Source organism: Janthinobacterium sp. JC611 (genome assembly GCF_018682595.1).
GTDB lineage: Bacteria > Pseudomonadota > Gammaproteobacteria > Burkholderiales > Burkholderiaceae_D > Janthinobacterium.
Map to the genome: position 1 here is coordinate 56,892 of NZ_JAFLJN010000004.1, position 51,868 is coordinate 108,759.

Sequence of the window (51,868 nt, forward strand, 5' to 3'; positions counted from 1 at the left end):
GGCCGAATGGGCCTGCCGCATCGGCATGAGCGAGCGCAGCATGACCCGCCAGTCACTGGAGGAAATGGGCATGAGCGTGGGCCGCTGGCGCCGGCAACTGCACGTCATCCTTGCCTTGCAACGGCTGGCGCAGGGGCGCAGCGTGAAAGCCGTGGCGCTGGAGCTCGGCTATGAAAACACCAGCGGCTTTGTCACCATGTTCCGCAAGGCGGTAGGCAAGCCGCCGGCGCGCTACCTGGCGGAACGGGAATCCAGGAGAGTATAAAAGGCGCATAAAAAAAGGCGGCATATGCCGCCTTCGCCCTGCATCGTCGCCGAAAAATCAGCTTTCGCGTGCCAACGCCAGAAATTCCGTGCGCAGCGCCAGGTTCGGCTGCATCTCGCCCAGCATGGCCGAGGTGATGGTTTCTTCCCCCGGCGTGCGGATGCCGCGACTTTCCATGCACAGGTGGCGGCAGCGTACGACCACGCCCACCGATTTCGGTTCCAGCACTTCCATCAGCGCATTGGCGATCTGCATCGTCATGCGTTCCTGCACTTGCAGACGCTTGGAAAAGCAATCGACGAGGCGCGTCAGTTTCGACAGGCCGACGATCTTGCCGTTGGGCACGTAGCCGATGGTGGCCTTGCCGAAAAACGGCGCCAGGTGGTGTTCGCAATGGCTGTAAACGGGGATGCCGCGCACGACGATCAACTCGTTGTACTGTTCCGCGCCATCCTCAAAGGCTTTCAGCAAGTCCACCGGATCCTGGCCATAGCCCGACGTCCAGTGCTTCCACGCCTTGGCCACGCGCGCCGGCGTTTCCAGCAAGCCAGGACGCTGCGGATCTTCGCCAAAGCTGCTGATCAGCCGGCGCCAGTCGTTTTCGGAGAATTCTTCTTGAGACATGCTAAACCACCCTAAAATTTGCAATTGTCGCCAGTATATAGAAAATGCGGCAGGCTGCCTGAGCAGCCGCTGCTTTGCTACTGCGCCGGCGGACGGTGCGCCTGCACCAGCAGGGCCGAAATCGACACGCTGGAACTCGCTTCCGGCCACGCATCGCCAGGACCGAACCAGCGCGCCTCGGCGATCTCGTTCTCGTCCAGGCGGATCTCGCCGTCGAGGTAATCGGCCGTAAACGCGATCATCAGCGAATGGGGAAACGGCCAGGACTGGCTCATGAAATATTGCAAGTTATGCACGCGCAAGCCCACCTCTTCCATCACTTCGCGGTGCACGGCTTCCTCGATCGATTCACCCGCTTCCAGGAAACCGGCAAGCGGACTGAAGCGCTGTGATGGCGAGTGCCTGTGCATGGCCAGCAGCACCTGCTCGCCCTTACGGATGAGCACCATCATGGCGGGCGAAATACGCGGATACGCGAGCATGCCGCAGGCCGCGCAGGTGAAGCAGCGTTCGCCGCGCGTGCGCTGCATCGGCGTGGCGCAGACGCCGCAATGGCGGTGCGTGCGCGCCCACTCGGCCAGCTGCGCGGCGCGGCTGGCCAGGCCCAGGAAGGCGTCGTCGACGGCATTGAAAAGCGAGCGCATGCCGTGCCAGGCCAGGGCGCCGGCAGCGGGCAAGGCGTCGTCATCCATCCAGACGGTCTGGCAATAGCGGCCCTGCCACAAGCCCACGGGCTGGGCGCGGCGCAAGTCGATATCGAGCGCGGCCGCTTCGGCGGCCGTGGGCAGGGACAGTTCCGGCGTACGCAACAGCAGGCGCCCGCGGTGGAAGACAAAGGTAAGCGTCTCGCCGGCGGCCGGGGCCGGTTCAGGCGCATCGATCAGAGGGACGAAGGCATCGGGAGTCTGCAGCATGCTCGGAAGAAATTTGTAAAGGTTGCTCATCATACTCCCGCCGCCGGAGGCTTGCGCGCATAGCAGCGGCCGGGCCGCAAAGCAAGCATTCATGGGCCAGGACCGCGTTTTTTTTCACGGCACCCCGCATCCGTTGCGCAAATGATACTGATAACGATTCTCATTTACGAAATAGCGCCCAGTTATTACAATACCGCCTATTCCGTCTCCATCGCCAGCCACTTGCCCGCGTGCCCAAGCACTGCGGCGCAGAGCCAGCCAGGAACCACTACCCTGACCTTATCGAGAGAGCAAGATGGCAATCAAGAGCCGCAAACACGCCCCAACCCGTTTCAACCAGCACATCGGCGCCGCCCTGGCCGTGATGCTGCTGCCCGTCGCCGCCCAGGCGGCCGACCCGGCCGGTCAAAGCGCGCCCGCATCGCAGCAAACCCTGAACGAAATCAAGGTCGTGGGTTCCAAGGAAAATGATTTCAAAGCCGAAAAAGCCTCGTCGCCGAAATACACGGAAGAGCTCGTCAATACGCCGCAAACCATCGTCGTGATCAAGAAGGAATTGATCGAACAGCAAGGTGCGCTGACCCTGACGGACGCGCTGCGCAACACGCCGGGCGTCGGTACTTTTTTCCTCGGCGAAAACGGCAACACGAACACGGGTGACGCCGTCTACATGCGCGGTTTCGATTCGTCCGGCAGCATCTATGTCGATGGCGTGCGCGACGTGGGTTCCATCTCGCGCGACGTCTTCAACATCGAGCAGATCGACGTGCTGAAAGGCCCGGCGGGCACGGACAGCGGCCGCGGTTCGCCCACCGGTTCGATCAACCTGGTCAGCAAGACGGCCACCCTGGAAAACAGCTTCAATGCGCTGCTGACGGCGGGCAGCGGCAAGCAGAAACGCGCCACGGCCGACTGGAACCGCGTCCTCGACAGCGACTCGGGCACGGCAATGCGCCTGAACCTGATGACGCAGGACAGCGGCAACCCGGCGCGCGATGAAGTCAAGAACAAGCGCTGGGCCTTCGCGCCCACCGTCACCTTCGGCATCGGCAAGCCGACGCGCATCACGGCCAGCTACCTGCACGTGGATCAAAACAACGTGCCCGACGGCGGCGTGCCGACCATCGGCTTGCCAGGCTACAGCACGCCGGACACGATCACCGAGACCAACAAGGTCATCCGCAGCTTCCTGAATAGCGCCGCCAAGGTCGATCCGAAGAATTTCTACGGTTCCACCTCGGACTACGACAAGGTCAAGGCCGACATGGGCACCTTGCGCATCGACCATGATTTCTCGCCCAACGTGCAGATCCAGAACACCACGCGCTACGGCAAGACCCAGCAGGACTATCTGCTGACGGCCTTCATGGGTTCCATGGTCAACCTGAAGACGCCGGTCCCGACCGATCCGTCGACCTGGACCCTGGCGCGCTCGCTGCGCACCGTGAAAGACCAGGAAAATACGATCCTGACCAACCAGACCGTGGTCAGCGCGCAATTCGAGACGGGCGTGCTGAAGCACTCCGTGGTGGCCGGCGCCGAGTTCACCAGCGAAAAACAGACCAACTACAGCTATGTGCCCGCCAGCCTGGGCACCTTGCCGGCAGCGAACCTGTACCACCCGAATCCGCGCGACACCGTCACCGGCCACAAGCCCGTGCGCAGCGGCGCCTTCACCGAAGGCGAAGTCAACACGCAAAGCCTGTATGTGTTCGACACCATCAAGTTCGGCGACAAGTGGCTGTTCAACGGCGGCGTGCGCTTCGACCATTTCAACACCACCTATGACGCCGTTACCCTGCAAGCGGCCGTGACGCCGCCAGCGGTACAGCCATTGCCAGTCGGCACGCGGATTCCTGCCCACCTGACCCTGAGCGACACCCTGGCCAACGGCAAGATCTCGGCCATGTACAAGCCGACGCCGGACAGCAGCGTATATGCCTTGCTGGCCACCTCGAAAGCGCCGCCAGGCACCAATTTTGCCCTGAGCACCGCCGCCAACAGCGCGCAAAACCTGAACTATGACCCGCAGGAAACCATCACCAAGGAAATCGGCACCAAGTGGGACTTCCTGAAGCAAAAACTGTCGCTGTCGGCCGCCGTCTACCAGACCACCGTCAAGAATGAAGTGGAACAGGACCCTGTCGTCTCGACCATTTATTACCAGACCGGCAAGAAGCGCGTGCAAGGCCTGGAATTGGGCGTGGTGGGCGAAATCATGCCGAACTGGCTGGTCAGCGCCGGCTACACGCGCATGAACACCAAGGTCGAGTCGGGCAAGGTCGTCACGGCCAGCGGCATCAATAACCTCAGCTACACGCCAAAACAGGCGTTCACCAGCTGGACTTCGTACACCCTGCCGTTTGGCCTGAAGATCGGCGGCGGCGCGCGTTACGTGGGTGAAATGCTGCGCGGCACCGACGGCGCCGTCGGTACGCCGGCCCGCGTGGATGCCTACTGGGTCTTCGACGCCATGGCGACCTACACGGTCAACAAAAACCTCGACTTGCAGTTGAACGCCTACAACCTGGCCGACAAGACCTATGTGGCGGCCATCAACAAGTCCGGCTTCCGCTACACCCCGGGCCAGCCACGCTCGTTCAGCCTGACGGCGAATATCAAGTTCTAAACACGCATTGCGCCACAGCAAGCCCCTCTTCGGAGGGGCTTTTTTATTGTCCTGATAATCTTGCCTTGTTGGCGCAGCGCCGCCCTGCCGCGACTAGCGTATGAAAAGTCATACAGCGATGCGCTTGCGCGTCCAATATTTCGCGCAAGCACGCCAAATTGCTACATCCTGACAACAAAAAAGCTTCCTTAAATCAACAACTTAAGAAGTTAGCTTCCAAATTCCCATTTCAGGCATATCCTTTGCTATGTACAGGTTTTGCTGCAAATAATCGCTGGCACGCAAGGGCTTGTTTTTGAGAAATATTGACTCCAAGCTTGAGTTGCTCGCTATCAATAATCCGCTCACAGCGGCGTTTCACTGGAGGAGTCAAAATGAAAAAGAAACGGCCATTAACCCTGTACATCCTGATTGCCATGATCCTCGGCATTGCCGTGGGTTATGGATGCAACACCGCCTTCCCTGATGCCAAGCTCAGCGCTCAAATCGCTGGCAATATTTCCATCGTCACCGACGTCTTCCTGCGCCTGATTAAGATGATCATTGCGCTGCTGGTGTTCTCCACCCTGACGGTCGGCATCGCCCACATGGGCGACGGCAAGACGGCGGGCCGCATCGGCCTGAAAGCCATGTGCTGGTTCGTCGTGGCCTCGCTGGTCTCGCTGGCGCTGGGCATGGTGCTGTCGAACCTGATGCAGCTGGGTACCAACCTGGGCTTGCCATTGCCGGACGTACACGCTTCAACCAATTTGAAAACGGCCGCCTTCACCTTGAAAGATTTCTTCACGCACCTGGTGCCGAAGTCGCCGATCGAGGCCATGGCGAACAATGAAATCCTGCAAGTGCTGGTGTTCTCGATCTTCTTCGGCGGCGCACTGGCCGGCCTGGGCGAATCGGGCAAGACCCTGACGGCCGTCGTCGACCAGCTGGCGCAAGTCATGCTGCGCATCACCGGCACCATCATGAACCTGGCCCCGCTGGCCGTGTTCGCCGCGATGGCTTCCGTCATCACCACGCACGGCCTGGGCGTGCTGGTCACGTTTGCCAAGTTCATGGGCGGCTTCTACCTGGGCCTGATGTGCCTGTGGGCCCTGCTGATCGGCGCCGGCTTCGTCGTCATCGGTCCGCGCGTCTTCAAACTGGTCGGCCTGATCCGCGAACCATTCCTGCTGGCATTCTCGACGGCCAGCTCGGAAGCGGCCTATCCAAAACTGCTGACGGCGCTCGACCAGTTCGGCGTGGACCGCAAGATTTCCAGCTTCGTGTTGCCGATGGGCTACTCCTTCAACCTGGACGGCTCGATGATGTACTGCACCTTTGCCGTGCTGTTCATCGCGCAAGCCTACGGTATCGACCTGTCGCTCGGCACCCAGATCACCATGCTGCTGCTGCTGATGCTGACTTCGAAGGGCATGGCCGGCGTGCCGCGCGCCTCGCTGGTGGTGATTGCCGCTACCCTGAACCAGTTCAATATTCCGGAAGCGGGCTTGCTGCTGCTGATGGGCGTCGACCAATTCCTCGACATGGGCCGTTCGGCCACCAACGCGGTCGGCAATGCCGTCGCCACGGCGGTCGTCGCCAAGTGGGAAGGTGGCCTGGCCACCGAGGAAGAAGCCGCGGCGGCGAACGCGGCCAGCCTGAACACGGAAAGCCATTGGGGCGAAGCGGATCACGCTAGCAAAGCCTGATAGCGCCATGGCCCGCCACAAGCGGGCCATTTATTTGTCGTCGATGTTGAGTAACAAGCAGTCAGGTAGTGCGATCAGTAGTCATTCCAACTTATTAGAGAGATTTTCATGAAAAAAGTCCTGTTTACCCTGCTGACCCTCGGCGCAGCCTCCACCGGCGCCATGGCCCAATCGAGCGTGACCATGTATGGCGTGGCTGACGCCGGCCTGGTGTTCGACAAGGATGCGGCTGGAGACCGCCTGAACCGCGTCGCGTCCGGCGTCGCATCCGGTTCGCGCATCGGCTTCAAAGGCAAGGAAGACCTGGGCGGCGGCCTGGCAGCCACCTTCGTGCTGGAAAGCGGTTTCAATATCGACACCGGTACCTCGGGCCAGGGCGGCCGGCTGTTCGGCCGCCAGGCATATGTCGGCCTGACCGGCAACGCCGGCGCCGTCACGCTGGGCCGCCAATATACGCCGTACTATCTGGCCCTGCGCGACGTGGCCGATCCGTTCGTCATCGGCCTGGCTGGCACGGCGTCGAACATCATGGCGACGAATTACCGCATCGATAATATGGTGCAATACAGCACGCCGACCTGGAGCAAGCTGTCGGCCGACCTGGCGTATGGCTTTGGCGAAGTGGCCGGCGACAATGCGAAAAACCGCAGCATGGGCGGCGCCGTCCATTACATCGACGGCCCGCTGAACGTGACCCTGACGCACCACCGCCAGGAAAATTTGGTGGCGAAGCACACGCGCAACACCCTGCTGGCCACGCGCTACGACTTTGGCGTCGTGCAAGGCAACTTCGGCTACGCCGACAACCGCGCCTTCGACGACAGCAAGAGCAACGACATCCTGGTCGGCTTCAGCGCCCCGTTCGGCGCCACCAAGCTGGTCGCGTCGTACATCCGCCACAACGACAAGAGCAATGCCAACCGTGACGCCCAGCAGTGGGCCATCGGCGCCTTCTACGCGCTGTCCAAGCGCAGCGACCTGTACACAGGTTACGGCCACATCAGCAACAAGAACGGCGCTTCCTACAAAGTTGGCAATGCCACCGACGATGGCACCGGCAACAGCGGTTTCAATTTAGGTATGCGCCACACCTTCTAAGGACGTCGGCCAAAATCTACTGCGCGGCGCGCTTTGCGGCCGGCGATGCTCACCGGCTCGGCGCCCCCGTACTAAAGTACGGTTGCGCTTCTCAGCCACAAATCACTGCCGCTCGCTACGATTTTGTCGGACGTCGTGATGTCCGTCAAATAGAAGTGTGAGCCGCCGGATGTATATCCGGCGGCTTTTTCTTTTTACAGAATATTTAAATGCGATACTGTGGGTTCTTGCAAGTTGGCAGCTGATTTTATGAATAGCAGTAACAAACCCTCCCTTTCCTGGCGCCAGCGCCTGTCGCAACGGTCGGGCCGCGAAACGCTGGCCTGGGGCGTGGTGCTGGCCGCCTGTCTGGCCACCGTCTGGCTCGTGTATTTCTGGACTGAACGCATCGCCATCGGCAAGCTGCAAGCCAGCGGTGCGCAGCGCCTCGAGGTGTATGTCAGCAGCCTGGAAAATGCGCTGGAAAAATACGACTTCCTGCCCAAGACGCTGGAGCTGAACCGCGACGTGATCCGCCTGCTGCAGCACCCGGAAGACCCGGTGCTGGTCGATACGGTCAACCACTACCTCGAGCAGATGAATGCGCAGGCGAAATCGTCGACCATTTTCATCAGCAACCTCGACGGCAACACGCGCGCCGCCAGCAACTGGCAAGGACCGGATAGCTTTATTGGCGACAATATCTCCTTCCGCCCCTACGCCCAGGACGCGCTGCGCGGCACGCCGGGCCGCTTCTATGGCGTGGGCACGACGCGGCTCGAACCCGGCTACTTCTTTGCCCACGGCATCTACCAGAACGGCCACATGCTGGGCCTGGCAACGGTGAAGGTGAACCTGGAAACCCTGGAAAAACGCTGGGTGCAAGGCGCCGACAAGGTGATGCTGGCCGACGAGCATGGCGTGATCTTCCTCAGTTCCATGGCGGACTGGAAATACAAGACCCTGGCGCCGCTGTCGCCCGCCATCGTCGAGGAACTCAACCGCACGCGCCAGTATTACTCGAAGCAGCTGGCAGCCATCCCCTTCGTCTCCGACCGCCAGCTGGGCAATGGGGCCCGCGTGATCAGCGTGCGCGAGCAGGAACATGCCGACACGCCACCGAAGATCAGCTCCAGCGTGATGACGCAAATCAAGCTCAAGTCGCCGCAAGGCTGGACCTTTATTTACCTGTCGGACCTGGCGCAAGCCAAGGCCAGCGCGCGCGCGGCGGCCGCCTTTTCCTGCGTGCTGCTGGGCTTTTTCATGCTGCTGTTCTTTTACCTGCGCCAGCGCCGCGCGGCCGTGGCGCAAAAATTGCGCGCCCGCGAAGATCTGCAGCATGCCTACGACAACCTGGAAGCCATGGTCGAGGAGCGCACATCGGAACTCAATGCCATGACGCAAAGCCTGAGCCAGGAAATCGACGTGCGCAGCAAGGCCGAGCAGAAACTGCACATCACGCAGAACGAACTGTTCCAGGCTGGCAAGATGGCCGTGCTGGGGCAGATGTCGGCCAGCATCACGCATGAACTCAACCAGCCGCTGACGGCGCTGCGCACCATGTCCGACAACGCCGTCATCCTGCTCGAACGGGGACGGCTCGACGACGCGCGACGCAACCTGGCGAAGATCTCGCAAATTGCGGCCAGGATGGGGACCATTACAGGTCAATTGAAGATTTTTGCGCGCAAGTCGACCACCAGCCTGACCTCCGTCTCGATCCCCACCGCGATCAGCAACGCCCTGTTCCTCGTCGAACGGCGCCTGCAGGTGGAAAACGTGCGTTTCACCCTGCAATTGCCGCCCGAAGACATCTTCGCCATGTGCGAAAGCAACCGCCTGGAGCAGGTGCTGGTGAACCTGTACGCGAATGCGCTCGACGCCATGAATGGCAGCGACGTGCGCAGCCTGCGCGTGTCCGTCGAATGCACGCCCGAGCACGTGCTGATCCATGTGGCCGACACGGGGCCGGGCCTGTCGACGGAAGTGTGCGAACACCTGTTCGAACCGTTCTTCACGACCAAGCCGCAAGGCCTGGGGCTGGGATTGGGACTGGCCATTTCCGAACAGATCACGCGCCAGTTCGGCGGCGTGCTGCGCGCCGAGAACGCCCCCGGCGGCGGCGCCATCTTCACCATCGAACTACAGATTGCAACGCAGGAGGAAAAACATGTTTGAGGGCTTGAAGGTCTTGCTGGTCGAAGACGATCCCACCGTACGCGAAGGCAGCGAGCAGGCACTGCAGCTGGCCGGCCTGGACGTGCTGGCCTTCCACTCGGCCGAGCTGGCTTATAAACTGCTGACGCCGGATTTTCCCGGCATCGTCGTGAGCGACGTGCGCCTGCCCGGCATGAGCGGCCTGGAATTGCTGCAGGCGGTCAAGACGCTCGACGCCAACCTGCCCGTGATCCTCGTCACGGGCCATGGCGACATCACCATGGCCGTGCACGCCATGCGCACGGGCGCCTACGATTTCATCGAAAAACCGTATTCGTCCGAGCAACTGGTCGACGTGATCCTGCGCGCGCTGGAAACGCGGCGGCTCACGCTGGAAGTGCACAGCCTGCGCCGCCAGCTCGAGGACGGCGGCGGCATCGAGGCGCGCCTGCTGGGCAATTCCGTGGCGATGCGCGACATACGGCGTTTGATACTCGACGTTGCCGACGAACCGGCGGACGTGCTGATCTATGGCGACACGGGCACGGGCAAGGAAATGGTGGCCCGCTGCCTGCACGACTTCAGCCACCGCCGCAAGCACAACTTCGTCGCCGTCAACTGCGGCGCGATTCCCGAAAGCATATTTGAAAGCGAAGTCTTCGGCCACGAACCGGGCGCGTTCACGGGCGCGGCCAAGCGGCAGGTGGGCAAGATCGAGCATGCGGATCAAGGCACTTTTTTCCTCGACGAAATCGAAAGCCTGCCCCTGTCCCTGCAAGTGAAATTGCTGCGCGTGCTGCAGGAACGCTATATCGAGCGGCTCGGTTCGAACGTGCCCACGCCCGTCGACGTGCGCGTCATCGCGGCGGCCAAACTGGACCTGGAAGAGTTATCGCAGCAACAGAAATTCCGCAGCGACCTGTACTACCGCCTGAATCTGATCGTGCTGCATCTGCCGCCGCTGCGCGAACGGCGCGAAGACATTCCCATCCTGTTCGAGCACTTCGTGCTGGCCGCCGCCGCCCGCTACAACCGCGCCGCGCCCGTCGTCTCCAGCGCGCAGATGCGCAACCTGATGGCCCACTCCTGGCCCGGCAACGTGCGCGAGCTGCGCAATATCGCCGATCGCTTCGTGCTGGGCATCGCCGGCGGCGCCTCGAGCTTGCTGGCGGGCGGGCAAGCCAGCCCCCTGTCGCTGGCAGAGCAGGTCAACGGCTTCGAACGCGCCCTGATCGAACAGGAACTGCGCGCTTATTCCGGCAACGTCAGCGAAGTGAGCGCCGTGCTCGGCTTGCCGAAGCAGACCCTGTATCACAAGATGCAGAAGTACAACCTGGTGGCAGAGGAGTTCCGCTAATCAGCCGACCCGGCCCGTGCGCAGCGGCATGACCCAGTCGGGCCGGCCGTTCGCCAGCGCCAGCCGGGCCGCCTTGTCCCAGTCATATGCCACGGCGTGCAACTGCGCCGTCCAGCTGCCGTCGCTGCCCTGTTCGGCGATGGCATAGCGCGCGTGCGGCGTGCCGTTTTCCATCACGTGCGGATAACCATGGTCGTCGTCATACGCTTGCAAGCCCACGCTGCCCGGATTGACGATCAGCCGCCCATCGGGCAGGCGCACCTGGCGCGGCATGTGCGTGTGGCCGCACAGGATCAGGGCCGCGTCCGTCGTCCCGGCCCGTTCGCCCACCTCCTCCGGCGTGGCGGCGCGGCTGCCTTGCGGCGTGACGCTGTCGAGAAAATATGCGAGGTCGCTGTCGGGCGTGCCATGCACGAGCAGCACGTCATGCCGCAGGCGCAAGGTGGCGGGCAGCGCGGCTATCCACGCGAGTTGTTCCGGCAGCAGTTGCGCGCGCGCATAGGCGTCGGACACGCCCATGCGGGCCGGGTCGCCGAACAGCTGGCGCTCGTGGTTGCCGCGGATGGTGGGCAAGTCGAGCGCCATCAGGCGCGCCGCCGTGGCGCTTGGCTGCAGATGGCCCGAGACGATATCGCCCAGGTTGACGGTCACGTCGACGCCGCGCCGGGCGATGTCGGCCAGCACGGCCTCGAGCGCGTCCAGGTTGCCGTGGATATCGGAAATGGCGGCGATTCTCATGCGGTGTCTCCTCCTCGTGCGCACCATTCTGCCCGCGTTCCCCCTTGCAGGCAATGCCGGCATGTGTACCGGCCCTGACGGTAGGACAAATCCGACGGTGAGTTGCGCCGTGCGGCTACGTGATCTAAATGTCACAGTTGCTACCATTTCCTCATTGCATTACCGCATCACGCCAGCCGCCCCGAAGCCGCGGCGGTTTTTCACTTTATCTTGAGGAGTAGCCCCATGTCTGCCATGTCCGTGTCCACCCGCCTGTCCCCACCACGCCCGCACCACCTCGCCTTGCGCGGCGCCATGATGCTGGGCGTGCTGGGTATTGCCACGGCGGCCGCCACGGCGCGGGCCGAACCGTCGCCCACGCTGGACCGTGTCAGCATCTCGGTGGGCGCGTTTTCCGCCGATCCGCGCATCAATATCGGCGCCGACACGCAGTTTGGCCGCATCGACGCGCCCGAATCGAAGCAAAGCCATACCACCATCCCGCGCGTGAAGGCGGACTTGCTGATCGGCGACCGCCATGGCCTGGCATTCGACTACTACCGCTACGACAAATCCTACACGCCAAGCTTGACGGGCGAGACCATCATCAATGGCCAGCCCGTCACGGGCACGGCCACGGCGAATGCCGATTTAAAACTGGACCTGGCCTAGCTGGCCTACAAGTGGTGGCTGGGCAGCGGCAACGACACCTTCGGCATCGGCCTGGGCGCCGCCTACTACCACGCCAGCCTGAACGGCACGGCCACCGGCATCGTCAATGGCGAGACGGCCACGGCGCGCGATTCCATCGGCGAACACGCATTCGCACCGCTGCTGGAAGTGGGCTGGCGCCATGCCTTCACGCCCGACTTGCGCATGTATGCGGAAGTGTCGGGCATCAAAAAAAATGGCGGACGCATCAACGGCCACATCTACGGCGGCAATATCGGCATGGAATGGTTTCCGTTCAAGAACATCGGCTTCGTGGCCGATTACGGCATCTCGAAAATCAAGCTGCACCGCGACAGCGAACGCGATGCCGACCTGAACATCCGCCTGACGGGGCCGTCGGCGTATGTGAAGGTACGCTTCTAAACGTTCAGGCCGCCGGTTTCAGCAAGGTCAGTTGGAACTGCGGCAAGGCCGGATCGTCCCACGGCTCGACCCGGGCAAACGGCAGGCGCGCAAACGCCTGCCGCCAGAAGGCGCAGGCATCCGCATCGGCGCGAAACGTCGCCACCAGCCACGTCTGCGCGCTGTCCAGCAGCACCCGGCGCACCACTTCCAGCGCCAGCCCCCGGCGCCGGTATTTCTTCAGAATAAAAAAGTCGCTGAACTCCCGCACCGCCAGTTCCCCCGCCATGCCCGGCTCCGTGACATAAAACCCCGCCAGGGCGCCGTCGACCTCGATCCAGTGCGCCGTGTGGCCCGGCGCGTGCACATACTCGGCCAGCCCGGCATCGCACACGTCGTAGCGGCCGTCGGCCAGCACGTCTTCGCCGCTCCAGGCGGCATTGTCATAACAGTAGAGTTGAAACAGCCGCGCCAGCGCCCCCTCTTCGCCCGCAGCAATGGCGCGCAAAGTCATGTTTTCTGGCATTGCAGACATATCCTCACCTTTTCCGCACCACAGCGTCACTGAAACCGGCGAGTGTAGCACCACGTCACTCATCCTTCCCTCCGGCATTTCATCCCGGCATTTCCACCCTTGGTCGCAAAAACATTAACTTTCTCCCAATTGGCTATATATTATTGTTTTTAAGTAACATCCGCCATCGCGGTTGATAAAAACAAGGGTGATCCCCTTCCACAGACCGGCAGACATGCATCTGCCGGCTTTCATACCCAAGCTCTGGAGAGTGCTGCACATGCTATCGATCAAACAGCTGAACAAAACGTATGCCAATGGCGTCAAGGCCATCAACAATGTCAGCCTGGACATTCCCAATGGAATGTTCGGCTTGCTGGGACCAAATGGCGCGGGCAAGTCCTCACTGATGCGCACCATTGCCACCTTGCAAGATCCCGATAGCGGCAGCATCCATTTCGATGGTGTCGATGTCCTCAAGGACAAGGCCGGCCTGCGCCGCCAGCTCGGTTATCTGCCGCAGGATTTCGGCGTGTACCCGAAAGTGAGCGCGGAAACCCTGCTCAATCACTTTGCCGTGCTGAAAGGCTTGACGGAAAAGGGCCCGCGCAAGGAAGCCGTGGAAGCCTTGCTGCAGCAAACCAATCTGTGGGAAGCGCGCAAGCGCAAGCTGGGCACGTATTCGGGCGGCATGCGCCAGCGCTTCGGCATCGCCCAGGCCCTGCTGGGGGCGCCGCGTCTGGTGATCGTCGATGAACCGACGGCGGGCCTGGACCCGGACGAGCGCAACCGCTTCCTGAACCTGCTGGCCAAGATCGGCGAGCAGGTGGTGGTGATCCTGTCGACGCACATCGTCGACGACGTGACGGACCTGTGTCCGCGCATGGCCATGATCGTCAAGGGCCAGGTGCTGGTGCAGGGAGAGCCGCAGGCCGCCATCGACACCTTGCACGGCAAGGTGTGGCGCCGCAGCGTCAGCATGGACGAGCTGGCGCAGTACCAGCAAACCTTGAACGTGCTGTCGACGCGCCTGGTGGGCGGCAAGCCGCAAATCAATGTGTTTGCCGACAGCCAGCCCGACAGCGGCTTCGTGCAGATTGCCCCGGATCTGGAAGACGTGTACTTCCTGCATGTGCGCAACGCTGCCCGCCATGGCGCTGCTGGCGCGGCACCGGCCGCAGTTGCGGCGTAAGGGGGCGCCATGTGGAAGGAATTTTTCAAGTTTGACCTCGGCTACCAGCTGAAACAGCCGCTGCTGTGGGTATTTGCCGTCATCATGGCCCTGATGGCCTTTGGCGCCACCACCAGCGACTCCGTGCAGATCGGTGGCGCCATCGGCAACATCAACCGCAACGCGCCCACCGTGGTGGCGCAGATGCTGGGCATCTTCAGCCTGCTGGCAATGTTTCTCGTCACCGTCTTCATCGCCGGCGCCGTGCTGCGCGACAGCGAAGTGGGCATGGCCGACATGCTGTTCGCCACGCCCATGCGCAAGTGGGATTACCTGTTCGGGCGCTTCGCCGCCGGCTTTGTCGCCTGCCTGGTGATCTTTGTCGCCATCGGCCTGGCCACCATGCTCGGCCCCCTCATGCCCTGGGTCGACGCGCAGCGCGTGGGCCCGTTCTCGCTGCAGGCGTATGTGTGGAGCTTCGCCGTCATCGTCATCCCGAATTTGCTCTTCATCGGCGCCCTGCTGATGCTGCTGGCGGCCACCACGCGCTCGATGCTGCTCGTGTACGTTGGCGTGCTGGGCTTTTTCGTCCTGTGGGCCATGGCCGGAGTGTTTACGCGCGACATCAACAACGAATGGATCGCCGTCCTCCTCGACCCGTTCGGCGTGCGCGCTTTTGGCCGCATGACGCGCTACTTCACGGCCGCCGAATCGAATGCCAGCCTGCCGCCCCTGTCCGGCTTCCTGCTGGCCAACCGCCTGCTGTGGCTGGGCATCACGATCGTGCTGTTCGCCGCCACCGTGGTCCTGTTCAAGCCGCAGCGCACGGGCACGGGAAAACGCCTGTTCGGCAAGCACAAGGCCGAGGCCGCCGCGCCGGCCGTGGCGGCGCCGCTGCACCTGCCGCGCACGGTGCCCCGCTTCACGCCGGCGACGGCCTGGCGCCAATGGTGGCACATCCTGCGCTTCGACGCCGCCGGCGTGTTCAAAAGCGTGCCCTTCCTCGTCATGCTGCTGTTCGGCGTGATCAACCTGATCGCAGGCGCCAGTGTCGGCAAGAACATGTTTGGCACGGCCGTATATCCGATGACGCATTTGATGCTGCAAACGATCAACAACAGCTTCAGCTTCCTCCTGATCATCATCGTCACCTTTTATGCGGGCGAACTGATCTTCAAGGAGCGGCAAGCGAGGATTGCCGACGTCAGCGATGCCATGCCCGTGCCCGGCTGGGTGCCGCTGCTGGCCAAATGCACGGCCCTGGTCGGCGTCATTGCCGGCTACCTGCTGGCGGGCATCGTCGCGGCCATCGGTTTCCAGCTCGCCAAGGGCGGCGCGCCCGTGGAACTGGGGCTGTACCTGAAAGGCACCTTGCTGGGCGCCCTCTTCTTCGTGCTGATGGGCTTATGCGCGCTCACCCTGCAAGTGCTGTCGAATAACAAGTTCATCGGCTATCTGCTGGTGATCCTGCTGATGGTGGCGCAAGCCGTACTGGGCATGCTGCACTTCGAACACAATCTGTACAACTTCGCCGCCACGCCTGCCATCAAGTATTCGGACATGAATGGCTATGGCCACTTCCTCGCGGGCTGGGCATGGTTCGCGCTGTACTGGAGCCTGTTCACCGTGGCGCTGGTCATGCTGGCGCGGGCATTCTGGGTGCGCGGCCTGTCGGCCGACTGGCGTGCGCGCGTGCGCCTGGCGCAACGGCGCCTGCACGGCCGTGCCGGCGCCGCGCTGGCCGTGGTGTTGCTGTGCTGGGCCGGCACGGGCGGCTGGATCTTCTACAACACGAACGTGCTGAACAAGTACGAGACGTCGAACGTCAGCATGGACAAGCAGGCGCGCTACGAAAAAATGTACAAGCAATACAAAGACTTGCCGCAGCCGAAGATCACGGACATCCAGGCCGACGTGGATATCTATCCCGAGCAACGCAAGGTGCTGATCAAGGGCCACTATGTGCTGCAGAACAAGACGCAACAAGCGCTCGACACCCTGCGCATCCAGCTCGATCCGGACCTCAAGACGACGTGGTTGAACTTGCCTGCGCACAAGGTCGAACTTGATGACAGGGAACTCGGCTTCAGCATCCTCAAGCTGACCCAGCCCCTGGCGCCGGGCGCCACCCTGCCACTGGACTTCACCGTGGCCGTCACGCACCAGGGCTTCACCAACAGCGGCGCGCCGGACCAGGTCAACCTGAACGGCAGCTTCTTCAACAACCAGGCGTTTTTCCCCCACTTCGGCTATGCGAAGGAAATGGAGTTGACGGACCGCAATGAGCGCCGCAAGCGGGGCCTGGGCGAACCGCAGCGCATGGCCAAGCGGGAAGACACGTCCGCGTATGGCAACACGGTGCTGAGCGGCGACGCCGACTGGATCCATTTCGACACGACGGTGTCCACCAGCGGCGAGCAGATCGCCCTGGCGCCCGGCTATCTGCAGGCAAGCTGGGAAAAGGATGGCCGCCGCTATTACCGCTACACAATGGACCAGCCTATGCTGCCGTTCTTCGCCTACCTGTCGGCGCGCTGGGACGTCAACAAGGGCGACTGGCGCGGCGTGCCGATCGAGATTTATTTCGACAAGAAACACGGCTACAACACGGATCGCATGATCACCTCCGTGCAAAAGTCGCTCGACTATTACAGCACCGAGTTCACGCCCTACCAGCACAAGCAGGTGCGCATCCTGGAGTTCCCCGGCTACCAGAGCTTCGCGCAGTCGTTTGCCAATACGATTCCGTATTCGGAAGGCATCGGCTTCATCGCCGATCTGCGCGACAAGGACGATATCGACTATGTGTTCTACGTCACGGCGCATGAAATGGCGCACCAGTGGTGGGGCCACCAGGTGATCGGCGCCAATGTCCAGGGCGCCAGCATGCTGATGGAATCGTTGGCGCAATACTCGGCCCTGATGGTGATGGAAAAGGAATACGGCCGCGACAAGATGCGCCGCTTCCTGCGCTATGAACTGGACCGCTACCTGAGCGGCAGGGGCGGCGAAGCCATCGAGGAATTGCCGCTGGCGCGCGTGGAGGGACAGCAATACATCCACTACAACAAGGGCAGCCTGGTGTTCTACCGCCTGCGCGACGAGCTCGGCGAAGAAGCGCTGAACCGCGCCCTGAAACGCTATCTGCAGGACAAGGGCTACCAGCAGGCGCCGTTCACCACGGCGTCGGAATTGCTGGCCTACATCCGCGCCGAGGCGCCGCAGGACAAGCAGGCGCTGATCACGGACCTGTTCGAGAAGATCGTGTTTTACGACAACCGCGTCACGCAAGCGACGGCCGTCAAGCGCCCCGATGGCCAGTGGGATGTCACGATGCAGCTGCACCTGGCCAAGCTGGAGTCCGACGGCAAGGGCAAGGAAAGCCCGCGCGCCTATGACGAACCGGTGGAAATCGCCATCTTCGCGCGCCCCGCAGGCGGCAAGGAGAAAGACGAAAAAGTCTTGTTCACCGACAAGCGCATGTTATCGGGCAGCGCCCCCATGGTGACGATTACGGTGAAGGACAAACCGTTTGAAGTAGGTGTCGATCCCTACAACAAGATGATCGACCGGGTGCCGCGCGATAACCGCAAGGAAGTGCGCTTCAATTAAACCTGGATGCCACACAAACAGGCCGCGCTATTGCAGATAGCGCGGCCTGTTTTTATAGCGGACCGGGTATTTCTTAGACGGACAAAAAATCTGCCTCAGCATACATGCCGCCGGCACCAGGCCGTGGCATCGAGATACTCATGGCCATATCGACCATTTCCATGTTATTTCAGCGGGCGCAATACGAATCGAAAGCACCGTCCCAATCAATATTACTGGATCCGATTCGCTGTCTGGTGGCGGGCGGCCACAAGTGATTCAAGCAGCAGGCCCGCCATCACGGCCAGGATCGGCATGACGGGTTCACGGTAGCGGAAGATCACGTAAAACAGCATGTGAACACCGGTGTAGCACGCAAGCGCCAGCCAGAGCAGGGCGACCTGCCGATGTCGTAGCCGTGGAATCAGCAGCGTGCCAATCGCACCGCCCATCAGGACCAGGAACTGTATCACCCACAGAAGACGCACCAGCTTTTCTGCCGCCGACGCCTCTCCTTTGCCCGCATGCAGGGGAGGCGCCCAGAAATAAGCCGCTTTCTTCGCTGCCAACGCCAGGAACGCCGTCGGATGGGCCTTCACCCAGGACATAGCCTCCTGTTTCAAGGTTTCGGAGGCCTGGACTTCCCCCGTTTTCCGAAGGGCATCCCAAGTGGGGCCACGTGGTGTTTCCGAGATGGAAATGAACATGCCTGTCGCGGCCGGGTTGTTGCCCAAATACAGATTGAAGCCGCCATTGGTGTTCAAGACAGGTGCGCCTATCACTTGCATGTTCCTCAGCAGCCATGGGCTGGAAATCGCCAATGCCACTGACAGCGCGAGCATGGCCATGCTTGCGCGCTGAGCCATCGATGCGGGAGACAGCAGCAGCGCCCATGCAAGGACCACAAGCAATGACAAGGCAGCATTGCCAGTCAATGCCAACAGACCCAGGAGTGCCCCGCACCCGGTTGCCACGGTATGCGAGGGCTGACGCGCCAATCTCAGTGCGCACCACATGACCCCCAGCATCAGGGGAATCATCAGGTTTTCCTTGGCCAGATACATCCCATAGATGCCGTTCGGAAGGTACAGCGCCCAGGCAGCCGCTGCGATGAGACGCCCCAACCTGCCTGCGCCGGCTTCCTTGGCCACCAGATAACACAGGATGATTACCGCCCCTCCCAGACACATGTTCACCAGGCGAACCGCCAACAGGTCTTCGCCAAAGAGGAAAAAGACAGGGGCGAGAACGAACAGAGCATAGCCCACGTTATACATCGCATGGTTGCCCATGCTGTCGACAATGCCGTTCCCGCCAAGCAAGTTGAGCGCCATGCTCCTGTAGGCAAGTTCATCGCCTTGCGGTACATGCTGGAAGCCGGCCATCGCCGCGGCCCTCAGGGCGAAGCCCATGCCTGCGATGATTGCCAGCCACAGCCAATCTCGTTGTTGTTGGGCGTCATGTTTTATCATTCATCAACTCCTTCCCACCAAAAACACTCCCGCACAAATCAGCGCCACGCCCATCACGCGGGGCAGGCTGACCTGCTCGCCCAGCAGGTAAGCGATTGGCAGGGTGAGCACGAAGCCCAGGCCGACCAGGGGATAGGCCTTGCTCACCTCCCATTGCGACAGCACGCCTAGCCAGGCCACCGCTCCCAAGCCATACAGGAGGAAGCCCCCCAGGACATATTTGTCCGTGAGGATAGTAATGAGGGTCATGAAGGACTTGGGCTCAGCCATCATCGCCTTCACCCCGGCACCGGACATGCCGGTCTTCAATAAGAACTGCGCCATGACGGATAGCGCGATGCTCAGGATGGCAATGCAGAACGTTGTCATGGGTAGCTACCCAATACGAGGAAGTGCGCCCCCAGCATGATGGCCACCATGGCGCAGACGGTCATGCGGCTACCGTGGTCCTTGAGGGCGTAAATCACCGGGTCATCGTGCATTTCACCCCGTGAGGTTTTCACCCACAGGCGCGCCAGCCAGTAAATCAATCCCAGGGCAACCAGCCACAGCATCTGCGGCGTGCCATAGCGCCCCTGCGTTTCCGGCGCACTGATGAACAGCCCGAACACCACCACGGCAGAAAGGGCCGCCCCGCCCCCCAAGGGCCACAACACCGCCAGGTCGGTCACCCGGTAATCGCGTCCACGCGTGGCGGCCTTGCCGTTCTCTTCCAGGGTGACCAGCTCCGCACAGCGCTTCACCAGAGCGAGGCTGAGGAACATGAAGACCGAGAAAGCCAGCAGCCAGGAACTGGTGGCGGCACCAATGGCAACCGAGCCTGCCAGGATGCGCAAGGTGTACAGCAGGGACAGCATCAGCACATCGATCAGCACGTATTCCTTGAGCACCCAGCTGTACGCGCTGGTCAGCACGAGGTAAAGCAGCAGCATCAGGAGGAAGGCATTCGACACGCAGCAGGCCAGAACGAGGGCCAGCAACAACGCCGCCGCCGCCACGAGCAGGCCCTTCAGAATCGGCAGGCGGGCACTGGCAAAAGAGCGAAGCCGCTTGCGGGGGTGGGCCCTGTCGCTTTCCAGGTCCCACAGGTCGTTGACCATGTAGGTGGCCGAGGCGGCCAGCGAGAAAGCCAGGAAGGCCACGGCCATGGTGATCAACTTGCCCAGGTCGAGGAAGGAGAATGCCGTCAGCAGGGGGACGAACAGCAACAGATTCTTTAACCACTGGTGAACACGCAGGGCCTTCATCCACACGCCCAGCCCGCCGCGCTCGCCCGGAAACTCGCGTTCGATCGGGACATGCCGTCGGACGGTGCGGGCCGTACGCCAGGCAACATCGACCAGCACCGCCGCCTCGGCGGCTTGCCAGATGGGGACATCCGCCTTGCTGTCGCCAGCATAGACAAAGCATGGCCCCACCTGCTCCAGAATGGCTTGCAGCTTGGCCCTGCCCTTGAGATTGTGACCGGCTTGCGTCGCCAGCACCTTGTCGAACAGGTCCAGATGCGTGGCCACGTTGCAGGCAATCGAATGGTGCGCCGCCGTCGCCAGGACAATCATGCGGCCCTGCCGCTTTTCCTCGCGCAGGTAATCCAGCAGGGACGCGCGGTAAGGGAGGTGTTCAGCCGAGATGCCGGCATGCGCCGCAATGGCCTCCTTGAAGCCGGCCCGCCCTCGCATGAGCCAGAACGGCATGCGAAGCAAATTGAGCGGGGATTGCTTCAGCACCTGGATGACGGCTTCAAGCAGCGTATCGGTTGGCGTCAGCGTGCCGTCAAGGTCTACCACCAGGGGCGCTTTGGTCGAACTAGCCACCATGGTCTCCCTATTCTGGTGTGGCATTGCGGACGGGATGCGGAGAGCAGTGCTTAAATTATAGGGGGAGCCATGATGGCGATAACCAACATATATCAAGGAAGAGAGCGGTTATCCGCTTGAACTGAAGGCCCGTAACACCTCAAAGAGACCAGCAACAACAAATAAAAAACGCCTCGCAAATCAATGATGTGCGAGGCGTTGTTTACAGATGAGCCGTATTGCGTCTTAAAATGGAATATCGTCATCCATGTCCGAGAAGTTCGGGGCTGGCTTCGGTGCCGGGCGTGGCGCCGGTGCCGGGGCTGGACGCGGGGCTGGCGCCTGGCGCGGGGCCGGGGCTTCGTAGCCGCCACCGCCACCGTAGCTGTCATCGCCACCGCCAGCGTCGCCGCCCATGCCGGCACGGCCGCCCAGCATTTGCATCTGTTCCGCGATGATGTCGGTTGCGTACTTCTCGACGCCGTCCTTGTCCGTGTATTTACGGGTTTGCAGACGGCCTTCGACGTAGACGGACGAGCCTTTTTTCAGGTATTGGCCGACGATTTCCGCCAGGCGGCCGAAGAACGAGATACGGTGCCACTCTGTCAATTCTTTTTGTTCGCCCGTGTTGCGGTCCTTCGATTTGTACGAAGTGGCCACGGCGATGTTGGCGATCGCGTCGCCGCTAGGCATGTAGCGGATTTCCGGGTCACGGCCCAGATTGCCGACGATGATGACTTTGTTGACTGATGCCATGAATAACTCCTGATGAACTGCAGCGGGAGCCGGTGTCCCGCGCGTTAGTTTAGTGTACTAAACGAGGATTATAAGCGACCACGCGACGCAAAGCACCCGCTTTCTGGCGGACGCCATCTCCCGTGCGGCAGCCCGTTTTTTTCACGGCAGGTGAAAACAAGAAACTTGAATACTGGTATTATATACAGTGTTTAAACGTCTGCACGCATCTGTATCAATCTTTCCCGGGGCACGTCCGCGGGGCGGCGCAATCCGTCCGTGGCTGCCTCAGGCATGCAGAGCAAAACCCGGCTATAGTAACAGGTTGACCCGTTGTGGCTCTTCATCCGCACCCAGGCACAATGCGCCCGCCGCACCACTCACTGAAAGCAAGGCAATCACATGGAACAGATCCGCATTCGCGGCGCTCGCACGCATAACCTCAAGAATATCAATCTCGATTTGCCGCGCAATAAGCTGATCGTGATTACCGGCCTGTCCGGCTCCGGCAAGTCGTCGCTGGCCTTCGACACCCTGTATGCGGAAGGCCAGCGCCGCTATGTCGAGTCGCTGTCGGCCTATGCGCGCCAGTTCCTGCAACTGATGGAAAAGCCCGACGTCGACCTGATCGAAGGCCTATCTCCTGCCATCTCCATCGAACAAAAGGCAACGTCGCACAACCCGCGCTCGACGGTGGGCACCGTGACGGAAATCCACGATTATCTGCGCCTGCTGTATGCGCGCGTGGGCACGCCCTACTGCCCCGACCACCCGGAAAACGCGCTGGCCGCCCAGTCCGTATCGCAAATGGTCGACGCCGTGCTGGCCATGCCGGAAGACACCAAGCTGATGATACTCGCGCCCGTCGTCGCCAACCGCAAGGGCGAACACGTGGACCTGTTCGAGCAGATGCAGGCGCAGGGCTTCGTGCGCTTTCGCGTGCAGAGCGGCACGCATGCGGCCAAGATCCATGAAGTCGATGACCTCCCGAAATTAAAGAAAACGGAAAAACACACGATCGACGTCGTCATCGACCGGGTCAAGGTGAACCAGGACATCAAGCAACGCCTGGCGGAAAGTTTCGAGACAGCCCTGCGCCTGGCCGACGGCCGCGCCATTGCCTATGAAATGGATACCGCCAAGGAACACGTGTACTCCAACAAGTTCGCCTGCAATGTGTGTGGCTATTCCCTGCAGGAACTGGAACCGCGTCTGTTCTCGTTCAACAACCCCATGGGCGCCTGCCCCGAATGCGATGGCCTGGGCCACATTGAATTCTTTGACCCGAAACGCATCGTCGCGTTCCCGAATCTGTCGCTCGCTTCGGGCGCCGTCAAGGGCTGGGACCGCCGCAACCAGTTTTACTTCCAGATGCTGTCCAATCTGGCCGCGTATTACGAGTTCGACCTGGACATGCCGTTCGAGCAGCTGGCACTGAATGCCCAGCAAGCCGTGCTGTACGGTTCCGGCAAGCAAGTGATTCCGTTTACCTATGTCAACGAACGGGGCCGCACCGTCATCAAGGAACACACGTTCGAAGGCGTGGTCAACAATCTGCAGCGCCGCTACCGCGAGACCGACTCAATGGCCGTCAAGGAAGAACTGGCCAAGTTCATCAATGAAAAATGCTGTCCCTCATGCGATGGCGCGCGCCTGCGCGTGGAAGCGCGCTTCGTCAAGGTCGGCACGGGCAAGCAGCAACGCGCCATCTATGAAGTGGCGGCAAAACCGCTGCGCGAGACCCTGGAATTCTTTGAAAAGCTGAAACTGACGGGCGCCAAGAAAGAGATCGCCGACCGCGTGGTCAAGGAAATCATTTCGCGCCTGAAATTCCTCAACAACGTGGGCCTTGACTACCTGTCGCTGGACCGCAGCGCCGACACACTCTCGGGCGGCGAAGCACAGCGCATCCGCCTCGCGTCGCAAATCGGCTCCGGTTTGACGGGCGTCATGTATGTGCTCGATGAACCGTCGATCGGCTTGCACCAGCGCGATAATGATCGCCTGATCGAAACCTTGAAACACTTGCGCGACATCGGCAACAGCGTGCTGGTGGTCGAGCATGACGAAGACGCCATCCGCACGGCCGACTACATCGTCGACATGGGCATCGGCGCGGGCGTGCATGGCGGCGAAATCATCGCCGAAGGCACCCTGCAAGATATTCTCAAGAACAAGAAATCGCTGACGGCGCAGTACCTGAACGGCAAGCTGCAAATCGCCGTGCCGGCCAAGCGCCACGCCAGCCATCCGGAAAAGCAGTTGGTGATCACTGGCGCGACGGGCAACAACCTGAAAAAGGTGTCGCTCAGCTTGCCGGTGGGCCTGATGACGTGCGTGACGGGCGTATCCGGCTCGGGCAAATCGTCGCTGGTCAACGATACTTTATATCCTGCCCTGTCGCGTCATTTGTACGGTTCGCAGACGGAGCCGGCGCCGCACGAATCGATCAGCGGCCTGGAGCATTTCGACAAGGTCATCTCCGTCGATCAGGCGCCGATCGGCCGCACGCCGCGCTCGAATCCCGCCACCTACACGGGCTTGTTTACGCCGATCCGCGACCTGTTCTCCACCGTGCCGACGGCCAAGGAACGCGGTTACAGCGCGGGCCGCTTCTCGTTCAACGTGAAGGGCGGACGCTGCGAAGCGTGCCAGGGCGATGGCGTGATCAAGGTCGAGATGCATTTCTTGCCCGACGTCTACGTGCCGTGCGACGTGTGCCACGGCAAGCGCTACAACCGCGAAACGCTGGAAGTGCAATACAAGGGCAAGAACATCACGGAAGTGCTGGGCATGACGGTGGAAGAGGCGCATGCATTCTTCAAGCCCGTGCCACTGATCGCGCGCAAGCTGCAAACCCTGCTCGACGTGGGCCTCGGCTACATCAAGCTGGGCCAGAGCGCCACCACCTTGTCCGGCGGCGAAGCGCAGCGCGTGAAACTGTCGCTCGAGCTGTCCAAGCGCGACACGGGCCGCACCCTGTACATCCTCGACGAACCGACGACGGGCCTGCACTTCCACGACATCGATTTGCTGTTAAAGGTCATCCACCGCCTGCGCGACCAGGGCAACACTTTGGTGATCATCGAGCATAACCTGGACGTCATCAAGACGGCCGACTGGATCGTCGACCTGGGCCCCGAGGGCGGCGCCGGCGGCGGCCAGATCATCGCCACGGGCACGCCGGAAGACGTGGCGCTGAACCCGGCCAGCGTGACGGGCAAGTACCTGGGGCCGCTGCTGAAGCAATAACGAATCGAGGGCAATAAAAAACGGCGCGAATTGCTCATGCAATCCGCGCCGTTTCTCTTTTTGCTAGCACCCCAGTCATTGCCGGCGTGTCATTTATCGCACGCCAGTCTTTGCCGGCGTGTTTCTCCCCCCACTACTAAACTTTACGCACTCAGCCGTTTTTCCAGCGCAGCCTTGTGACCTGCCAATTCTTGCGGCAGATGATACGCGAGTTTTTCAAACAATTCCGTATGCAATTTCAATTCTTCCACCCACGCGGCCTTGTCGATCGAGGTGATGGTGTCGAACTGTTCCTGCGTGAATGGCAAGCCATCCCAGTTCAGGTCGCCATACTGCGGCGTCGTGCCGAACAGGTTTTCCACGCCGCCCGCCTTGCCTTCGATGCGGTCCAGCATCCATTTGAGCACGCGCATATTGTCGCCGAAGCCAGGCCAGACGAACTTGCCTGCATCGTCCGTACGGAACCAGTTGACGCAATAGATCTTCGGCAGGGCAGCTGGATTCACCTTGCCCACCTTGACGCCCATGTCCAGCCAGTGCTGGAAGTAATCGCTCATGTTATAGCCGATAAATGGCAACATGGCAAATGGATCGCGGCGCACGACGCCCATCTGGCCCACGGCCGCGGCCGTCGTTTCCGAGCCCATGGTGGCGGCCATGTAGACGCCTTCGACCCAGTTGCGCGCTTCCGTGACCAGCGGCACGGTGGTCGAGCGGCGGCCGCCGAAGATGAAGGCCGAGATCGGCACGCCGGCCGGATCGTCCCAGGCTGCGTCGATGACGGGGTTTTGCGTAGCGGCAACCGTGAAGCGCGCGTTCGGGTGCGCCGCCTTGGTGCCGGACGCGGGTGTCCAGTCCTTGCCCTGCCAGTCGATCAGGTGGCCAGGCGCTTCCTTGGTCAAGCCTTCCCACCACACGTCGCCGTCGTCCGTCAGCGCCACGTTGGTGAAGATCGTGTTGTCGCGCATGGAGGCCATGCAGTTGTAATTGGTTTTTTCGTTGGTGCCCGGCGCCACGCCAAAATAACCGGCTTCCGGGTTGATGGCGTACAAACGGCCGTCGGCACCGGGCTTGATCCAGGCGATATCGTCGCCGATGGTGGTCACTTTCCAGCCGTTAAAACTTGCCGGCGGGATCAGCATGGCGAAGTTGGTCTTGCCGCACGCCGACGGGAACGCTGCCGCCACGTAATGCTTCTTGCCTTCCGGCGATTCCACGCCGAGGATCAGCATGTGTTCGGCCAGCCATCCCGGGTTGTTGTCCGATGCTTGCGCTTCCTGATAGCCCATGTTCGAGGCGATGCGCAGGGCGAAACACTTCTTGCCCAGCAAGGCGTTGCCGCCGTAGCCCGAACCGAAAGACCAGATTTCGCGCGTTTCCGGGAAATGCACGATGTACTTGGTGCTGTTGCACGGCCATTTCACGTCGGCCTGGCCGGCTGCCAGCGGTGCGCCCACGCTGTGCACGCACGGCACGAACTCGCCATCGGTACCCAGCACGTCATACACGGCGCGGCCCATGCGGGTCATGATCTTCATGTTGACGGCGACATATGGCGAATCGGACAGTTCCACGCCGATGTGCGCGATCGGCGAGCCCAGCGGGCCCATCGAGAAGGGCACGACGTACATGGTGCGGCCGCGCATGCAGCCATCGAACAGGCCGTTCAAGGTGTGGCGCATTTCGCCAGGCTCGGTCCAGTTGTTCGTCGGGCCGGCCGCCTCTTTCGTTGCCGAGCAGATATACGTGCGGTCTTCGACGCGGGCCACGTCGCTCGGGTCGGAGCAGGCCAGGTAGGAATTCGGGCGCTTTTGCGCGTTCAGTTTTTTCATGGTGCCGCTGGCAACCATCTCGGAGCACAGGCGCTCGTACTCTTCCTGCGAGCCATCGCACCAGTAGATGCGGTCCGGCTTGGTCAGCGCGGCAATGTCGGCCACCCAGTTGATCAGTTTCTGTTGTTTAATATAAGCTGGGACGTTGAGTGCGGCGACGCCACCCATGACGGGCTGATTCATATTACCTCCAATACCAATAAAAGAAATTCTGGTCGTTCCGGCAAGACAGGCAGCATCGTTGAGAGGTGGCTGCGGCTCACTGCGAGCGGTGTGCGCACGCGGGCAGGGCTCTGGTGTCGTGTACCTGGATCATGCACCCAGGCTGCAGGAACAGTTTGCGCTATAACTATAATCAGGAAGCTTCAAAAGTGCCGGCGATTGTACACCCGCCTAGCGGCTATTCTCGCAAAAATGTAGGAGAATAGCTTGACTAATGTAGTAGGCTATTCAGCATTTCCCGTATCCTGTTATTTCCCTACCAAATCCTCACTAAAATCGGCCATCCACCATGAAAATTGCCATACTTGATGATTACCAGGATGCCGTGCGCGGCCTCGATTGTTTCCAATTGCTCGACGGCCACGAGGTCAAAGTGTTCAGCAATACGGCGCGGGCCCTGGGCCAGCTGGCGATCCGCCTGGCGCCGTTCGACGCCCTGGTGCTGATCCGCGAGCGCAGCAGTTTCAACCGCGCCTTGCTGTCGAAACTGCCGAATCTGAAACTGATTTCGCAAACAGGCAAGGTCAGCGGCCACATCGATGTGGCGGCCGCCACCGAGCTGGGCATCGCCATCGCGGAAGGCATCGGCTCGCCCACGGCGCCGGCCGAGCTGACGTGGGCGCTGATCATGGCGGCGCAGCGCAAGATCGTGCCGTACGCGCAACATTTACAGGAGGGACTGTGGCAGACGTCGTCGCTGGAACCCAAGCGCAATACGCTCGGCACGGTCTTGAAGGGGCGCACCCTGGCGATCTGGGGCTACGGCAAGATCGGTCAACTGATCGCCGGCTATGGCCGCGCCTTCGGCATGAACATCCTCGTGTGGGGCAGCGAAGCGAGCCGCGCGGCGGCGGTGGCGGCCGGCGATACGGCGGCGGCATCGCGCGAAGCCTTCTTTGAACAGGCCGACGTCTTGACGCTGCACCTGCGCCTGTCCGACGCCACGCGCGGGCTGGTGACAAACGAAGACCTGGCGCGCATGAAGCCGACGTCCCTGTTCGTCAACACCAGCCGCGCCGAACTGGTGACGGAAGGCGCGCTGGAAGCGGCGCTGCCGCAGGGGCGTCCGGGCGCCGCCGCGCTGGATGTGTTTACGGACGAACCGCTGCCGCCAGGCTCGCCACTCCTGCTGCTGCCGAACGTGCTGGCCACGCCACATCTGGGCTACGTCGAACGGGACAGCTATGAACTGTATTTCCGCTACGCCTTGCAGAACATCGTCGATTTTGCGCAGCATCAATGCACGCGCCTGCTCAATCCCGAGGTGCTGGAGCATGCGCGGCAAGCCTCTCAGGAGCGCTGAAAGCCCTTGATGAGGTCCGGCTCGCCCGTGATGCGGATGGCGGGCGCGGGCAGCACGTGCCGGCCGCGCCACAGGCCGGCCCAGCCGGGCGGCCAGGCGATGTCCGGCCCGCCGTACGGCGCCACGCCGGCGCGCACCGCCACCACCGGCACGGGCGGCATGTCGGGCAAGGGCTCGCCCGCGGTGCGCTGCATGTCCAGGCTGTACATGTAATTGGGTAACAAGGCGTCGCAAACGCGGCCAAACCAGTCGCTATGGTCGTCGTCACGCCCCAGCGCCTGCGCCAGCCCCTGCGGGTCGAAACGGGCCAGGGCATCGATCAGCTCGCCCGTGGTGGCGCCGGGCGTATCGCCCCAGCCCATCACGGGGTTGACGTTGTAGTCGGCGCCCGAGCCGTACCAGCCTTCGCGCCAGGGCCGCTGCATCCAGTCGCGCGGTCCCGTAAACAAATGCCAGCGCCAGTGCAGGCCGGACGGCTTGGGCCAGGAATACAGATACAGTTTCTGATAGCCGGCCTGGTGCAGCTCGCGCACCATGGCCATCAGGCGCGCGTGCGGCATGCGGTCCGGTGGCGCGCGCCGAAACAGGATCGCTTCGCCATCGGCAAACTGCACGTCGTCGGTCGACAGGTTCAGGTCCAGGGTCCGCGCTTCGCTGCCGAAACGGGCGGCGATCCAGCCCGTCAGCAAATTGACGGACGTGATCACCCCGTAACCGCGGTGGCGGTGAAAAATGACGGTGCCGGGAGCGAGCGCTTTCATACGGAGTCGGGGTGGCAGGCAAACAAAGAAACCAGTGTACTCACAGATGGCCAAATTTTCCAGATGCGGCGCGGTAGCAGGGCGGCAGGCACGCTGGCCCATCTGCGGCGGCATTCACGCAACGCCGCCAATCCACGCTATCATGCGCGTCATTCTCCACTGACATCGTGACCACATCATGACTTTGCGCATACTCGCCACTGGCGGCACTTTCGACAAACACTACAACGAATTGAACGGTACCCTGGGCTTTTCCGACAGTCATTTGCCGGCAGCGATAGCCCGCGCGCGCATGACGGCGCCCGTGGCGCTGGAGCAATTGCCGCTGCTCGATTCGCTCGACATGCAGGATGCGGACCGCCAGCGCGTGCTGGCCTCGTGCCGCGCGGCGCAGGAAAAAGCCATCGTCATCATCCACGGCACCGACACCATGCGCGAAACGGCGCAGGTGCTGGGCGCGGCGAACCTGCAGCAAACGGTGATTTTGACGGGCGCCATGATTCCCTACGAAATCGACAACTCCGATGCCCTGTTCAACCTGGGCTTTGCCTGCGGCGTGGCGCAAACCTTGCCAGCGGGCGTGTACGTGGCCATGAACGGCCAGATCTTCGCCTGGGACAATGTGCAAAAGAACCGCGCCGCCGGCGTGTTCCAGCCCTTGTAAGCCTTTGGCAGACGGGCCGCGGTAAGCAGACCGGCACACGGTCTGACTGACACGCGGTCACAATTCGACCAGCCCGTTTTAACGGGCTTTTTTTACGTTTTTTTACCTTTCGTAAATTCTGCAAAGCAACAGTTTTCCTCGAATTATTGTAGGTAAAACATCGAATTGCCAATAGAATAATTTTATGTTGTAAAAAAACACCATTGATCATTTTTAAAAACGGCGATATTAATAAATATAAGACTGCAATTTAACATTTAAATTAAATATTCTTCTGTATCCATAATTTATTGCCAAATCCGACACGGTTGAGGTGCATTTTTTCTTGCTGAGACGACATAATGTTCGCCTCGACAAGTCAAAAGTGCATTTATAACAATATTGCGCTAAGTAGTCTTCCACTTCCCACCGACGTGGTTCCGCCTACCGTACACGAGCGCCGCTGACCCTCTACCCGATGGCCAGAGCGGTGCTCGTGTACTGCTTGTCGTTATTAAAACTACTACGGAGTAATTGTTACAATGGCATTTAAAGAAAAAATTGGCGTACGCAGCGTACGCCTGGCCCTGACCGTACTGGCAGGTAGCGTCTTGTTCTCCGGCCAATCCATGGCGGACGAAGCAATTCAAAAAGTTGAAATCACCGGTTCGAGTATCAAGCGTATCGCCGTCGAAGGCGCACTGCCTGTGCAGCGCCTGTCGCAAGAAGCGATCGCCCGTACCGGCGCCACCACCGTTGCTGATCTGGTACAAAGCCTGCCAGCAATGCAAGGTTTCACCATCGGCGCCGTTGCCGCCGGCTCCAACTCGGGTGGCCGCACCAGCGCGTCGATCCATGACATCGGCGAAAGCTACACCCTGGTTCTGCTGAACGGCCGCCGCATCGCGCCACAAGGCTCCGGCACCTCCGTCAACCTGAATGCCATTCCAATGAGCGCGGTTGAACGCGTCGAGATCCTGACCGACGGCGCTTCGGCCCTGTACGGCTCGGACGCCATTGCCGGCGTCATCAACTTCATCCTGAAGAAAAATGTCCAAGGCGGCACCCTGGAAGCCACCTACGGCGGCCCGGAAGATAAAGGCGGCAACGCCTGGAACACCAACGTCACCTACGGCTTCGGCGATCTGGACGAAGACCGCTTCAACGTGCTGGTATCGTACCGCCACGATGAGCAATCGAAACTGAAGGCAACGGACCGCAAGTTCGCCCGTTCGTCGTACATTCCTGTCAGCTACGGCGGCAAGAACTACATCTACGACCGTACCAGTTCCTCGACGGCGCCGGCCAATGCCACGGTCGCGTTCAAGGACAAGAACACGCTGCCAATCACTTTCAGCCCGTACCTGGCAGCACACAAAGAAGGTTGCGCGCCAAACAACTACGTCATGGCAAACAATAACCAGGCTTGCGGCTTCGACGGCGGCTCGACGGTTGAAATCGTTCCAGAATCGAAACGCGACAGCCTGTTCGCACGCGGCACCTACAAACTGACGGAAAACCTGAATGCGTTTGCCGAAGTTGCCCTGTCGCGCTACGACCTGACCGCACGTATCGCCGCCAACCCGGTGCCGATCACGATCGCCAAAGACGGCGCCCTGTACAACACCTACGTCAAGCCTAACCTGACGCCAGCTCAGCAAGCGGACGTCAAAACCGTCACCGCCAACTACCGCATGGTCGACTGGGGCACCCGCGCCAGCAACACCATCACCGACACCAAGCACTTCGTGGTCGGCGTAGAAGGCGAAGTGGGCGAGTGGAACGTGGAATCGGCCCTGACCTGGTCGCAAAACGCGATCGACGAGCGCTATGTTGGCGGTTACGCAAAGAACGCCGACTTCGTCGCAATGCAAAGCAACCCGCTGTTCAATCCGTTCCTGCCAGCCGGCAGCGCATCGCCAGAACTGCAAAAGCTGATCAACAGCTCGCAATTCAACGGTTCCATCCGTACGGCATCGACCACCATGCGCGGTATCGACGCACACGGTTCGCGTGAACTGTTCACCCTGCCAGGCGGCAAGGCCAACATCGGTATCGGCGGCGACTACCGCGAGTACAAATACGAGCAATCGCCAAGCGCTGGCGCCAACACCAGCACGATCTATAACTTCAACACCTCGGCACGTTACGACCTGAGCCGCGAGACCTATGGTGTGTTTGCCGAATTGCTGGCACCCGTCACCAAAACGATCGAAGTGAGCCTGGCCGGCCGTTACGATACCGTGACGAAGATCGACAACGGTGTCGTGAACAAGTCCATCGGTAAAGACCAAAGCGCCAGCACCTATAAAGTGACGGCACGCTGGCAGCCAGTCCAGCAATTGCTGGTACGTGGTTCGTACGGCACGGGCTTCAAGGCACCAAGCATGCTGGATATCGGCCAGCCGCTGGTCAACAACGGCTTCACCGCAAAACCATGGAACTGCCCGTTCCCAGGCGATGCCATGTGCCGTCCACCAGCAACCCAGTACAACCAATTGGCTGGTGGTAACGAAAACCTGAAACCGGAAAAATCGAAACAGTACACCGTCGGTTTCCGTATCGAGCCAAGCTCGGCATTCTCGTTCGGCGCCGACCTGTGGGACGTGAAGATCACCGATGCGGTTTCGGCAGTGAGCGAATCGCAGGCCTTCAACAACCCAAGCCTGTACCGCGACCTGTTCGGCACCTACACCGAACCATCGACCGGCAATACCTACTATGCATTCAAGTCGCTGTCGCTGAACATCGGCCAAACGCATAACCGCGGTATCGACTGGGACATGACGGCACGCAAGCGTTTTGACTTCGGTAACTTCACGGCAAACCTGAGCGGCACCCACATGCTCAAGGCCGACTACACCGTGCCAGGCACCAAGGACCAGTGGACGAACAACATGAACTACTTCGGTATCACCGATGCAGTCACGTTCCGTAACCTGGCCAAGCTGAACCTGAGCCTGGAATCGGGTAAGCTGACCAACAGCGTCATCATCAGCTACCGTAACGGCTATACCGATGCTTCGGCCGAGGTAATGGACGCAGCGACCCGGAAACTGGAAAAAATCCGCCTGGACGTGCCTTCGTACACCACCATCGACTGGCAAGGTCGTTATATGTTCGACAGCAACAAGTCGATCCGTGCTGGTATCAAGAACCTGTTTGACCGCGCACCACCGTTGTCCCTGCGCACGTCGTCGGGCCACCAAGTTGGCTTCGACCCACGCTACGCCGACCCAATGATGCGTTCGTTCTACATCACGGGCCAAATCAAGTTCTAAGTTGACGCTGTCAATCTGAACTGAATGGCGAAGGGCCTTGCAACTGCAAGGCCCTTTTTTTTATGCCGCGTCTGGCGCCATGCCCAGGCGAAAAAAAAGGAGCCGCAGCTCCTTTTTTCGTACCGGCTTGACGGCTGCTATGCCGTCGCTTCGCCGCCCAGGGCTTCGACCACGTCGGCCATCAGCTTGCTCAGCTCGCCCGTCATCAGCATCACGTCGCCGTCGAAACGTTCTTCGTCGTTCTTCGTGCTCGATTCCGTTTCCTTGATCACGTCCAGCGGCTTGACGCTCTTGATGGCCAGGGACTCCGTCAGTACGAACGAGATCTTGTCGTTCCACGTCATGGCCAGGCGCGTGCACTGCTTGCCGGCGGCGATGTGGCGGCGCACGTCGTCCGCTTCCAAGGTGTGGCGCACGTAGCGCACGGTGGCCTTGCTCTCGCCGGTGGCGCGCAATTCCGTATCCATGTCGACCGTGAAGCCGGCAGGCGCGTCGTCGGCCTGCAGCCATTCCGTCATCACCGCCACGGGCGAGCGCTGCACGCGCAGGCTTTCCAGCGGCAACTTGTCCACGGCTTTCAACAGCAGCTTGATGACTTCATCGGCTTTCGCCGGGCTGGCGGCATCGACCACCAGCCAGCCATTGACGGGGTCGATCCACGTCCAGACATTGCTGCGGATGCTGAAGGCGCGCGGCAGCAGCTCGTCGGCCACGCGTTCCTTCAATTCTTTCATGGCTTTCTTGCCGGGCGCAAAACCTTGCGCTTCTTCCATCTCGGCGGCGCGGGCCTTGGCCACCTGGTTGATGACGGTCGCTGGCAACAGTTTCTTTTCCGTGCCCAGCAAGATCAGCATCTGTTTGTTGACCACGTGGACCAGGCCACCGTTCGGGCGTGGCGTATCCCAGCCCTGGCGCATCAGATCCATGCTGGTCGCCGGCGTAAATTTGTTCGAGGACAAGGCCTCTTCCAGTTGTTCTGGCGTATAAGCCCATGGTGCGGGCAGGCGGTAAATCTGAAGATTCTTGAACCACATAGTTTTTGTCTTCCGTTTGTTTCAGTAGTGCCAGGGGAACGCCATTCTACACTTTCGACACGGGAATGCCGTCAAAAGCGCGGACTGGCGCGGTGTTGTTGATGCGTGGGGAATGCCGCTACAGGGCGGGAAACAGCTCCGCCTGGGCTGGCGCCTGCCGCGTCACGACGGCCGGATCGGACAAGGTCGAGATGCGCACGCCCAGCAGGCGGATTTTCTTTTCAAATGGCACGCGCCGCAAGCAATCGCGGCTGGCGCGCAGGATGGCGGCGGCGTCCGCCGTGGCGCTGGGCAAGGTGATGTCGCGCGTGACGGTGCTGAAATCCTCGAAGCGCAGCTTGATGCCCACCGTGCGCCCCGCCAGCGACTGTTTATCCAGGTCGCCCGCCACGCGCGTGCACAGGCTTTCCAGCTTTTCCGACAACGTGGCGCGGTCGCGCACCACCTGCAAGTCGCGCTCGAACGTCGTTTCGCGGCTGACGGACTTGGTTTCCCGGCTCGTCTGCACAGGGCGGTCATCGATGCCCAGCGCCGCCTGGCGCAGCCAGCCCGTGTACAGGTCGCCAAACTGCGTGCGCAGCATGGCCATGTCGGCCTGCGCCAACTCGCCGATGGTGACTATGCCCAGCGCTTCCAGCTTGGCCGTCGCCTTCGGGCCGATGCCGTTGATCTTTTTCGCCGGCAAGGGCCAGACCCTTGTTTCGATATCCTCGGGCGACAAGATGGTGAGTCCGTCGGGTTTTTCCAGGTCGGAACAGATTTTTGCCAGCAATTTGTTGGGCGCCAGGCCGATCGAGCACGACAGCCCCGTCGCCTCGAACACGGCCGCCTTCAGGCGCGCCGCCATGGCCGGCGCCTGCTCGCCGTATTCGGTGAGGTCGACATAGATTTCATCGATGCCCACATTCTGGATGATCGGGCACAGCTGGGCCACGGCTTGCTTGAAGCGCGCCGAATACTCGCGGTAGGCCTCGAAATCGGCTGGCAGCAGGATGCTGTCGGGCGCCAGCTTGGCCGCCTTCATGATGCCCATGGCGGAAAACACGCCAAACGCGCGCGCCGCGTAGGTCGACGTGGTGACGACGCCGCGCCCCACGTAATCGCGCATGCGCGCAAATTGCCGCGTGCCATCTTCCTGCAACACGGGCTGCTGCAGGCGCCCGCCGCCGATGACGACGGCTTCGCCGCGCAGTTCCGGATACTTCAACAGTTCCACGGAGGCAAAGAAGGCATCCATGTCCAGATGGGCTATCCAGCGGCGGGCCGCGGGCGGCTCGGGAAGGGGGGAAGCAGATGCGGTCAAGGACACCTCGCGGCGAGATACTGTAATTATATACAGTATCGCTGGAAATGCCCGTGGATGCAAGTTGAAACGCAGGAGCCGGCGGTTGCTTTTCTCAATAGCAAGATTACAATCCTGACACAACTATTCAAAGGAGTCGCCTTGTCTATCGCTCATCACGCTGCGCGCCGCCGGTCCGTCTGGTCATCCATCTTGCCGGCCCTGCTGCTGTCCACCCTGGCGCCATCCGCGCTGGCCACCGACGCCGCCACCACCATCGCCACGGCCGCCGCGCCTGTCGCCGCCAAGACGGCCTGGCAGGAAACGCGCCACGGCAGCGTCGTCACGGACGACTACCGCTGGCTGCAAAAGAAAACCGATCCTGCCGTGATCGATTACCTGAATGCGGAAAACGCCTACACGGCCGCCGTCACGGCCCCGATCCAGCCGCTGGCCGACAAGCTGACTGCGGAAATCAAGGGGCGCATGCAGGAAGTGGACTTGTCCGTGCCTGCGCGCCAGGGCAACTTTTACTATTACACGCGCACGGAAGCGGGCAAGCAATACCCGCTGCATTGCCGCCGTCCCGTCGGCGCCAGCGGCGCCTACGATGCGCAGGCGGCCGAGGAAATCCTGCTGGACCAGAATCAATTGGCCGAAGGCCACAAATTTTTTGCCGTGCGCGCCTTTGCCGTCAGCCCGAACGAGCAGCTGCTGGCCTACACCACCGATACGACGGGTTTTCGCCAATATGAACTGCATGTCAAGGATTTAAAGACGGGCAAGTTGCTCACCGACAGCATGCCGCGCGTGACTTCCCTGGCCTGGGCGGCGGACAACGCCACCCTGATGCTGACGCAGGAAGACGCCACCACCAAGCGCGCGGACCGCTTGTTCCGCCTGCCGCTGGGCGGCACCTTGCAACAGGTCTACCACGAGCCGGTGGAACAGTTCGCCATCGGCGTGAGCCGCACGCGCGACCATCGCTACTTTGTGCTCACCGCGCGCAGCACGGACACGAGTGAGGTGCTGCTGCTGCCGACGAACCAGCCGCAAGGCAGTTTCCAATCCGTGCTGAAGCGCGAAAAAGGCCACCGCTACGGCATCGAGCACCGCGACGGCCAGCTGTACATCCTGACCAACAAGGACGCGAAGAATTTCCGTGTCGTCAGCGCGCCATTGAGTGCCCCGCAGCCGAAGCACTGGAAAAGCGTCGTGCCGCACAACAAGGATGCCGTGATCCAGTCCATCGACGTCTTCCAGGGCTACCTGGTGGTGATGGAAAAGGCGCGCGCCCTGAACCGCGCGCGCATTCTTGATTTCGCGCACAAGAACTGGAAAACGGTGCAGTTCGACGACCCCGTCTACCTGGCCACGGCGGCCGGCACGCCGGAATTTTCCGCCACGCAATTTCGCATGTCTTACCAGTCGCCCGTCACGCCGCCTACCGTCATCGACGTGGCCATGGCGGATGGCAAGCGCACGGTGCTGAAACAGCAGGAAATCGTCGGCGGCTTCGATGGCAGCCGCTACACGACGCAGCGATTGTGGGTGACGGCGCGCGATGGCGTGCAAGTGCCGCTGTGGATCGTCTACAAGAAAGGCGTCAAGCTCGACGGTTCCGCGCCGCTGCTGCTGTACTCGTATGGCTCGTATGGCATCTCGACGGAAGCGAGCTTTGCCATCAGCCGCATCAGCCTGCTGGAACGGGGCGTCATCTATGCGCAGGCGCACATCCGCGGCGGCACCGACATGGGCGAAGCGTGGCATGAAGACGGCATGCTGATGAAGAAGAAAAACACCTTCAATGACTTCATCGACAGCGCCGACTACCTGGTGCGCGAAAAATGGACCAGCCCGAACCGCCTCATCATCCAGGGCGGCAGCGCGGGCGGCCTCCTGATGGGCGCCGTCGTCAACATGCGCCCCGAGCTGTTCCACGCCGTGCACGCGGCCGTGCCGTTCGTCGACGTGATGAACACCATGATGGACGCCAGCCTGCCCCTGACGACGGGTGAATACCTGGAATGGGGCGACCCGAACCAGAAGGCGGCCTACGACTACATGCTCAGCTACTCACCCTACGACAACATTGCACGCAAGAATTATCCTGCCATGCTGGTGACGACGGGCCTCAACGACAGCCAGGTCATGTACTGGGAACCGGCAAAATATGTGGCCAAGCTGCGCGCGTATAAAACGGACGGCAATCCGCTGCTGCTGAAAACGAATATGGGCGCCGGCCACGGCGGCGCTTCCGGCCGCTACAACGCCATCGCCGAGAATGCGTTCAATATGGCGTGGATGCTGTCGCAGTGGGGTATTACAGAGTAAAGTGAAAAAAAGCGCTTGCAGAAGGATTTGAGCCGTCCTATAATAGCGCCTCTTCCAGACGTGGTGACAAACGTCGGGATGGTTTTCTGAGACAAGCAAAGGGTGCTTAGCTCAGTTGGTAGAGCGGCGCCCTTACAAGGCGTAGGTCGGGAGTTCGAGCCTCTCAGCACCCACCAAATCAGAAAACTGTCCAGTGCTTCATGGATCAGCAATACAGATCATACGAGCTTGGAGTGGTAGTTCAGTTGGTTAGAATACCGGCCTGTCACGTCGGGGGTCGCGGGTTCGAGTCCCGTCCGCTCCGCCAATAAAAGAAAAGCCCTTTGGTTCCCAGAACCGAAGGGCTTTTCCCATTTCAGAAGCCAAAAACGCGTCACGACGCCCTTCCCGGAACATTTTTGCGCTTTTCAGCAAAAAAACTGCAGTTACCCCTCAAGAATAGTTGCACAAGCGGGAAAGCGCCCCCTATAATAGTGCCTCTTCCAGACGTGGTGACAAACGTCGGGATAGTTTTCTGGGTATGCGGGTGCTTAGCTCAGTTGGTAGAGCGGCGCCCTTACAAGGCGTAGGTCGGGAGTTCGAGCCTCTCAGCACCCACCACCAATACAGAAAATTATCCAGTGCTTCATGGATCAGCAACACAGATCATACGAGCTTGGAGTGGTAGTTCAGTTGGTTAGAATACCGGCCTGTCACGTCGGGGGTCGCGGGTTCGAGTCCCGTCCGCTCCGCCAATAAAAGAAAAGCCCTTTGGTTCTCTGAACCGAAGGGCTTTTCCCATTCTGGGGTCAGCCCCTCAACACCGCCGACGTCAAGCCCAAAGCTAACTTATCCGGAGGTCTGACCCCGGCTGTTAGAATCAGCGCTCTTGCCGACTCTGCCGCTCCTGCCTGATGCGTCTGCCCCGCAGCCTTTCCCCCTACCTCGCCCTGCGCTTGCGCCTGGCCCATCATGCGTTACTGCAATTTGCCGCCAGCCTGGCCAGTTCCATGGAAATTCTCGTGTTCCTGGCCGGTCCCGTCGTGCTCGGATTGCTCAGCGTCATCGCCCTGCCCGGCTTTCTCGCCATGAGCCTGTCCTGGCCCGCCGCGTTGGGTCTCCTGGGCGCGCAAGCCCTGCTCACCTGCCTGCCCGCCTGGCTGCTGCGCAAACGCCTGCTGCCGGCCCCTGTCGCCGCCTGGCTGCGCCAGCTACCGTTGCCGCCGCGCCTGCGCTGGCAAGCCGATGTGGCCGTGGCCGGCCTGCTGATGCTGCCGCTGGGCCTCGCCTATGCCGTCTCGGCCGCCATCTGGCTGCTGCAGTCGCCGCCCTGGCTGCGCCCGGTTGCCGCGCCCGGCATGGCCGCCACCGTCGCCGTCTGGCTACTGGCCTGGCTGCTGACGACGCTGATCGTGGCGCGGCGCCTGCGCGCGCCGCGCGCCGCACACAGGGCGCGCCCGCCCGCGATGACGGCATACGTGCCGCAACGGCCCCGCTGGCGCACCCTGTTCCTGTGGCGCCAGCTATTCTGGCTGCCGTTCTGGCGCAACGACAATGTGATCGGCCTGCAGCAAAGCGTGCTGCTGGCCACGGCTGGCGCCAGCATGCTGGCCTGGCTGCTGCGCGCACCGCTCGTGCCCGCGCCGCTGCTCGGTTTACTGGCCAGCGCCAGCCTGGTCATTGTGACGGACCGGGGCGACAAGGCCGTGCGCGAACAACTCGCCGTGCTGCGCCCCGCATTGAACGCCTGGCCCCTGGCCGGCGCGGCCTTGACGCGCCTGGCCTGCGCCGCCAGCCTGCTGCCCGCCTTTGCCGTGCTGCTGGCAGGCGCCGTCTTGCTGTACGCCGTCGATCCCGCCGCCTTGCAGCAGCGCGTGACCAGGGTGTACGCCGTCACGGCCGGCGCGGCCCTGCTGGCCATCGTCGGCCTGCCCCGCCTGACGGCGCGCGGCCGCGTCGCCCTCGTCGTTTTCTCCATCCTTGCCTTGAGCGCCATCGGAAGCGAATTATGGAATTGAACCCGCCTACTCCCGTGCTGCACGTCGAGCACCTCGATTTTCACTTTCCCACGCATAGCGTCTTCCAGGGCGTCAATCTGCAATTCGGCCCCGGCGTCACCTGGCTGCGCGGCGCCAACGGGGCCGGCAAGACCACCCTGCTGAAGCTGGCGGGCGGCGCCCTGCTGCCAGCGCGCGGCGCCATCCGCCTCGATGAGGTCGACAGCGGCGCCATGCCGCTGGCCTACCGCGCGCAAGCCTTCTATTGCGGCGGCGACGCCCCCGCCCTGCCCTGGCTGCAAGTGCACGAGTTTCTCGACCTGCACCTAGCCCTGTATCCGGGCAGCGACCAGGCCTTGCTGGATGACGAACTGGAAGCGTTCGCCATCACGCCAACCTTGCGGCAAAGCATCACCGCCCTCTCGCTGGGCCAGCACAAAAAGCTGCAACTGGCGCTGGCCCTGGCCTTGCCCGTGCGCCTGCTGCTGATCGACGAGCCGTTCAACGGCCTCGACGCGGCGGCCGTGGCGCATCTGCGCGCGCGCCTGGCCGAGCCGTCCCGCCTGGCGCGCCAATGCATCGTGCTGACCAGCCACCTGGCGCCGGACGTGCCCCTGGCGGCGACGGTGGAAATATAGACGGAAAATACAGCTTTGCAGATCGACCAAGGACAGCTTACGATGCCATGTTGCAAAAACCGGCGATCCCGGCGCAACCACGACGACAACGCGGCGCGGCTATTCACCGCGCCCGGCTTATTCTTGGAGAAATCATGTTGAACACCCACCGCAGCGCCCTGGCCATCCTGTGCGCCGCCTTTGCCACCTTTGCCACCTCGGCCAGCGCCGCCGGCCCCACCGGCACGGCCGCCGACCATGGCAGCAGCGCGCCGCACAGCGCCGCCCAGCGCAGCATCGAGTTGCAGCCGGACACACGCCACATCAACGTCACGCGCGGCGAAACCGTCACCATCGCGCGCGCCGGCCAGCGTTTTACGTGGCACGTGCAAACTTTTAACCATCGGACGACATTCGCCCTGAGCGACATCGCGCCGAAGGACATGGCCGTTGACGGTATTCAAGTGTATGTGGCCGCCAATCCCCTGTACGCAGGCAGCTAAGTTTCTTCTACGCATAAAAAAAACCGGAAGCACCTTGCGGCGGTTCCGGTTTTTTTACGGCGCGACAGCTTACGCCGTCAGCGCTTCCTTCGCTGCCGCTTCATCGACCACTTCCTCGTCGTCCGAGCGGATCAGGTGGTCAAAGGCGGACAGGGCTGCCTTGGCGCCTTCGCCGGTGGCGATGATGATCTGCTTGTACGGCACCGTGGTGACGTCGCCGGCCGCGAACACGCCGGGGATCGAGGTCTGGCCGCGGGCGTCGACTTCGATTTCGCCGTGGCGCGACAACGCTACCGTGCCTTTCAGCCATTCCGTGTTCGGCACCAGGCCGATTTGCACGAAGACGCCTTCCAGTTCGACCTTCTTCGACTCGCCGCTGACGCGGTCCGTGTAGGAGAGGCCATTGACGATCTTGCCGTCGCCGTGAATCTCGGTGGTTTGCGCCGAGGTGATCACGGTCACGTTAGGCAGGCTGTGCAGCTTGCGTTGCAGCACCGCGTCGGCCCGCAGTTCCGCGCCGAACTCGATCAGGGTCACGTGTTTCACCAGGCCGGCCAGGTCGATCGCCGCTTCGACGCCCGAGTTGCCGCCGCCGATCACGGCCACGCGCTTGCCCTTGAACAGCGGGCCATCGCAGTGCGGGCAGTAGGCGACACCGTGGTTGCGGTATTCCTTCTCGCCCGGCACGTTGATTTCGCGCCAGCGGGCGCCGGTGGCCAGGATGACGGTCTTGGCTTTCAAGATCGCGCCATTCGCCGTTTCGATCTGCACCAGCTTGCCCGGCGTCAATTTCGCGGCGCGCTGGGTGTTCATGATGTCGACCTCGTATTCCTTGACGTGCTGTTCCAGCGCCACGGCGAACTTCGGTCCATCCGTTTCCTTGACCGAGATAAAATTCTCGATGGCCAGGGTGTCGAGCACCTGGCCGCCGAAACGCTCGGCCAGCACGCCCGTCTTGATGCCTTTGCGGGCCGCGTAGATGGCCGCTGCCGCGCCGGCGGGGCCGCCGCCGACGATCAGCACGTCGAACACGTCTTTCTTGTTCAGTGCCTCAGCCTGGCGAGCGCCGGCGTTGGTGTCGAGCTTGGCGAGGATTTCCTCGACATTCGTGCGGCCCTGGCCGAAATGCTCGCCATTCAGGAACATCATCGGCACGGCCATGATCTGGCGCGCTTCCACTTCTTGCGGGAACACGCCGCCATCGATGGTGGTGACCTTGATGCGCGGGTTGATCACCGCCATCGCATTCAATGCCTGCACCACTTCCGGGCAGTTATGGCAGGAGAGCGAAATAAACGTTTCAAACTCGTAATCGCCGTCGAGGTTGCGGATCTGCTCGATCACGGCGTCGTCGAACTTGATGGTGTGGCCGCCCACTTGCAGCAGCGCCAGCACCAGCGACGTGAATTCGTGGCCCAGCGGCACACCGGCGAAACGCACGCCGATATCGGTGCCCGGGCGGTTGATGCTGAACGACGGGGTCCGTACGCCAGCGTCAGTGCGCTCGACCAGCGTGATCTTGTCGCTCAACAGGACTATTTCCTGGAGCAATTCTTTCATCTCGCGGGCTTTTGCGCTGTCATCGAGAGAAGCGACCAACTCAAGCGGATACACCACTTTTTCCAGGTAGGATTTCAGTTGGGTTTTGAGGGTTGCGTCTAACATGATTTTTTCCTTTTCTACAAATATTTAGGCGAATGCCGGGCCGGACACCCGGTCCGGCATCGCGGTAACTACTTGTTTGCTGCTAGATGTTGCAAGGCTTCAAGACTTAGATCTTGCCAACCAGGTCCAGCGATGGGGTCAGGGTGGCTGCGCCTTCCGTCCATTTGGCTGGGCATACTTCGCCTGGGTGGTTCGCCACGTACTGGGCGGCTTTGACTTTGCGCAACAGTTCCGCTGCGTCACGGCCGATGCCGTTGTCATGCACTTCCAGCACTTTGATGAAGCCGTCCGGATTGATGACGAAGGTACCGCGCAGTGCCAGGCCTTCTTCTTCGATCATGACTTCGAAGTTGCGCGACAGGGCGCCGGTCGGGTCGCCGATCAGTGCGTATTGCACTTTCTTGATCGCGTCCGAGGTGTCGTGCCAGGCTTTGTGCGCGAAGTGGGTATCGGTCGAGATACCGTAGACATCGACGCCCAGTTTCTGGAATTCAGCGTGGTGATCGGCCAGATCTTCCAGTTCGGTTGGGCAAACGAAGGTGAAGTCGGCTGGGTAGAAGACGAATACCGACCACTTGCCTTTCAGCGACGCTTCCGTCAGGTCGACGAATTTGCCATTGTGGTAAGCGGTTGCCTTGAATGGTTTAACTTGGGTATTGATCAGCGACATAGTCATTTCCTCTCGTGTGGTGAATCAGTAAGACTCTAGTGTAAGGGGTTTTAACCCATATGCAAAATTGATTGTCACAATAGTTTCAATTGGTTTTAGCTATCATGACGCCATGGGAACTCCATGATAGGCAGTTCCCACGGGATTGGATAGCGGCAGCAGTGGATACCCCTGCCGCCGCCAGGTCTTTAATTTTTGAGTTCTTCCGGGACCTTGCCGCCGTTTTCGGCCAGCTTGATCATCACCTGGCGGTGCAGCCAGATGTTCATGCTGGCCGAATCATTGGTGTCGCCCGTGAAGTGCAGCTCTTGCGCCAGTTCCTTGCGCGAAGCCAGGCTGCTGTCGAGTTGAAGCAATTTCATCAGGTCGACGATGGACGTGCGCCAATTGAGTTTTTCCGCGTTCTTGCTGGCCAGGTCGACCAGCACCACTTCCACGTCCACCACGGGCACGGCAGCCGCTGGTGCAGCGGCCGCCGGTGCCGCCGCCGGTGCGTCGGTAGCGGCAGCTGGCGTGGCAGCCGGTGCGGCGTCGGACGAATGGTGGAAGATTTTGTTGTAGATATTGCTGAAAATGCCCATGAGGTCACCTCGAGTTGAGTGAATGGAAGAAGGTATGCCTGCGCTCCAGGTCCAGGACCCGTGACAGCAATGCCGGGCGCAGGCGCCAGCCCGTCGAGTATAAGCCCGTTCAGGCCGGGAGCCCTGTCCCGCAGGCCCAGTGGCAATCTGGTGGCAGGGCACGCCTGTTTCAAGGATGCAAGGGCCGCCGCGCGTGCAGCAAGGCATCGAACGCTTCGCTGGTCAGCGGCGGCGCAAACAGCTCGCCTTGCGCGAAATCGCAGCCGATCTCCAGCAGCCGCGCGCGCTGCTCGTCGGTCTCCACCCCTTCGGCGATGACCCGCAAGCCCAGCTTGTGGGCCATGGTGACGATGGCTTCGCACAGCACCAGTTCGCTGGCGCCGGGCGCCAGCTTGCGCACCAGCACGCCGTCGAGCTTCAGGTAATCGATGCCGCACTGCTGCAATTGCGTCAGCGAGGCATGGCCGCTGCCGAAGTCGTCGAGGGCGATCTGCAGACCCGCCTCGCGCAGGTGCTGCAAGCGCGGCGCCATGCTGGCGCCACCAGGTAAGAGGACATCTTCGCGCAGGTCGAGCACGATGGCCGAGGCCGGCACACCGAGCGCCGCCAGCTGGCGCAACCAGGTGCCGGGCGCCTCCACTTCGCGCTGCAATTCCAGCGGCGATTGATTCAGGCACAGCTGCAGTCCCGGCAAGCCGATGGTCTGGCCCTGCGCGCGCCAGCGCAGCAATTGCGCGGCCGCCGTGCGCAACGCCCAGTCGCCGATCTCCACGATCAGGCCGCTGCTTTCGGCCAGCGCCAGGAAATCCGGCGGGCAAACCAGACCGCGCTGCGGATGGTGCCAGCGCAGCAAGGCTTCCGCCTTCTCGATGCGTCCGCTGTCCAGCGCGACGATGGGCTGGTAATGCAGTTGCATCTGCTGTTCGCGCAGGGCCGTGCGCAAGTCCGCCCCCAGGCGCATGCGGTTGACGGCCGCCACCTGCATCGCGGGCGTGAAATAACTGTAGCGGTTGCGCCCCGCCCCTTTCGAGACATACATGGCCTGGTCCGCATGCTTGAGCAGGTCCTCGATCGTGCCCGCGTCATCGGGATACAGGGTGATGCCGATCGAGGCCGAGACGAAGGCCTGCTCCTGCCCCAGCTGGAACGGCGCCAGCAAGCCGTCGAGTATCTGCCGCGCGATGCGGTCGACTTGCTGCAAATCGTCGAGGTCGGACAGGATCACCGTGAATTCATCGCCGCCCAGGCGCGCCACCGTGTCCGTCTCGCGCACGCCCACGCGAATGCGCCGCGCCGCCTCGATCAGCAGGATATCGCCCTGGTGGTGACCCAGCGTGTCGTTGACTTCCTTGAAATGGTCGAGATCGATGAACAGGATGGCGACGCGGCGGCTGTCGCGCCGGCCCTGGGCCAGCGCCTGGCGCAAACGCTCATGGAACATGCGCCGGTTCGGCAGTTGCGTCAAGGTATCGAAATTGGCTTGCTGCCAGATCAGCGCTTCCGTTTGCCGCTTGTCCGTCACGTCTTCCAGCATGCACAGGTGGTGCGGCCCGCCATGGCGCGCCGTGGCGATGGCCGTCACGGAAGCGTCGACCCACACCACGCCGCCATCGGGCCGCACGATGCGCTTGGCGTGGCGAAAGCCCTGCATGCGCCGCGCCAGCAGTTGCGCCACCTGCTCCTGCTCGCCGGCCACGTCGTCGGGATGGCTGATCTCCATCCAGCTCGAGCGCTTCATGTGTTCCAGGCTGCGCCCGCTGATGGCCAGGTAGCGCGGATTGATGTCGAGAAACTGTCCGCTCAGGGTATCGATCAGGGCGATGCCCATGGGCGCTTGCTCGAACATGGTGCGAAAGCGCAATTCCCCCTGGCGGATGGTTTCCTCGGTGCGGCGGCGCTCGCGTGCCAGGTTGTTGAAATGAAAGGCGGCCGACACGGCCAGCAGGCTGCCCGCCAGGCCCAGCGACAGGTACAGCCAGCCCAGCTCGGCGCCGGGCACGGGGCGGTACAGGAAGCCCTGGTACAGGCGGCTGTCCGTGGCATTGCGCGGCAGCACGCCCATGTCCGCATACGTGTCGGCGATGTGCTGCCAGCGCTCGGGATTCATGTAGCCGAGCTCCACCAGCACGGGTTGCAGCAGCAATTCCATCTGCTGCGCCTCGTACAGCAGATGCGCATGATCATGGCGCTGGCTGTATTTGGCATGGATCACGCGCGCCATTTCCTCGCGGTGCGCCATCGCGTATTGCCAGCCGCGCAGGCTGGCCGCGCGGAACGCCTTCACGCGCTCGGGATGGCGGCGCAGCTCGTGCTCGCTGGTAAACAAGTTGTCGCCGTAGAAATCGATACCGGCCGTGCGCGGCGTAAACTGGTAATAGGGAAAGCCCGCCCGGTCCAGGTAGTCCGGTTCGTTGGTGGAATACGCGGCTATCGCATCGACCTTGCCATCGATCAAATCCTCGACCCGGTAGCTGGGCGGCAAATGGCGCATCTGCTGCGGCGCGACGCCCATTTTCTGCAGGAACAGCAACACCTCATTGGAAGCGGACGCCGCATCGGCAGGCGCGCCTATCATCACGGGGGCGCCTGCCAGCCGGCGCACGTCGGGCGCGCCGCCATGCTGGCGCATCAGCAGCACGCTGGGCGAATGCTGGAACACCACGGCCAGCACCACCAGGGGCTTGCCCGCCAGCCGGCTGAGCAACAAGGTGCTGTTGCCCACGCCATACTCGGCCTTGCCCGTCAGCACGGCCGCCTCGGCAAGCGGCACACCGCCGCCTTCGACCAGGGTCACGTCCAGCCCCGCCTCGCGGTAATAGCCTTGCTCGATGGCCGCGTAATAGCCGGCGAACTGGAACTGATGCGTGAAATTGAGGTGCAGGGAAACGGCTTCCAGCGCCCGGGCCGGTGTGGCCAGGCACAGCAGCAGGAAAAAAAGGCCGCGCCAGGCGCGCGCCAGCCTGCCGGCGGGCGGCAAGACAAGGCGGAAAGCGTCGGGGGCTTTCATCGGCATGGCGGAACACCACAGGAAGCTGCCAGGCTGGCAGGGGTAAGGCTATTGTAGCCGCCCCTTTTGCCGATGAACAATTATTTCAGTGAGGACAAGTGCGTTGATGTTTTTGGCAAACCATTTCGCGTTTATGTGCGCTAGAACACGACGCCGGCCACCAAAATGATGTTGGCGTACGGACTGCACTCGCCCGTGCGCACGATGGCGCGCGCGCCCTTCGACAATTGCTTGAACTCCTCGTGCGTCACCTGGCGCGCATCGGGCAGGGACAAGGCCGCCACCTGCGCCGCCATGGTCGGATTATGCTGCGGCAACTCGCTGGCGAGCAGATGGTATTCCACCTGCATTTCAGTCAATACCGTGTTGACGGTGTCGATGAAGCCGGGGATGCCGCGCGTCAGGGCCAGGTCGATCAGGGGCACGCCCGGCTGCGACGGCAAGCCCGCGTCGCCGATGACGAGCATGTCGCCATGGCCGAGCGAAGCGATCATTTGCGACAGCGCAATATTAAGCAGCGGTGATTTTTTCATGGGCGTGGTGTCGTTAGAACAGCTCGTGCAAGTGGGGGATCGAGGTTTGCGCGCCAGGCTTGGTGACGCTCCAGGCGGCCGCGCGCTGGCCTTGCTGGATCGCTTCGGCCTCGTCCATGCCGGACGCCAGGCCCGCCACGAAACCGCCGATGAAGGTGTCGCCGGCGGCCGTCGTGTCGACGGCTTGCACCACTTCGGCCGGGAAGTCGTAATCGCCGCCATACAGGGCCGCGTGCACGCCCTTGGCACCCAAGGTGATGATGACGTTGTCGCTGCCCAGCTTTTGCAGCGCGGCGGCCAGCGCCTTGGCATCCGCGCCGTCCGGGCTGACGCCGGCCAGCATGGCCGCTTCGATTTCATTCGGAATCAGGTAGTCGACCAGTTCCAGCACGCCGTCCGGCAGGCTGGCCGCCGGGGCCGGGTTCAGCACCACGGTCTTGCCCAGCGAGCGGGCCAATTTGATGGCGTGCACGACGGTGGTCATCGGCGTTTCCAGCTGCAGCACGACGATATCGGCCTGTTCGATCAGCTCCTTGGCCGCGTCGATATGCGCGGGGCTCAGTAAATCGTTGGCGCCGCCGGCGATGACGATGCTGTTCTGGCCATTGTCGTCCACCAGGATCGAGGCGATGCCGGACGCCACGCCCGGCAAGGTCGTGACGTGGCTGTCGATGATGCCGTCACCGACGAGCGCCGCGCGCAGGGTGGCGCCGAACGCGTCGTCGCCCACGCAGCCGACCATGGCCACTTGCTGGGCGCCCGCCACCTTGCCGCTCAGGCGCGCGCAGGCCACGGCCTGGTTGGCACCTTTGCCGCCAGGAATGGTGCGAAACGCGCCGCCCGTCAGGGTTTCGCCGGGAAGGGGCATGCGCGGCACGCGCAAGACCAGGTCCATATTGATGCTGCCGATAACCACGATCATGATGTCATTCCCATCAGTTCAGTTGCAGGTGAAGAAAAAGGGGCCGGCGCGGCGGCCGCGCTGGAGCCGCGCACGTGCAGTGCGGGGGCGATGCTGCGCTGCTGGCGCGGCAGGGCGGGGTCGGCGATGCGCGCCAGCAGGCAGGCCGCCGTGATGTGGCCCAGCTCGCGCGTATTTTGCGCCACGCTGGTCAAGGCCGGGTGCACGAAGCTGGCCAGGTCGATATCGTCGAAGCCGACGACGGCCAGCTCGCCCGGCACGGCAATGCCGCGCTCGGCGGCGGCGCGCAAGGCGCCGAAGGCCATCAAGTCGTTACAGCAGAACAAGGCGTCCGGACGCTGGCCCTTGGGCAGCGCCAGCAAGTCCAGCGCGGCCGCGTAGCCGCCCGCGCTGGTAAAGTCCGCATGGCGGCACAGGGCGTCGGCCAGGACCACGCCCGCGTCCGTCATGGCGCCGCGCACGCCGGCGATGCGCTCGTTGGAAATGCTCACTTCGCGGGGACCGGCGATGCAGGCCAGGCGCCGGCGTCCCAGGCCCAGCAAATGGCGCGCCGCCAGGGCGCCGCCGGCGCGGTTGTCGACGGCCACGGCATCGATGGACAGGTCGCTGGGCGCACGGTCGAGCAGAACGGCCGGCACCTTCATCTTGCGCAGCAATTCGCCGTCGCTGTCGGCCAGCGCGGACAGGATCAGGCCATCGCAGCGCTTGGTCAGCAGCACGTTCAGGTAGTCGCGCTGCTTGACGGGGTCGTCATCGGAATTGCACAAGATCACGCTGTAGCCGGCCGCGTAGCAGCTGTCCTCGATGCCGCGCGCCACTTCCGAAAAATACGGGTTCGTATTATTGGGAATGATCAAGCCGATGGTGCCCGTGCTGCGGCTGCGCAGGGAACGCGCCAGCGCGCTGGGCACGTAATGCAATTGTTCCGCCGCCGCCAGCACGGCGCGGCGCGCCTCGTCGCTGACGGGGCGGGTATTGTTGAGGACGTGCGAGACGGTGGTGAACGACACCCCCGCCGCCTGCGCCACTTGCTTGATGGTTGCCATGGGCGATGCGTCGCTTAGGCGCGTTCGCCGCGGCGGCGGTAGGTGTCGAGCACCACGGCGGCGACGATCACCAGGCCCGTGACGATGCGTTTCACGGGTTCCGACACGCCCACTTGCGCCAGGCCCGCTTCCAGCACGGAAATGATCAGCACGCCGATGAAGGTGCTGATGACGGAACCGCGCCCGCCCATCAGGCTCGTGCCGCCGATCACGACGGCGGCGATCACTTGCAATTCCATGCCCACGCCACCGTTCGGGTCGGCCGCTTCCAGGCGCGACACCTGGAACAGCGCGCCCACGCCGGCAAGAAAGCCCATCAAGGCAAACACCAGCACTTTCGACGGCTTCGTATTGATGCCGGACAACCGCACGGCTTCCTCATTCGTGCCGATGCCGATCCAGTGACGTCCCAGCACCGTGCGCGTGAGCACCAGGTGGCCGATGACGACGATGGCGATCGAGGCGATGAAGGCGGGCGACAGGCCGAAGGCGATTGGCGAGCTGATGCCGTCGACGGCGCTGCCGATGTATTCCGTGCGCGAGTTCGTCACTTGATAGGCCAGGCCCCGCGCCATTTCCAGCACGCCCAAGGACACGATGAACGAGGGAATGCGCCAGCCGACGGAAATCAGGCCAGTCGTCGCGCCGCACAGGGCGGCGACGAACATGCCCAGCAGGGCCGCGCTCCACACGGGCCAGCCCCAGTGCACGACGGCCAGGGACAGCACGGAAGCGGCCAGCGCCATCACGGAACCGACGGACAGATCGATGCCGCCGATGATCAGCACGAACGTCATGCCGACGGCCATCACGACCAGGGTCGGGATATTGTTCGACAGGGTGCTGAGGGTAGCCAAAGTAAAAAAGTTTTCGCTGGCAAACGAGAACAGCACGCACATGGCCAGCAGGGCGCCGATCAGGCCCGCATAGTTTTTCAGGTCGGCCAGGCTGCGCTGCAGATACGAAGGAGAGGAATGGGTGGTCATGGGAATCTTTCCGGCGGATCAGGCCGCAGCTGGAGTGGAAGTGGGGGTCAAATAGCCGGAGAAGGCGGCCGACAGCAGCGCGTCCTGGCTCCAGGCGCCGCGCTCGAAGGTGTCGACGATGCTGCCCGCGCTCATCACGGCGATGCGGTCGCAAATCAGCATCAGTTCGCGCAAGTCGCTCGAGACGATGACGAGGCCCTTGCCCTGGCGCGCCTGTTCGGCCAGCACCTGATAAATATCAAACTTGGCGCCGATATCGATGCCGCGCGTGGGCTCGTCGAACAGCATGACGGGACAGTCGCGGTACAGCCAGCGGGCGATCACCACCTTTTGCTGGTTGCCGCCGGACAGCTCGGCCACCGTTTGCGCGCTGTTGCGCGAACGGATGCCCAGGCGCCCGATGTAATCGTCGGCCACCGTCGCTTCGGCCGCGTCGTTGAGCCAGCCCGCGCCACTGACGGTATCGAGCGACGCCAGGGTCGTATTCACGGCGATGGACTGGCGCAACAATAAACCTTGTCCCTTGCGGTCTTCCGTGATCATGGCGATGCCCGCTTGCACGGCCGCCTGCGGCGAGTGCAAGGCGGCGGGCGTGGCGCTGTCACCGAGGAACACCTCACCGGCGTCGGCGCGGTCGGCGCCGAAGATCAAGCGCAGCAATTCCGTGCGGCCCGAGCCGATCAAGCCGGCGATGCCGAGGATTTCGCCGGCGCGCAAGTCGAACGAGGTCGGGTTGACCACCTTGCCGCGCGCCAGTCCGCGCACGCGCAGCAGCGGCGCGCCGATGGTGCGCCCGCTCAAGTCCACCGCATCGTCGGCCGAGCGGCCCACCATCAGGCTGACCAGGTCGGCGGCGGAGTGGCCGGCGATGTCGTCATCGCACACCAGCTGGCCGTCGCGCAGCACGGCGATGCGGTCGGCCACGCGCTTGAGTTCTTCCAGGCGGTGGGAAATATAGATGATGCACACGCCGTCGGCTTTCAGGCGTTCGATCTGCAGGAACAGCAGCTCGACTTCGCGGTGCGTCAGCATGGCCGTCGGTTCGTCGAGCACCAGCAGGCGGCAGGCACCGATCAGGTTGCGCGCGATCTCGATCATTTGCTGGTGGCCGATGCCCAGTTCACCCACGAGTGTCCACGGGTCGAGGCCGCCCAGGCCGACTTTTTCCATCTGTTCGCGCGCATCGCGTTCGAGGCGCGTACGGTCGATGAAGCCGAAACGCTGCGGCAGATTCTTCAGGTACAGGTTTTCCGCGATCGACAAGGTGGGAATCAAATTGAGTTCCTGCATCACCATGCGGATGCCCAGCGCCTCGGCGGCGCCGCGCGAGGCGGGCTGGTAAGGTTTGCCGTCGAGCAGCATCGTGCCCGTAGTGGCTTGCTCCAGGCCGCAAATGATCTTTGACAAGGTGCTCTTGCCCGCGCCATTTTCTCCCGTCAGCGCCAGCACCTGGCCGGGGGCGAAGCGCAGGCCCACGCCACCGAGGACGGGGCCGACATAGGACTTGCCGATGTTATCGAGCGTTAACAAGGGGATGGCGGCTGGCGCCGGGGGAATGTCGGTGGGCATGATAAAACTCCGCGGTAGTGGCGGCGGGGCCGGCGCGCGCGTACTCACAAGTACGCGCAGGCGCCGGC

The 51,868-nt window shown here is 62.1% G+C and carries 39 protein-coding genes and 4 tRNA genes (1 of these 43 running past the window's edge); 22 read left to right on the top strand and 21 right to left on the bottom strand.

Annotation, left to right across the window (positions count from 1 at the left end):
• A protein-coding gene (locus J0O65_RS05690; RefSeq protein ID WP_215405042.1) for an AraC family transcriptional regulator crosses the window boundary here: on the top strand, positions 1-265 show its end. 554 nt of this gene lie to the left of the window's left edge; only the last 265 of its 819 coding nucleotides appear in the window; the start codon falls outside the window, past its left edge; the stop codon is at positions 263-265.
• A 57-nt stretch (positions 266-322) separates the two neighbouring features.
• On the opposite strand, the gene folE is transcribed toward J0O65_RS05690, so the two are convergent.
• Complete coding sequence (folE, locus tag J0O65_RS05695; RefSeq protein WP_034754386.1) at positions 323-889, bottom strand: GTP cyclohydrolase I FolE; 567 nt, start codon at positions 887-889, stop codon at positions 323-325.
• Between the two features lie 77 nt (positions 890-966).
• Positions 967-1,803: an NAD(+) diphosphatase gene (nudC, locus tag J0O65_RS05700; protein WP_215405043.1), complete on the bottom strand. Its 837-nt coding sequence runs from the start codon at positions 1,801-1,803 to the stop codon at positions 967-969.
• Between the two features lie 295 nt (positions 1,804-2,098).
• On the opposite strand from nudC, the gene J0O65_RS05705 reads away from it, so the two are divergent.
• From J0O65_RS05705 to J0O65_RS05725, 5 genes are all read left to right on the top strand, one after another.
• Positions 2,099-4,432, top strand: a complete 2,334-nt coding sequence (locus J0O65_RS05705) for a catecholate siderophore receptor Fiu (protein ID WP_215404984.1) — start codon at positions 2,099-2,101, stop codon at positions 4,430-4,432.
• Positions 4,433-4,806: 374 nt separating this feature from the next.
• Positions 4,807-6,120 carry a dicarboxylate/amino acid:cation symporter gene (locus J0O65_RS05710; protein WP_215404986.1) on the top strand — a complete coding sequence of 438 codons (1,314 nt, stop codon included), beginning with the start codon at positions 4,807-4,809 and terminating at the stop codon, positions 6,118-6,120.
• A gap of 108 nt (positions 6,121-6,228) precedes the next feature.
• Positions 6,229-7,218, top strand: coding sequence for a porin (locus J0O65_RS05715; RefSeq protein WP_215404988.1), 990 nt, complete (start codon positions 6,229-6,231; stop codon positions 7,216-7,218).
• 1,485 nt (positions 7,219-8,703) lie between these two features.
• Positions 8,704-9,375, top strand: coding sequence for a sensor histidine kinase (locus tag J0O65_RS28350; RefSeq protein WP_502793541.1), 672 nt, complete (start codon positions 8,704-8,706; stop codon positions 9,373-9,375).
• Positions 9,368-10,711 (top strand): sigma-54-dependent transcriptional regulator, encoded by a 1,344-nt coding sequence (locus tag J0O65_RS05725; protein ID WP_215404992.1) that lies wholly within the window; start codon positions 9,368-9,370, stop codon positions 10,709-10,711. The genes J0O65_RS28350 and J0O65_RS05725 overlap by 8 nt, the downstream gene beginning before the upstream one ends.
• Here J0O65_RS05725 and J0O65_RS05730 read toward each other — a convergent pair whose 3' ends face one another.
• Positions 10,712-11,449, bottom strand: a complete 738-nt coding sequence (locus J0O65_RS05730; RefSeq protein WP_215404994.1) for a metallophosphoesterase family protein — start codon at positions 11,447-11,449, stop codon at positions 10,712-10,714.
• Between the two features lie 225 nt (positions 11,450-11,674).
• Between J0O65_RS05730 and J0O65_RS27820 the strand changes: the two genes are divergently transcribed.
• Together J0O65_RS27820 and J0O65_RS27825 are read left to right on the top strand one after the other, a co-directional pair.
• Positions 11,675-12,100, top strand: a complete 426-nt coding sequence (locus J0O65_RS27820; protein ID WP_251373518.1) for a hypothetical protein — start codon at positions 11,675-11,677, stop codon at positions 12,098-12,100.
• Positions 12,101-12,268: 168 nt separating this feature from the next.
• Positions 12,269-12,523, top strand: a complete 255-nt coding sequence (locus J0O65_RS27825; RefSeq protein WP_251373520.1) for a hypothetical protein — start codon at positions 12,269-12,271, stop codon at positions 12,521-12,523.
• A gap of 4 nt (positions 12,524-12,527) precedes the next feature.
• Here J0O65_RS27825 and J0O65_RS05740 read toward each other — a convergent pair whose 3' ends face one another.
• Positions 12,528-13,037 carry a GNAT family N-acetyltransferase gene (locus J0O65_RS05740; protein WP_215404996.1) on the bottom strand — a complete coding sequence of 170 codons (510 nt, stop codon included), beginning with the start codon at positions 13,035-13,037 and terminating at the stop codon, positions 12,528-12,530.
• 259 nt (positions 13,038-13,296) lie between these two features.
• Here J0O65_RS05740 and J0O65_RS05745 point away from each other — a divergent pair, with 259 nt between their 5' ends.
• Both J0O65_RS05745 and J0O65_RS05750 read left to right on the top strand, forming a co-directional pair.
• Positions 13,297-14,208, top strand: coding sequence for an ABC transporter ATP-binding protein (locus J0O65_RS05745; protein ID WP_215404997.1), 912 nt, complete (start codon positions 13,297-13,299; stop codon positions 14,206-14,208).
• 9 nt (positions 14,209-14,217) lie between these two features.
• Positions 14,218-17,799: an ABC transporter permease/M1 family aminopeptidase gene (locus J0O65_RS05750; protein WP_215404998.1), complete on the top strand. Its 3,582-nt coding sequence runs from the start codon at positions 14,218-14,220 to the stop codon at positions 17,797-17,799.
• Positions 17,800-18,011: 212 nt separating this feature from the next.
• On the opposite strand, the gene J0O65_RS05755 is transcribed toward J0O65_RS05750, so the two are convergent.
• The 4 genes from J0O65_RS05755 to ssb all read right to left on the bottom strand — a co-directional run bounded on the left by J0O65_RS05755 (position 18,012) and on the right by ssb (position 21,802).
• Complete coding sequence (locus J0O65_RS05755; RefSeq protein WP_215404999.1) at positions 18,012-19,250, bottom strand: glycosyltransferase family protein; 1,239 nt, start codon at positions 19,248-19,250, stop codon at positions 18,012-18,014.
• 3 nt (positions 19,251-19,253) lie between these two features.
• On the bottom strand, positions 19,254-19,619 hold the full coding sequence (locus J0O65_RS05760; protein WP_215405000.1) for a DMT family transporter: 366 nt from the start codon (positions 19,617-19,619) through the stop codon (positions 19,254-19,256).
• Complete coding sequence (locus J0O65_RS05765) at positions 19,616-21,067, bottom strand: UbiA family prenyltransferase (protein WP_251373522.1); 1,452 nt, start codon at positions 21,065-21,067, stop codon at positions 19,616-19,618. Before J0O65_RS05765 ends, J0O65_RS05760 begins: the two co-directional genes overlap by 4 nt.
• Positions 21,068-21,292: 225 nt before the next feature.
• Entirely contained in the window at positions 21,293-21,802 is a 510-nt protein-coding gene (gene ssb / locus J0O65_RS05770) for a single-stranded DNA-binding protein (RefSeq protein ID WP_215405002.1), read from the bottom strand.
• Between the two features lie 381 nt (positions 21,803-22,183).
• Here ssb and uvrA point away from each other — a divergent pair, with 381 nt between their 5' ends.
• Positions 22,184-25,033 (top strand): excinuclease ABC subunit UvrA, encoded by a 2,850-nt coding sequence (gene uvrA, locus J0O65_RS05775; protein WP_215405003.1) that lies wholly within the window; start codon positions 22,184-22,186, stop codon positions 25,031-25,033.
• A gap of 143 nt (positions 25,034-25,176) precedes the next feature.
• On the opposite strand, the gene J0O65_RS05780 is transcribed toward uvrA, so the two are convergent.
• Positions 25,177-27,048 carry a phosphoenolpyruvate carboxykinase (GTP) gene (locus J0O65_RS05780; protein ID WP_215405004.1) on the bottom strand — a complete coding sequence of 624 codons (1,872 nt, stop codon included), beginning with the start codon at positions 27,046-27,048 and terminating at the stop codon, positions 25,177-25,179.
• A gap of 328 nt (positions 27,049-27,376) precedes the next feature.
• Between J0O65_RS05780 and J0O65_RS05785 the strand changes: the two genes are divergently transcribed.
• Positions 27,377-28,390 (top strand): D-2-hydroxyacid dehydrogenase family protein, encoded by a 1,014-nt coding sequence (locus J0O65_RS05785; protein WP_215405006.1) that lies wholly within the window; start codon positions 27,377-27,379, stop codon positions 28,388-28,390.
• Here the strand turns inward: J0O65_RS05785 and J0O65_RS05790 are convergent.
• A complete protein-coding gene (locus J0O65_RS05790) occupies positions 28,378-29,151 on the bottom strand; it encodes an L-asparaginase (RefSeq protein WP_215405008.1) in 774 nt (257 codons plus the stop codon). The genes J0O65_RS05785 and J0O65_RS05790 overlap by 13 nt on opposite strands.
• Before the next feature lie 178 nt (positions 29,152-29,329).
• Between J0O65_RS05790 and J0O65_RS05795 the strand changes: the two genes are divergently transcribed.
• Positions 29,330-29,815, top strand: coding sequence for an asparaginase domain-containing protein (locus J0O65_RS05795; protein ID WP_034781194.1), 486 nt, complete (start codon positions 29,330-29,332; stop codon positions 29,813-29,815).
• 521 nt (positions 29,816-30,336) lie between these two features.
• Positions 30,337-33,075 (top strand): TonB-dependent receptor, encoded by a 2,739-nt coding sequence (locus tag J0O65_RS05800; RefSeq protein ID WP_215405010.1) that lies wholly within the window; start codon positions 30,337-30,339, stop codon positions 33,073-33,075.
• 137 nt (positions 33,076-33,212) lie between these two features.
• On the opposite strand, the gene J0O65_RS05805 is transcribed toward J0O65_RS05800, so the two are convergent.
• Together J0O65_RS05805 and dinB are read right to left on the bottom strand one after the other, a co-directional pair.
• Positions 33,213-34,109 carry a recombination-associated protein RdgC gene (locus tag J0O65_RS05805; protein WP_034754435.1) on the bottom strand — a complete coding sequence of 299 codons (897 nt, stop codon included), beginning with the start codon at positions 34,107-34,109 and terminating at the stop codon, positions 33,213-33,215.
• 118 nt (positions 34,110-34,227) lie between these two features.
• Positions 34,228-35,412 (bottom strand): DNA polymerase IV, encoded by a 1,185-nt coding sequence (gene dinB / locus J0O65_RS05810; RefSeq protein WP_285896778.1) that lies wholly within the window; start codon positions 35,410-35,412, stop codon positions 34,228-34,230.
• A 141-nt stretch (positions 35,413-35,553) separates the two neighbouring features.
• Here dinB and J0O65_RS05815 point away from each other — a divergent pair, with 141 nt between their 5' ends.
• From J0O65_RS05815 to J0O65_RS05850, 8 genes are all read left to right on the top strand, one after another.
• Positions 35,554-37,725 (top strand): S9 family peptidase, encoded by a 2,172-nt coding sequence (locus J0O65_RS05815; RefSeq protein ID WP_215405013.1) that lies wholly within the window; start codon positions 35,554-35,556, stop codon positions 37,723-37,725.
• A 100-nt stretch (positions 37,726-37,825) separates the two neighbouring features.
• Positions 37,826-37,901 (top strand) — tRNA-Val (locus J0O65_RS05820).
• Positions 37,902-37,955: 54 nt separating this feature from the next.
• Positions 37,956-38,032 (top strand) — tRNA-Asp (locus tag J0O65_RS05825).
• 217 nt (positions 38,033-38,249) lie between these two features.
• A tRNA-Val gene (locus tag J0O65_RS05830) sits at positions 38,250-38,325 on the top strand.
• Positions 38,326-38,382: 57 nt separating this feature from the next.
• A tRNA-Asp gene (locus tag J0O65_RS05835) sits at positions 38,383-38,459 on the top strand.
• Between the two features lie 159 nt (positions 38,460-38,618).
• Positions 38,619-39,722, top strand: a complete 1,104-nt coding sequence (locus tag J0O65_RS05840) for a hypothetical protein (RefSeq protein ID WP_215405015.1) — start codon at positions 38,619-38,621, stop codon at positions 39,720-39,722.
• A complete protein-coding gene (locus J0O65_RS05845; protein WP_215405017.1) occupies positions 39,713-40,339 on the top strand; it encodes an ABC transporter ATP-binding protein in 627 nt (208 codons plus the stop codon). Before J0O65_RS05840 ends, J0O65_RS05845 begins: the two co-directional genes overlap by 10 nt.
• A 134-nt stretch (positions 40,340-40,473) precedes the next feature.
• Positions 40,474-40,821, top strand: a complete 348-nt coding sequence (locus J0O65_RS05850; protein ID WP_215405019.1) for a CzcE family metal-binding protein — start codon at positions 40,474-40,476, stop codon at positions 40,819-40,821.
• A gap of 69 nt (positions 40,822-40,890) precedes the next feature.
• Here J0O65_RS05850 and ahpF read toward each other — a convergent pair whose 3' ends face one another.
• From ahpF to J0O65_RS05895, 9 genes are all read right to left on the bottom strand, one after another.
• Complete coding sequence (gene ahpF / locus J0O65_RS05855; RefSeq protein WP_215405021.1) at positions 40,891-42,486, bottom strand: alkyl hydroperoxide reductase subunit F; 1,596 nt, start codon at positions 42,484-42,486, stop codon at positions 40,891-40,893.
• A gap of 106 nt (positions 42,487-42,592) precedes the next feature.
• The gene (ahpC, locus tag J0O65_RS05860; protein ID WP_077398190.1) at positions 42,593-43,156 is read right to left on the bottom strand and encodes an alkyl hydroperoxide reductase subunit C; all 564 of its coding nucleotides are present in this window, start codon (positions 43,154-43,156) and stop codon (positions 42,593-42,595) included.
• 188 nt (positions 43,157-43,344) lie between these two features.
• Complete coding sequence (locus J0O65_RS05865; protein WP_215405023.1) at positions 43,345-43,737, bottom strand: DUF3597 domain-containing protein; 393 nt, start codon at positions 43,735-43,737, stop codon at positions 43,345-43,347.
• 169 nt (positions 43,738-43,906) lie between these two features.
• The gene (locus tag J0O65_RS05870; protein ID WP_251373524.1) at positions 43,907-46,750 is read right to left on the bottom strand and encodes an EAL domain-containing protein; all 2,844 of its coding nucleotides are present in this window, start codon (positions 46,748-46,750) and stop codon (positions 43,907-43,909) included.
• Between the two features lie 134 nt (positions 46,751-46,884).
• Entirely contained in the window at positions 46,885-47,277 is a 393-nt protein-coding gene (gene rbsD, locus J0O65_RS05875) for a D-ribose pyranase (RefSeq protein ID WP_215405025.1), read from the bottom strand.
• 13 nt (positions 47,278-47,290) lie between these two features.
• Entirely contained in the window at positions 47,291-48,199 is a 909-nt protein-coding gene (gene rbsK / locus J0O65_RS05880; RefSeq protein WP_215405027.1) for a ribokinase, read from the bottom strand.
• Positions 48,196-49,245, bottom strand: coding sequence for a LacI family DNA-binding transcriptional regulator (locus tag J0O65_RS05885; protein WP_215405029.1), 1,050 nt, complete (start codon positions 49,243-49,245; stop codon positions 48,196-48,198). The genes rbsK and J0O65_RS05885 overlap by 4 nt, the downstream gene beginning before the upstream one ends.
• Positions 49,246-49,259: 14 nt before the next feature.
• A complete protein-coding gene (locus J0O65_RS05890; protein ID WP_215405031.1) occupies positions 49,260-50,231 on the bottom strand; it encodes an ABC transporter permease in 972 nt (323 codons plus the stop codon).
• An 18-nt stretch (positions 50,232-50,249) separates the two neighbouring features.
• Positions 50,250-51,800, bottom strand: coding sequence for a sugar ABC transporter ATP-binding protein (locus tag J0O65_RS05895; RefSeq protein WP_215405033.1), 1,551 nt, complete (start codon positions 51,798-51,800; stop codon positions 50,250-50,252).
• Positions 51,801-51,868: the final 68 nt, after the last annotated feature.

Bases quoted from the DNA above. Each gene is read 5' to 3' on its own strand.
- J0O65_RS05725 (WP_215404992.1), top strand. From the start codon at position 9,368: ATGTTTGAGGGCTTGAAGGTCTTGCTGGTCGAAGACGATCCCACCGTA.
- J0O65_RS05765 (WP_251373522.1), bottom strand. From the start codon at position 21,067: ATGGTGGCTAGTTCGACCAAAGCGCCCCTGGTGGTAGACCTTGACGGC.
- rbsD (WP_215405025.1), bottom strand. From the start codon at position 47,277: ATGAAAAAATCACCGCTGCTTAATATTGCGCTGTCGCAAATGATCGCT.
- J0O65_RS05710 (WP_215404986.1), top strand. From the start codon at position 4,807: ATGAAAAAGAAACGGCCATTAACCCTGTACATCCTGATTGCCATGATC.
- J0O65_RS05795 (WP_034781194.1), top strand. From the start codon at position 29,330: ATGACTTTGCGCATACTCGCCACTGGCGGCACTTTCGACAAACACTAC.
- J0O65_RS05705 (WP_215404984.1), top strand. From the start codon at position 2,099: ATGGCAATCAAGAGCCGCAAACACGCCCCAACCCGTTTCAACCAGCAC.
- rbsK (WP_215405027.1), bottom strand. From the start codon at position 48,199: ATGATCGTGGTTATCGGCAGCATCAATATGGACCTGGTCTTGCGCGTG.
- J0O65_RS05745 (WP_215404997.1), top strand. From the start codon at position 13,297: ATGCTATCGATCAAACAGCTGAACAAAACGTATGCCAATGGCGTCAAG.
- folE (WP_034754386.1), bottom strand. From the start codon at position 889: ATGTCTCAAGAAGAATTCTCCGAAAACGACTGGCGCCGGCTGATCAGC.
- J0O65_RS05790 (WP_215405008.1), bottom strand. From the start codon at position 29,151: ATGAAAGCGCTCGCTCCCGGCACCGTCATTTTTCACCGCCACCGCGGT.
- J0O65_RS05785 (WP_215405006.1), top strand. From the start codon at position 27,377: ATGAAAATTGCCATACTTGATGATTACCAGGATGCCGTGCGCGGCCTC.
- J0O65_RS05805 (WP_034754435.1), bottom strand. From the start codon at position 34,109: ATGTGGTTCAAGAATCTTCAGATTTACCGCCTGCCCGCACCATGGGCT.
- ahpF (WP_215405021.1), bottom strand. From the start codon at position 42,486: ATGTTAGACGCAACCCTCAAAACCCAACTGAAATCCTACCTGGAAAAA.
- J0O65_RS05890 (WP_215405031.1), bottom strand. From the start codon at position 50,231: ATGACCACCCATTCCTCTCCTTCGTATCTGCAGCGCAGCCTGGCCGAC.
- J0O65_RS05800 (WP_215405010.1), top strand. From the start codon at position 30,337: ATGGCATTTAAAGAAAAAATTGGCGTACGCAGCGTACGCCTGGCCCTG.
- ssb (WP_215405002.1), bottom strand. From the start codon at position 21,802: ATGGCATCAGTCAACAAAGTCATCATCGTCGGCAATCTGGGCCGTGAC.
- J0O65_RS28350 (WP_502793541.1), top strand. From the start codon at position 8,704: ATGTCGGCCAGCATCACGCATGAACTCAACCAGCCGCTGACGGCGCTG.
- J0O65_RS05885 (WP_215405029.1), bottom strand. From the start codon at position 49,245: ATGGCAACCATCAAGCAAGTGGCGCAGGCGGCGGGGGTGTCGTTCACC.
- uvrA (WP_215405003.1), top strand. From the start codon at position 22,184: ATGGAACAGATCCGCATTCGCGGCGCTCGCACGCATAACCTCAAGAAT.
- J0O65_RS05870 (WP_251373524.1), bottom strand. From the start codon at position 46,750: ATGCCGATGAAAGCCCCCGACGCTTTCCGCCTTGTCTTGCCGCCCGCC.
- J0O65_RS05845 (WP_215405017.1), top strand. From the start codon at position 39,713: ATGGAATTGAACCCGCCTACTCCCGTGCTGCACGTCGAGCACCTCGAT.
- ahpC (WP_077398190.1), bottom strand. From the start codon at position 43,156: ATGTCGCTGATCAATACCCAAGTTAAACCATTCAAGGCAACCGCTTAC.
- J0O65_RS05850 (WP_215405019.1), top strand. From the start codon at position 40,474: ATGTTGAACACCCACCGCAGCGCCCTGGCCATCCTGTGCGCCGCCTTT.
- nudC (WP_215405043.1), bottom strand. From the start codon at position 1,803: ATGCTGCAGACTCCCGATGCCTTCGTCCCTCTGATCGATGCGCCTGAA.
- J0O65_RS05730 (WP_215404994.1), bottom strand. From the start codon at position 11,449: ATGAGAATCGCCGCCATTTCCGATATCCACGGCAACCTGGACGCGCTC.
- J0O65_RS27820 (WP_251373518.1), top strand. From the start codon at position 11,675: ATGTCTGCCATGTCCGTGTCCACCCGCCTGTCCCCACCACGCCCGCAC.
- J0O65_RS05895 (WP_215405033.1), bottom strand. From the start codon at position 51,800: ATGCCCACCGACATTCCCCCGGCGCCAGCCGCCATCCCCTTGTTAACG.
- J0O65_RS05780 (WP_215405004.1), bottom strand. From the start codon at position 27,048: ATGAATCAGCCCGTCATGGGTGGCGTCGCCGCACTCAACGTCCCAGCT.
- J0O65_RS05740 (WP_215404996.1), bottom strand. From the start codon at position 13,037: ATGTCTGCAATGCCAGAAAACATGACTTTGCGCGCCATTGCTGCGGGC.
- J0O65_RS05840 (WP_215405015.1), top strand. From the start codon at position 38,619: ATGCGTCTGCCCCGCAGCCTTTCCCCCTACCTCGCCCTGCGCTTGCGC.
- J0O65_RS05715 (WP_215404988.1), top strand. From the start codon at position 6,229: ATGAAAAAAGTCCTGTTTACCCTGCTGACCCTCGGCGCAGCCTCCACC.
- J0O65_RS05760 (WP_215405000.1), bottom strand. From the start codon at position 19,619: ATGACAACGTTCTGCATTGCCATCCTGAGCATCGCGCTATCCGTCATG.
- J0O65_RS05755 (WP_215404999.1), bottom strand. From the start codon at position 19,250: ATGATAAAACATGACGCCCAACAACAACGAGATTGGCTGTGGCTGGCA.
- J0O65_RS05750 (WP_215404998.1), top strand. From the start codon at position 14,218: ATGTGGAAGGAATTTTTCAAGTTTGACCTCGGCTACCAGCTGAAACAG.
- J0O65_RS05865 (WP_215405023.1), bottom strand. From the start codon at position 43,737: ATGGGCATTTTCAGCAATATCTACAACAAAATCTTCCACCATTCGTCC.